Origin of the sequence: Flavobacterium araucananum, from assembly GCF_002222055.1 — a bacterium.
GTDB classification, from domain to species: Bacteria; Bacteroidota; Bacteroidia; order Flavobacteriales; family Flavobacteriaceae; genus Flavobacterium; species Flavobacterium araucananum.
Window position 1 is genome coordinate 21,673 of record NZ_MUGS01000030.1, and the last position, 57,671, is coordinate 79,343.

At 35.1% G+C, this 57,671-nt stretch carries 54 protein-coding genes and 1 riboswitch (1 of these 55 running past the window's edge); of the genes, 24 read left to right on the top strand and 30 right to left on the bottom strand.

Annotated features, from left to right (window positions below; all coding sequences use genetic code 11):
* The first annotated feature begins 215 nt into the window (after nt 1-215).
* The 5 genes from B0A64_RS14750 to B0A64_RS14770 all read left to right on the top strand — a co-directional run bounded on the left by B0A64_RS14750 (nt 216) and on the right by B0A64_RS14770 (nt 7,878).
* Nucleotides 216-1,850 (top strand): ABC-F family ATP-binding cassette domain-containing protein, encoded by a 1,635-nt coding sequence (locus B0A64_RS14750; RefSeq protein ID WP_089480282.1) that lies wholly within the window; start codon nt 216-218, stop codon nt 1,848-1,850.
* Between the two features lie 211 nt (nt 1,851-2,061).
* Nucleotides 2,062-3,216 carry a porin gene (locus B0A64_RS14755; protein WP_089480283.1) on the top strand — a complete coding sequence of 385 codons (1,155 nt, stop codon included), beginning with the start codon at nt 2,062-2,064 and terminating at the stop codon, nt 3,214-3,216.
* 29 nt (nt 3,217-3,245) lie between these two features.
* Entirely contained in the window at nt 3,246-4,679 is a 1,434-nt protein-coding gene (locus B0A64_RS14760) for an anion permease (RefSeq protein ID WP_089480284.1), read from the top strand.
* Between the two features lie 604 nt (nt 4,680-5,283).
* Nucleotides 5,284-6,432 (top strand): porin, encoded by a 1,149-nt coding sequence (locus tag B0A64_RS14765; protein WP_109746208.1) that lies wholly within the window; start codon nt 5,284-5,286, stop codon nt 6,430-6,432.
* A gap of 15 nt (nt 6,433-6,447) precedes the next feature.
* Nucleotides 6,448-7,878 carry an anion permease gene (locus B0A64_RS14770; RefSeq protein ID WP_089480285.1) on the top strand — a complete coding sequence of 477 codons (1,431 nt, stop codon included), beginning with the start codon at nt 6,448-6,450 and terminating at the stop codon, nt 7,876-7,878.
* Here the strand turns inward: B0A64_RS14770 and B0A64_RS14775 are convergent.
* Nucleotides 7,875-8,186, bottom strand: a complete 312-nt coding sequence (locus tag B0A64_RS14775) for a GNAT family N-acetyltransferase (protein ID WP_244285411.1) — start codon at nt 8,184-8,186, stop codon at nt 7,875-7,877. The genes B0A64_RS14770 and B0A64_RS14775 overlap by 4 nt on opposite strands.
* Nucleotides 8,187-8,821: 635 nt before the next feature.
* On the opposite strand from B0A64_RS14775, the gene B0A64_RS14780 reads away from it, so the two are divergent.
* Nucleotides 8,822-9,481: an alpha/beta hydrolase family protein gene (locus tag B0A64_RS14780; protein ID WP_089480286.1), complete on the top strand. Its 660-nt coding sequence runs from the start codon at nt 8,822-8,824 to the stop codon at nt 9,479-9,481.
* 37 nt (nt 9,482-9,518) lie between these two features.
* On the opposite strand, the gene B0A64_RS25200 is transcribed toward B0A64_RS14780, so the two are convergent.
* Both B0A64_RS25200 and B0A64_RS14785 read right to left on the bottom strand, forming a co-directional pair.
* Nucleotides 9,519-9,680 carry a hypothetical protein gene (locus B0A64_RS25200; RefSeq protein WP_165769820.1) on the bottom strand — a complete coding sequence of 54 codons (162 nt, stop codon included), beginning with the start codon at nt 9,678-9,680 and terminating at the stop codon, nt 9,519-9,521.
* The gene (locus tag B0A64_RS14785; RefSeq protein WP_089480287.1) at nt 9,641-10,057 is read right to left on the bottom strand and encodes a hypothetical protein; all 417 of its coding nucleotides are present in this window, start codon (nt 10,055-10,057) and stop codon (nt 9,641-9,643) included. The genes B0A64_RS25200 and B0A64_RS14785 overlap by 40 nt, the downstream gene beginning before the upstream one ends.
* Before the next feature lie 99 nt (nt 10,058-10,156).
* Here B0A64_RS14785 and B0A64_RS14790 point away from each other — a divergent pair, with 99 nt between their 5' ends.
* The 3 genes from B0A64_RS14790 (at nt 10,157) to B0A64_RS14800 (ending at nt 14,264) form a co-directional block, all read left to right on the top strand.
* On the top strand, nt 10,157-10,342 hold the full coding sequence (locus tag B0A64_RS14790) for a hypothetical protein (RefSeq protein ID WP_089480288.1): 186 nt from the start codon (nt 10,157-10,159) through the stop codon (nt 10,340-10,342).
* 84 nt (nt 10,343-10,426) lie between these two features.
* Complete coding sequence (locus B0A64_RS14795; RefSeq protein ID WP_165769821.1) at nt 10,427-10,642, top strand: hypothetical protein; 216 nt, start codon at nt 10,427-10,429, stop codon at nt 10,640-10,642.
* A gap of 394 nt (nt 10,643-11,036) precedes the next feature.
* Nucleotides 11,037-14,264 carry a fibrobacter succinogenes major paralogous domain-containing protein gene (locus tag B0A64_RS14800; protein WP_089480290.1) on the top strand — a complete coding sequence of 1,076 codons (3,228 nt, stop codon included), beginning with the start codon at nt 11,037-11,039 and terminating at the stop codon, nt 14,262-14,264.
* Nucleotides 14,265-15,818: 1,554 nt separating this feature from the next.
* Here the strand turns inward: B0A64_RS14800 and B0A64_RS14805 are convergent.
* Complete coding sequence (locus tag B0A64_RS14805; protein ID WP_065451088.1) at nt 15,819-16,334, bottom strand: hypothetical protein; 516 nt, start codon at nt 16,332-16,334, stop codon at nt 15,819-15,821.
* A 166-nt stretch (nt 16,335-16,500) separates the two neighbouring features.
* On the opposite strand from B0A64_RS14805, the gene rpmH reads away from it, so the two are divergent.
* Both rpmH and carB read left to right on the top strand, forming a co-directional pair.
* Nucleotides 16,501-16,662 (top strand): 50S ribosomal protein L34, encoded by a 162-nt coding sequence (gene rpmH, locus B0A64_RS14810; protein ID WP_008464848.1) that lies wholly within the window; start codon nt 16,501-16,503, stop codon nt 16,660-16,662.
* A 146-nt stretch (nt 16,663-16,808) separates the two neighbouring features.
* Nucleotides 16,809-19,664, top strand: coding sequence for a carbamoyl-phosphate synthase large subunit (gene carB / locus B0A64_RS14815; RefSeq protein WP_089480291.1), 2,856 nt, complete (start codon nt 16,809-16,811; stop codon nt 19,662-19,664).
* A 100-nt stretch (nt 19,665-19,764) separates the two neighbouring features.
* Here carB and yiaA read toward each other — a convergent pair whose 3' ends face one another.
* From yiaA to B0A64_RS14840, 5 genes are all read right to left on the bottom strand, one after another.
* Entirely contained in the window at nt 19,765-20,160 is a 396-nt protein-coding gene (gene yiaA / locus B0A64_RS14820; RefSeq protein ID WP_055091841.1) for an inner membrane protein YiaA, read from the bottom strand.
* Nucleotides 20,161-20,328: 168 nt separating this feature from the next.
* On the bottom strand, nt 20,329-20,865 hold the full coding sequence (locus tag B0A64_RS14825; RefSeq protein ID WP_089480292.1) for a DUF4252 domain-containing protein: 537 nt from the start codon (nt 20,863-20,865) through the stop codon (nt 20,329-20,331).
* A gap of 10 nt (nt 20,866-20,875) precedes the next feature.
* The gene (locus tag B0A64_RS14830; RefSeq protein ID WP_089480293.1) at nt 20,876-21,403 is read right to left on the bottom strand and encodes a DUF4252 domain-containing protein; all 528 of its coding nucleotides are present in this window, start codon (nt 21,401-21,403) and stop codon (nt 20,876-20,878) included.
* A gap of 18 nt (nt 21,404-21,421) precedes the next feature.
* Nucleotides 21,422-21,880 (bottom strand): hypothetical protein, encoded by a 459-nt coding sequence (locus B0A64_RS14835; protein ID WP_089480294.1) that lies wholly within the window; start codon nt 21,878-21,880, stop codon nt 21,422-21,424.
* Complete coding sequence (locus B0A64_RS14840) at nt 21,867-22,376, bottom strand: RNA polymerase sigma factor (RefSeq protein WP_089480295.1); 510 nt, start codon at nt 22,374-22,376, stop codon at nt 21,867-21,869. Before B0A64_RS14840 ends, B0A64_RS14835 begins: the two co-directional genes overlap by 14 nt.
* Before the next feature lie 162 nt (nt 22,377-22,538).
* On the opposite strand from B0A64_RS14840, the gene B0A64_RS14845 reads away from it, so the two are divergent.
* Nucleotides 22,539-24,011 carry a S41 family peptidase gene (locus B0A64_RS14845; RefSeq protein ID WP_089480296.1) on the top strand — a complete coding sequence of 491 codons (1,473 nt, stop codon included), beginning with the start codon at nt 22,539-22,541 and terminating at the stop codon, nt 24,009-24,011.
* 86 nt (nt 24,012-24,097) lie between these two features.
* On the opposite strand, the gene B0A64_RS14850 is transcribed toward B0A64_RS14845, so the two are convergent.
* The 7 genes from B0A64_RS14850 to B0A64_RS14880 form a co-directional block, all read right to left on the bottom strand.
* Nucleotides 24,098-25,138, bottom strand: a complete 1,041-nt coding sequence (locus B0A64_RS14850; protein WP_089480297.1) for a YncE family protein — start codon at nt 25,136-25,138, stop codon at nt 24,098-24,100.
* A gap of 4 nt (nt 25,139-25,142) precedes the next feature.
* Entirely contained in the window at nt 25,143-26,996 is a 1,854-nt protein-coding gene (locus B0A64_RS14855; protein WP_089480362.1) for a TonB-dependent receptor plug domain-containing protein, read from the bottom strand.
* A 27-nt stretch (nt 26,997-27,023) separates the two neighbouring features.
* Nucleotides 27,024-27,233, bottom strand: a riboswitch (cobalamin riboswitch).
* 67 nt (nt 27,234-27,300) lie between these two features.
* Nucleotides 27,301-27,834, bottom strand: a complete 534-nt coding sequence (cobC, locus tag B0A64_RS14860) for an alpha-ribazole phosphatase (protein ID WP_089480298.1) — start codon at nt 27,832-27,834, stop codon at nt 27,301-27,303.
* Nucleotides 27,819-28,616, bottom strand: coding sequence for an adenosylcobinamide-GDP ribazoletransferase (locus B0A64_RS14865; RefSeq protein ID WP_089480299.1), 798 nt, complete (start codon nt 28,614-28,616; stop codon nt 27,819-27,821). The genes cobC and B0A64_RS14865 overlap by 16 nt, the downstream gene beginning before the upstream one ends.
* A gap of 227 nt (nt 28,617-28,843) precedes the next feature.
* The gene (gene cobT, locus B0A64_RS14870; protein WP_089480300.1) at nt 28,844-30,523 is read right to left on the bottom strand and encodes a nicotinate-nucleotide--dimethylbenzimidazole phosphoribosyltransferase; all 1,680 of its coding nucleotides are present in this window, start codon (nt 30,521-30,523) and stop codon (nt 28,844-28,846) included.
* Nucleotides 30,524-30,532: 9 nt separating this feature from the next.
* Nucleotides 30,533-31,057 (bottom strand): bifunctional adenosylcobinamide kinase/adenosylcobinamide-phosphate guanylyltransferase, encoded by a 525-nt coding sequence (gene cobU, locus B0A64_RS14875; protein WP_089480301.1) that lies wholly within the window; start codon nt 31,055-31,057, stop codon nt 30,533-30,535.
* A gap of 193 nt (nt 31,058-31,250) precedes the next feature.
* Complete coding sequence (locus B0A64_RS14880) at nt 31,251-31,613, bottom strand: DUF5522 domain-containing protein (RefSeq protein WP_089480302.1); 363 nt, start codon at nt 31,611-31,613, stop codon at nt 31,251-31,253.
* Between the two features lie 173 nt (nt 31,614-31,786).
* On the opposite strand from B0A64_RS14880, the gene B0A64_RS14885 reads away from it, so the two are divergent.
* The 4 genes from B0A64_RS14885 to B0A64_RS14900 all read left to right on the top strand — a co-directional run bounded on the left by B0A64_RS14885 (nt 31,787) and on the right by B0A64_RS14900 (nt 35,324).
* Nucleotides 31,787-32,929 carry an ABC transporter substrate-binding protein gene (locus B0A64_RS14885; protein ID WP_089480303.1) on the top strand — a complete coding sequence of 381 codons (1,143 nt, stop codon included), beginning with the start codon at nt 31,787-31,789 and terminating at the stop codon, nt 32,927-32,929.
* Nucleotides 32,930-32,934: 5 nt separating this feature from the next.
* Nucleotides 32,935-33,963, top strand: coding sequence for an iron ABC transporter permease (locus B0A64_RS14890; protein WP_394338369.1), 1,029 nt, complete (start codon nt 32,935-32,937; stop codon nt 33,961-33,963).
* A gap of 72 nt (nt 33,964-34,035) precedes the next feature.
* Entirely contained in the window at nt 34,036-34,449 is a 414-nt protein-coding gene (locus B0A64_RS14895; RefSeq protein WP_089480305.1) for a GxxExxY protein, read from the top strand.
* A 98-nt stretch (nt 34,450-34,547) separates the two neighbouring features.
* Nucleotides 34,548-35,324: an ABC transporter ATP-binding protein gene (locus B0A64_RS14900; protein WP_089480306.1), complete on the top strand. Its 777-nt coding sequence runs from the start codon at nt 34,548-34,550 to the stop codon at nt 35,322-35,324.
* 113 nt (nt 35,325-35,437) lie between these two features.
* Here B0A64_RS14900 and B0A64_RS14905 read toward each other — a convergent pair whose 3' ends face one another.
* Entirely contained in the window at nt 35,438-35,893 is a 456-nt protein-coding gene (locus B0A64_RS14905) for a tRNA (cytidine(34)-2'-O)-methyltransferase (RefSeq protein WP_089480307.1), read from the bottom strand.
* A 58-nt stretch (nt 35,894-35,951) separates the two neighbouring features.
* Complete coding sequence (locus tag B0A64_RS14910) at nt 35,952-36,536, bottom strand: pseudouridine synthase (RefSeq protein ID WP_089480308.1); 585 nt, start codon at nt 36,534-36,536, stop codon at nt 35,952-35,954.
* 142 nt (nt 36,537-36,678) lie between these two features.
* Here B0A64_RS14910 and B0A64_RS14915 point away from each other — a divergent pair, with 142 nt between their 5' ends.
* The gene (locus tag B0A64_RS14915; protein ID WP_089480363.1) at nt 36,679-37,047 is read left to right on the top strand and encodes a hypothetical protein; all 369 of its coding nucleotides are present in this window, start codon (nt 36,679-36,681) and stop codon (nt 37,045-37,047) included.
* 288 nt (nt 37,048-37,335) lie between these two features.
* Entirely contained in the window at nt 37,336-40,764 is a 3,429-nt protein-coding gene (locus tag B0A64_RS14920) for a T9SS-dependent choice-of-anchor J family protein (RefSeq protein ID WP_089480309.1), read from the top strand.
* Between the two features lie 59 nt (nt 40,765-40,823).
* Here the strand turns inward: B0A64_RS14920 and B0A64_RS14925 are convergent, their stop codons facing one another.
* The 5 genes from B0A64_RS14925 to B0A64_RS14945 are packed head-to-tail and all read right to left on the bottom strand — an operon-like array spanning nt 40,824 to nt 45,364.
* On the bottom strand, nt 40,824-41,345 hold the full coding sequence (locus tag B0A64_RS14925) for a MepB family protein (protein ID WP_089480310.1): 522 nt from the start codon (nt 41,343-41,345) through the stop codon (nt 40,824-40,826).
* 54 nt (nt 41,346-41,399) lie between these two features.
* Nucleotides 41,400-43,481 (bottom strand): hypothetical protein, encoded by a 2,082-nt coding sequence (locus B0A64_RS14930; RefSeq protein WP_089480311.1) that lies wholly within the window; start codon nt 43,479-43,481, stop codon nt 41,400-41,402.
* On the bottom strand, nt 43,478-44,029 hold the full coding sequence (locus B0A64_RS14935) for an RNA polymerase sigma factor (RefSeq protein ID WP_089480312.1): 552 nt from the start codon (nt 44,027-44,029) through the stop codon (nt 43,478-43,480). The genes B0A64_RS14930 and B0A64_RS14935 overlap by 4 nt, the downstream gene beginning before the upstream one ends.
* A gap of 51 nt (nt 44,030-44,080) precedes the next feature.
* Nucleotides 44,081-44,482, bottom strand: coding sequence for a hypothetical protein (locus B0A64_RS14940; protein WP_089480313.1), 402 nt, complete (start codon nt 44,480-44,482; stop codon nt 44,081-44,083).
* Between the two features lie 6 nt (nt 44,483-44,488).
* Nucleotides 44,489-45,364 carry a protease complex subunit PrcB family protein gene (locus B0A64_RS14945; protein ID WP_089480314.1) on the bottom strand — a complete coding sequence of 292 codons (876 nt, stop codon included), beginning with the start codon at nt 45,362-45,364 and terminating at the stop codon, nt 44,489-44,491.
* A gap of 203 nt (nt 45,365-45,567) precedes the next feature.
* On the opposite strand from B0A64_RS14945, the gene rmuC reads away from it, so the two are divergent.
* From rmuC to B0A64_RS14965, 4 genes are all read left to right on the top strand, one after another.
* Complete coding sequence (gene rmuC / locus B0A64_RS14950) at nt 45,568-46,941, top strand: DNA recombination protein RmuC (protein ID WP_089480315.1); 1,374 nt, start codon at nt 45,568-45,570, stop codon at nt 46,939-46,941.
* A gap of 6 nt (nt 46,942-46,947) precedes the next feature.
* Complete coding sequence (locus B0A64_RS14955) at nt 46,948-47,313, top strand: 6-phosphogluconate dehydrogenase (RefSeq protein WP_089480316.1); 366 nt, start codon at nt 46,948-46,950, stop codon at nt 47,311-47,313.
* Between the two features lie 5 nt (nt 47,314-47,318).
* Complete coding sequence (locus B0A64_RS14960) at nt 47,319-47,867, top strand: acyl-CoA thioesterase (protein ID WP_089480317.1); 549 nt, start codon at nt 47,319-47,321, stop codon at nt 47,865-47,867.
* Between the two features lie 408 nt (nt 47,868-48,275).
* Nucleotides 48,276-48,845 (top strand): YceI family protein, encoded by a 570-nt coding sequence (locus B0A64_RS14965; RefSeq protein WP_089480318.1) that lies wholly within the window; start codon nt 48,276-48,278, stop codon nt 48,843-48,845.
* Between the two features lie 2 nt (nt 48,846-48,847).
* On the opposite strand, the gene B0A64_RS14970 is transcribed toward B0A64_RS14965, so the two are convergent.
* Nucleotides 48,848-49,759, bottom strand: a complete 912-nt coding sequence (locus B0A64_RS14970; protein ID WP_089480319.1) for a TIGR01777 family oxidoreductase — start codon at nt 49,757-49,759, stop codon at nt 48,848-48,850.
* Between the two features lie 98 nt (nt 49,760-49,857).
* On the opposite strand from B0A64_RS14970, the gene B0A64_RS14975 reads away from it, so the two are divergent.
* Entirely contained in the window at nt 49,858-50,520 is a 663-nt protein-coding gene (locus tag B0A64_RS14975) for a TetR family transcriptional regulator C-terminal domain-containing protein (protein WP_089480320.1), read from the top strand.
* Nucleotides 50,517-51,821: an ABC1 kinase family protein gene (locus B0A64_RS14980; RefSeq protein WP_089480321.1), complete on the top strand. Its 1,305-nt coding sequence runs from the start codon at nt 50,517-50,519 to the stop codon at nt 51,819-51,821. The genes B0A64_RS14975 and B0A64_RS14980 overlap by 4 nt, the downstream gene beginning before the upstream one ends.
* Nucleotides 51,822-52,232: 411 nt before the next feature.
* On the opposite strand, the gene B0A64_RS14985 is transcribed toward B0A64_RS14980, so the two are convergent.
* From B0A64_RS14985 to B0A64_RS15010, 6 genes are all read right to left on the bottom strand, one after another.
* The gene (locus B0A64_RS14985) at nt 52,233-53,528 is read right to left on the bottom strand and encodes a cryptochrome/photolyase family protein (protein WP_089480322.1); all 1,296 of its coding nucleotides are present in this window, start codon (nt 53,526-53,528) and stop codon (nt 52,233-52,235) included.
* A 164-nt stretch (nt 53,529-53,692) separates the two neighbouring features.
* Complete coding sequence (locus B0A64_RS14990) at nt 53,693-54,154, bottom strand: SRPBCC family protein (RefSeq protein WP_089480323.1); 462 nt, start codon at nt 54,152-54,154, stop codon at nt 53,693-53,695.
* Nucleotides 54,155-54,300: 146 nt separating this feature from the next.
* Nucleotides 54,301-54,741 carry a sterol desaturase family protein gene (locus B0A64_RS14995; protein WP_089480324.1) on the bottom strand — a complete coding sequence of 147 codons (441 nt, stop codon included), beginning with the start codon at nt 54,739-54,741 and terminating at the stop codon, nt 54,301-54,303.
* A 205-nt stretch (nt 54,742-54,946) separates the two neighbouring features.
* Entirely contained in the window at nt 54,947-55,786 is an 840-nt protein-coding gene (locus tag B0A64_RS15000) for a phytoene/squalene synthase family protein (RefSeq protein ID WP_089480325.1), read from the bottom strand.
* A gap of 5 nt (nt 55,787-55,791) precedes the next feature.
* Nucleotides 55,792-57,258, bottom strand: a complete 1,467-nt coding sequence (locus B0A64_RS15005) for a phytoene desaturase family protein (RefSeq protein WP_089480326.1) — start codon at nt 57,256-57,258, stop codon at nt 55,792-55,794.
* Between the two features lie 38 nt (nt 57,259-57,296).
* A protein-coding gene (locus B0A64_RS15010) for a MerR family transcriptional regulator (RefSeq protein ID WP_089480327.1) crosses the window boundary here: on the bottom strand, nt 57,297-57,671 show its end. 525 nt of this gene lie beyond the right edge of the window; 375 of the gene's 900 nt are visible here — the last part of the coding sequence; its start codon lies beyond the right edge, outside the window; its stop codon occupies nt 57,297-57,299.

Consider the following 57,671-nt stretch of genomic DNA (forward strand, 5'->3'; position numbering starts at 1 on the left):
GGCCGGACTTCAGTCCGGTTAAAAAAATAGAATGAAACAATTTTTTGTTTTGCCATAGATTTTGAAAATTATCACATTTTCTAATTGACACATTCCCCAAATTATCTAATTGACTAATTGGTACATTATCTAATTAAAATCTATCTTTGCGCTTTCAAAAAAACACTTGCTAAGAAGTCTAAAAATCTAAGCAGTCTAAAAATCTAAAAATCTAAATGATTACAGTTAACGATATTTCGGTTCAGTTTGGTGGAACTACATTATTTAGCGATGTTTCTTTTGCTATAAATGAAAATGATAAAATTGCCCTTATGGGTAAAAATGGTGCGGGAAAATCGACACTTTTAAAAATAATTGCAGGTCAGAGCAAACCTTCTACCGGAAGTATCTCGGCTCCTAAAGAAGCTGTTATTGCTTATTTGCCGCAACATTTACTGACCAAAGACGGTTCGACTGTAATGGAAGAAGCATCGAAAGCTTTTGGTGAAATTTTTAAAATGAAAGCCGAAATCGACGAAATCAACGAGCAATTAACCGTTCGTACAGATTATGAAAGTGATGCCTACATGAAATTGATCGAAAGAGTGTCTGACTTAAGCGAGAAATTTTATGCGATTGAAGAAGTAAATTACGAAGCCGAAGTAGAGAAAATTTTAGTGGGTTTAGGTTTTGAGCGCGAAGATTTTACACGTCAGACTTCTGAATTTTCAGGAGGATGGAGAATGCGTATCGAATTGGCCAAAATCTTATTGCAAAAACCGGATTTGATTTTACTCGATGAGCCTACCAACCACATGGATATTGAAAGTATCCAATGGTTAGAAGATTTTTTGATCAATTCAGCCAAAGCAGTGGTCGTAATCTCGCACGACAGAGCGTTTGTAGATAATATTACGAATCGTACGATCGAGGTTACAATGGGAAGAATTTACGATTATAAAGCAAAGTATTCTCATTATTTAGAGTTAAGAAAAGACCGTCGTGTGCACCAACAAAAAGCATACGATGAGCAACAAAAAATGATTGCCGATAACAGAACGTTTATTGACCGTTTTAAAGGAACATTCTCTAAAACAGATGCTGTTCAGTCGCGTGTTAAGATGCTTGAAAAACTGGTTATCGTACAAGTTGACGAAGTAGACAACTCGGCCTTAAAATTAAAATTCCCACCGGCAGCACGTTCCGGACAATATCCGGTTGTGGTCAAAGAGCTTTCGAAATCTTATGGAGATCATGTAGTTTTTAAAGATGCCAATGTAGTAATCGAAAGAGGAGAAAAAGTAGCTTTTGTAGGTAAAAATGGGGAAGGAAAATCGACCATGATCAAAGCGATCATGAAAGAAATTGGTATCGATGAAGGAAGTGTCGAAATTGGGCACAACTCTCAGATTGGATATTTTGCCCAAAACCAGGCTTCGTTATTAGATGAAAATGCGACCATTTTTGAAACTATCGATGCCATCGCAGTTGGAGATGTCCGTACGCAAATAAAAAATATTCTTGGAGCATTTATGTTTCAGGGCGATGATATTACCAAGAAAGTAAAAGTGCTTTCAGGAGGAGAAAAAACTCGTTTGGCAATGATCAAATTATTGTTGGAGCCTGTTAACTTATTGATTCTGGATGAGCCGTCGAATCACTTAGACATGAAAACCAAAGATATCATTAAGGATGCATTGCGTGATTTTGACGGAACCTTAATTCTGGTTTCTCACGATCGTGATTTCCTTGATGGCCTGGCAACCAAAGTGTTTGAGTTTGGAAACAAACGTGTCAAAGAGCATTTTGAGGATGTAGCCGGTTTCCTGGCACACAAAAAAATGGACTCGATGAGAGAAATAGAAAAGTAATCTCGTTAAAAAAATAATAATAAAAAGGGCGTTAGTTAATTCTAACGCCCTTTTTTTGTCAAAATTTAAAAAAATGTGATTATAAAATAAAAGTATCAAACATGATATATGTCAGATTAACAAGGGCATTGATTGGATAATTTTAATAGTATAAAACAAGCTTTTTTGTAGCTTAATTTTTATTAAATAGAAATAAATCTAAACTGTTATCATGAACCTATTAAAGAATACTTTTTTTAAAAAGATTATGTTTTTAATCTTTTTATGTCCGTTTTTGTCCAATGGGCAAACTACAGAATCAAATGCGCAAAACGAAATAAAATATCCACAATTTAAAGTTCAGGGACTTTTTCAGGCACGGTATCTAAGTGGCTTCAAAGAGGGTATCGATGCTACAACAGGACTCCAGCATACAGATGGAAATGCGGTCGAAAATACATTCGATATTAAAAGAATGCGTCTGGGACTGACCACAAAACTAAGCGAAGGCTTTGACATTGTTGTTCTGGCAAATCTTGCCGATTTTAAATCAGATCCCAAAGGAAAAGTTTTAGAAAATGCTTTTGCCAGATATACGTTTAATAAAAATGTGGGGGTTCTGGTTGGGCAGTTCAGACCTGCTTTTGGACTTGAAGAGTTAAATCCTGCCGATATTCTAAAATCATTTGACTACTCGAATCAATATACTGAATTTGGCAACAACGGATGGACAAGTTTTCAAATAGGAGCTTCGCTATTTGGAGGGTTTACTTTAGGGAAACTTCCCGTAACCTATGCTTTTTCTGCCGTAAATGGCAACGGAAAAGATCAGGTGTCAGACAAAGACAACGGCAAGCAATATTCGTCAAGACTTGCTTTTGAACTGAACAAAAAACACAATATCAATTTTGGTCTTAACGGAGGAACAGGGGAGGTTTTTAACCACAAAGTTTTTGCTGTTGCAGTAGATCTTACAGCTGATTTTAAATTGGCAGATAAATTAAAATTACAAACTCAGCTTGAAGTAAAACAAGGAACCAATCATCATCTGTATTATTCCTTAGCCGCAGCTTCCAGAACAAACAATATAAACGATTATGAAATGCGTGGCGGTTATTTCCTGCCCAATTTGCGATACGAAATAAAATATCAAAAGTTAACCGCGATCGAATTTTCATGCCGTTATGAGTATTTCGACAGGAGTTTCAAAATCAATTCAAATGCAAGGCAAACCTATACCCCAATGGCGGGATTAGAATTTGGGAAAGGCTATACCGGACGCATCGAGATGGGAATGCAGTTGGATACTTACAAACACAATATACCTAATACAACTTCTTATGATAACAACTTATTTATCATACAGTTTCAGGGAAGGTTTTTCTAATCATATTTTAAAAATTTAATACAAACATCATGAAAGAAATAAACATACAAAATTCGATAATTACGGTTGTAATTGGTTTGATCATTTGGTTTGTGCCTACTCCAAGCGGGCTTTCGCCGGAAGCCTGGCATTTGTTTGCCATTTTTATCGCAACCATTATTGGTATTATTCTAAAAGCAGCACCAATGGGTACAATGTGTATGGTTGCTGTTGCGGTTACTGCCTTTACACGTGTTTTGGCGCCGGAAAGTGCAGGAGATTCTATAACATTGGCCTTGGGAGGTTTTGGCAACAAAGTAATCTGGCTTATTGGTATTTCGTTTTTTATTGCCAGAGGGTTTATAAAAACCGGATTGGGTAATCGTATTGCGTTTTTGTTTATCAGGATATTTGGCAAAAGCTCTTTGGGATTGGCTTATGGTTTAGGATTGGCAGATTTGGTTCTGGCGCCCGTTGTACCCAGTAATACGGCAAGAGGCGGAGGGATTATTTATCCCATCATGAAATCGATGGCGATGAATTTTGGATCAGACCCTGATAAACCTGAAACCCGACGAAAACTAGGAGCTTATCTTACATTAAGCAGTTACAATGTAAATTTAATAGCGTCGTCTATGTTCCTGACCGGAACAGCGAGTAACCCCATGTGTCAAAAATTTGCCGAAAATTTAGGACTGCACATCACCTGGACTTCCTGGGCAATTGCAGCATTGGTTCCGGGTTTGGCAGCTTTTTTTGCGATTCCTTTTTTATTGTACAAAATTTATCCGCCGGAGTTAAAGAAAACAGGCGATGCACCAAAAATTGCAGGACAGAAACTAAAAGAAATGGGCGCAATATCTAAAAACGAATGGTTGATGCTGCTTACGTTTGGTATTTTGCTTTTTCTCTGGATGACGGGCGATTTATTTTCTATAGATGCCACCACAACAGCATTTATAGGATTGGTAGTTTTACTGTTAACGTCTGTTTTGACCTGGGAAGATGTAAAAGCCGAAAAAGGAGCCTGGGATACCATCGTATGGTTTGCTGTTTTGGTAATGATGGCAAGTTCTCTGGATAAATTAGGGTTTATAGGCTGGTTCAGCGAAATTGTAAAAAGTCAAATGCTGGGCATGAGCTGGCAATGGGCCTTTATCATTATTATAGCGGTATACTTCTTTAGCCATTATATTTTTGCCAGCGCAACGGCTCACGTGGCGGCAATGTACGCAGCATTATTGGCAGTTGGAATCTCTCTGGGAGTTCCCGGATTATTTCTTGCCTTTATGTTAGGATTTATAGGTTCGCTTTACGGCACATTAACCCATTACGGACACGGACCGGCACCCGTTTTTTTCGGGAGTGGTTATGTAGACCTGAAAAACTGGTGGGTAAAAGGACTTATAACAGGACTGGCAATGTTGGCCATATATTTGGTTATTGGCGGGTTGTGGCTCAATGTTTTGGGATATGTAGAGTAGCTCGCGCGGTATAAGCCGCAAAAATAAGAAAGATAGAATAAAAGCATAAGAAATTTTTTTCTTGTGCTTTTTTATTTGTAAGATGTTATGAAAAAATACTGGTATAGAGGTCGTTATGTATGTGTAATGTGTTAGGAATATAAATCTTACAGAAGTTTCTATTGGGAGAATAATACAAGAGCTGTATTAAAATGGTTTTTTGGCGTGTTTAATCTGAAAAACAGAAACTTACAAATATTTGTTAAAGGGTTATGTTTTTTTTATACCTTAGTCAAAATAATTCAGGATTGATAACTTATTAACATAAAAGCGGACTTTTTTATTTTGAAGTTCAATTATTTTATTCCTACATTTATGGATGGATCGAATTTATAATTTGTTGATTCCTGAATTTTGTAACAACGAATATTATTTTTTTTAAGTAAAGTAAATGCCACAACTATGAATGTAAATACAAAAATATAAGCCTTATACTGGCAGTAATAGAAAAGCTGTTTTTTCTTAGAGGATGTAAATCACTATTTGATTGTAGAATAGTGATTTAGGCCTAAAATAAAGTTTCAAGATCAGCTAATATTGGCTTAATTTTTTTATTTATAAAGTTATGAGTAAAACTGTACATTTAATACTGGTTTTTATCCTTTTTATAGTGCCAATTTTGGCAACTGCTCAAACCGCCACAACACCGGCAACAGATTCCGGTACGAGTGTCAAATATCCTCAATTTCAGTTTAAAGGACTTTTTCAGGCGCGATTTCTAACCGCGTTAGAAGATGGCGTCGATGTTTTGGGCGTACACCATTCTACAGGCGAAGTGGTGCAAACTTCCTTTGATATCAAAAGGATGCGTGTGGGGCTAAACACCAAATTAAGTGAAGCCACAGAGGTTGTGATTTTGGTAAACCTTGCCGATTTTAAATCAGACCCTAAAGGTAAAGTTCTCGAAAATGCCTACGCAAAATATACCTTCAATAAATATCTTGCGGTAACCGGAGGTCAGTTCCGACCTGGTTTTGGTATCGAAGAATTAGTTCCGGTAGATATTATAAAATCATTTGATTTCTCGAATCAGTATTATGAGTTTGGAAAAAACGGCTGGACGAGTTTTCAAATAGGCGCTTCTTTGACCGGTAATGTCGATGTTGGAAAAATCCCCATTAATTATGCTTTTTCGATGCTAAACGGGAACGGAAAAGATCAGGAGAAAGACAACGACAACGGAAAACTCTTTGCAACACGCTGGGTTTTTGGATTGTCTAAAGCACATAAAATCAATTTGGGGTTAAATGCCGGAACAGGACGGGTTTCTGCTCAGGGCGTTTTTGCGTTGGGAGCAGATATTTCGAGTGATTTTAAACTAACCGATAAATTTACTTTTGATTTGCAAATTGAATACAAACAAGGAACCAACCATAATTTATATTATTCTTTGCCTGTTGCCGGCAGAACTGCAAATGTGGCAGATTATCAAATGCGCGGGGTTTATTTCCTGCCTAATCTGAGATATCTGATTGATTATAAAAAACTCTCTTCTCTGGAGCTTTCGTTTCGCTATGAAACTTTTGATCCCAGTTATAAAATCAATTCAAATGTCAGGCAAACCTATACCCCGATGTTAAGTCTTGAATTTGGCAAAGCTTATACAGGCAGAATCGAAATGGGATTTGAAATCGACAGATATGATAAAAGCATTCCCGATACAGCCATGTACAATGACAACTTATTTATAATTCAGTTTCAATGCAGACTTTAATTTAATTTTGATCTTATGAAAGAAGTAAAAATTCCTCAAACCATCATTACGCTTGTCGTTGGAATTGCAATTTGGTTTATTCCGGCTCCGGATGGTGTTGTAATCGAAGCCTGGCATTTATTTGCCATTTTTGTGGCTACCATTTTAGGAATTATTCTAAAGGCTGCTCCAATGGGAACTATGTGTATGATTGCCATTGCATTAACTGCTTTGTCGCAGGTTTTGGCTCCGGGCGAAGCAGGAAAATCAATTACTTTGGCATTAAGAGGTTTTGGAGATAAAGTAATCTGGCTTATTGGGATTTCATTCTTTATAGCAAGAGGTTTTATAAAAACAGGTTTAGGCAACAGAATCGCTTTTTTATTTATAAAAATATTTGGCAAAAGTTCCCTTGGTTTAGCCTATGGTTTAGGTCTGGCCGATCTGGTTTTGGCACCAGCCGTACCCAGTAATACCGCAAGAGGGGGAGGGATTATTTATCCTATCATGAAATCTATGGCCATGAGTTTTGGATCTGATCCTGAAAAGCCGGAGACCCATAGAAAATTAGGATCCTATCTTACCTTAAGCAGCTATAATGTAAACCTTATCGCTTCGTCGATGTTCTTGACCGGAACGGCGAGTAACCCCATGTGTCAAAAATTTGCCCTTAATTTAGGGATCAAAATTACCTGGATTTCATGGGCGACAGCAGCAATTGTGCCGGGGTTGGTTTCGTTTTTTGTGATTCCATTTGTATTGTACAAAATCTATCCGCCGGAACTAAAGAAAACGGGCGATGCACCACAAATTGCAACCCAAAAACTAAAAGAGATGGGACCCATAACCCGCAACGAATGGCTGATGTTATTGACTTTCTTTATTTTACTGTTTCTCTGGATGACGGGAGATTTGTTTTCTATCGATGCTACAACCACAGCATTTATTGGTTTGGTGGTTTTATTGCTTACTTCGGTTTTGACGTGGGAAGATGTAAAAGCCGAGAAAGGGGCCTGGGATACCATTGTATGGTTTGCTGTTTTGGTAATGATGGCGAGTTCGCTTAACGAACTTGGGTTTATAGGCTGGTTCAGTAATTTGGTAAAAGCAGAAATAGGAGGATTAAGCTGGCAAATGGCTTTTCCTATTATTATAGTGGTATACTTTTTTAGTCATTATCTTTTTGCCAGTGCAACGGCACATGTGGCGGCAATGTATGCGGCTTTGCTAGGTGTAGGTGTTTCGCTTGGGATTCCGGGATTGCTATTGGCGTTTATGCTTGGTTTTGTGGGATCGATTTACGGTACTTTAACGCATTATGGTAATGGGCCGGCACCCGTTTTCTTTGGGAGCGGCTATGTCGACCTAAAAAGCTGGTGGGTCAAAGGGCTGGTCACCGGACTAACAATGTTGCTTATTTACATGGTTATTGGCGGACTGTGGCTAAGACTGATAGGTTATTTTTAAATCCTGATTCCCGGAGGAAGTAATTCTTTGTACTGTGGGTTTTTTTTAATGAATAAAACAATTTTGGGATGAATAGGCATCAGTCTGAATTTCTTTTCGATAATGATTTTCATGATGTTTTTAAGTAATTCATCAATTAATGCTTGATTTTCAAAACCTTCAGGACTGTTGATTTTTGTTAGAAAAATTTTCTTTTCCTGAAAAGAATATTCTACAGAGAGTAATCCTTCAGGGACTATGGTTTCAAATTGTCGTGCAAAAGTGTTGTCTTTGATTTCCATAGTTTCAATAGGTTCCATATTAGTCATGTTTTGGGGGAGATTGGATTAAAAATAATAGAAAAGAACGATAAGAACATTATATAAAAATCCTGGAAAGAGATTTAAATAATTGATTATCTTAACTACAAAGGTAATCATTTGATTTTCAATATAAAATTATTTTTTAAAACCCATTTCGCACATAGCTGGTCGTTGTGCATTTTAACGAACCGAAATGCCTTTTTTGAAGGTCTGAAAGCTATGTTTCTATGTGTTAAAATTAATCGTACCCAACGGGTTTTTATAGACTGCAGATACCTCAATATTTGCGGTCTTTTTTGTGATTTTATTATATTTAACCCCGTTAGGTGTACTTACTTCGTCTGTTCGCTTCGCTTGAGTCGAAAAAAAAATATTTAACACCTAGTAACATAGATTTTTTTAGCTAAAAAGAATGCAAAAAGAAATATATTTCTTTCACATAGCTAAGCTATGTATATTTTAAATAAGTGAAACGCCTTTTTTTGAAGGTCCAAAAGCTATGTTTTTATGTGTTAAAATTAATTGTATTCAACGGATTATATTTAAAAGATAATTATGGCGTAAGATTTGCGGTGCATACAATTAAAAAAAGTAATTTTAGCTTTAAATTATAAGCTGTAACCCTATTCCTTTTCTAACAAATGAGTAAAATTCCTGTATACTTTATGCCTGGTTTGGCGGCTAGTCCCGCTATTTTTGAAAGAATCAAATTAGATGAATCTGTTTTTGAAATCTGTTTATTAGAATGGGAAATTCCGCAACCAAAAGAATCTTTGTCAGATTATGCGCTCAGAATCACTAGGAATATTAAACACGAAAATCCGGTTTTAATAGGCGTTTCCTTTGGAGGAATTTTGGTTCAGGAAATGGCAAAACATATCAAAGCCCGAAAAGTTATTATTATTTCGAGTGTGAGAAGTAATGCTGAATTTCCAAGAAGGATGAAAATAGGGAAAACTACAAAAGCCTACAAACTTATCCCGATGAAGCTGATATTGAATATCGAAAATCTGGCCAAATATTCGTTTGGTGAGAAAGTCAATAAGCGGATTAAATTATACGAGAAGTTTTTGGCGGTGCGGGATCTCAACTATTTGCAATGGGCAGTAGAATCTGTTATTTTGTGGGATAGAAATGAGATCGATACCCAGGTGGTACACATTCACGGCGATCAGGATGATGTTTTTCCTATCAAGTATATCAACAGCTGCATTGTCGTAAAAGGAGGAACTCATATCATGATCCTCAATAAATACAAATGGCTCAACGAGAATTTGCCGTCGATCATACTGGAGGACTAATCGGGTTATTATTTAATCGTTCAATTTTTCAATATTTTCAGGCATTAGGTAGCAGGTCTTTCAGTCTTTCATCTTTCAATTTTTCAATCTTTTCAATTTTTTCAATTTTTTCAATCTTTTCAATCTTTTCAATCTTTTCAGCCAGCAAGAGAATCGCGGTTACAAACCTCTCAAATTTTTTATTTCGGTAGTAAGCCATTCAATTTTTTCGTTTTTGAGGTCTATAATTTCAAGTCTTGCTTCTGCCAATTCCTTATAATTAGTGTTTGTCTCCATACCAATACTTTTTTCTGTAATACTAGTACTACTATTATTACTGTCGCTAGTGTTGTTGCTGTCACTATTTTTGAGCATTGATCCTTCGCCTGTTAAAAGCCAGTTTGCATCAATTTCTTTGTATCGGCTCACTAAATTCTGTATTGGAGTAATTCCAGCATTCGTTCTGATTTTACAGATTTCTGTAATTAGGGAAGTGCTAATACTCAGTTCTTTAGCAAAATTCTTAGGATTTAATACAATTTTCTGCTCTTTCAAATACTCGTAAACACCTAAGAATCTTATAGTTACGTCGTTCATCAGAAAAAAATTACAAATTTTTATTTTTATACGTGTTTATTTACAGAATTCTGTATATATTTGCAAAAATATTTAGTGTTCAAAGATAAACTTTTTGTTATGACAATCGAACAAATTAAGGAGAAAACACTGTATGGTGACTACACTTTGCTTGGTCAGGTTATGGGCATTAATGCCCCTGCGGCAAAAATGAGATTCTTTCGCGGTGATGAAATTGCAAAAAAAGCTTTGCTTAAAATAATTGCAAATCGGGAAGCATTAATTAGAGAATTTCAAAAAAAATAAGAAGTGTTAAAATAAATTCTAAAAATTGTAGCAATACAGCCAGAGTAAAGTTAAGATCATTACTAAATGAAAATAAGCAACACAATGGAAGAGAGTAAGACAAAAATTTACCAATCGTATGATTCTAAAATTTTAGAAGCATTGTTTTTAAAATACGGTCTTTCAAAATATTACATCCGTCAGAGCGTAAACGGATCTGTACAGGGAATCATACCGGACAATATCAAAAAAGATTATGCTGCGATGGAAAAAGTAAGCAAAGAGTTTGTTATGATTCTTATCCAGAAAACGATGGGTTAAACTGTCCCGATATTAAGACAAAAACATATTGAAACAATCTTACTATTTGAGCAAAAACAGTGTTAAGCTGTCCCAATATTAAGACAAAACATATTAAAAATATTTCTACTATTATATCAGCCTGAAAACCCCCAAGTTTTATAAGCCGGTTGTATCAAAAATACCTGTTCGATTATCAAGCAGGTAAAATTATTTCATCTCTATAAGCCACATTGACAAACATTCAATAGCGCCTATTTTTTTACACAACAATACCACACACATAAACGAATATCCCTAACCGGTATTTATATCGCCATACCTTTTAATCAACTGATTTTTTTTGACTCAGGATGAAAAGGATATGGTTTAAAACAATTTGAACAATTTTAAACAATTTTTAAAAAATTAGACAATGAAGAAAAATCTATTTTTTATATGGCTTATGTTATTAAGCCTATTATTCTCGATAAACATCGAGGCGCAAATGACCATAGGGGGCAAGAAAGCCCCGGAACCCTATTCGGTTTTAGAGTTAACCAGCATAGGCGGGCTGAGACTGCCGCAAATGACCACGACGCAACGTAACGCCTTGGGTGTTACGGGGCTTGATGCCAAAAGTCATGGTCTTGTTATTTACAACACCACCACGACCTGTATCGAATACTGGGATAGTGTTCGTTGGGTAAGTTTGTGCGACGGTACCTCGCAAACGGTAGTGAATCCTGCACCTTGTACGGATATTCTGGCTGATGGTACGGGTTGTACTTCGACTTTTACTGCTACAGATATCGATTGTCCAAATGGACCTTATGATATTGCGATCGTATCAGGAGCTGATTATGCTTCACTATCTAATGTTGATAATGCCAATGGTTCTTTTCAGATTCTTTTTAACGAAAATACGTCTGTAAATGCACATTCGGTATTGGTACGTGTTACTACATCATGTGCGGGGATGTACAAAGAATTTTTATTTTCTCAAAAAGGGGTCGATTGTAGTTCTATGACCTATACACCGCCAATTATTAGTCAGTCTCCCGCTCAGTTAGGATTGTGCCAGAGTGGTGCGGTTTATTTATCTGTACCATCAAATACGACTAATCTGGATAAATTAATCTGGACCCGTAATGGTGTAGAGATAGCACGTGGTGTTTCGCATGTTACCGCTGCCCTTAGAGGGAAATACAATGTATCGATGGGAGCAATAGGTTGTAATGTAAACGCTTCGAACGAGCGCATTATTGCAGATGTTCCTACGCCAATTGCCAGTAATATGACTGTTTTTGCGTCTAATAACGGTGTACTTTGTGGTGCGAACTCGGTTACACTTTCTGCATCAGGTGCAGGTAGTGCTACTGTAATATGGTTTCATGACGGAAAAGAAGACGGAAGAACCGGTATTAATCTGGTTTTAACGGGTGATAGTAGTGCAGGAGAATGGTTTGCAGCACTAAAAGATGGAAGCTGTTATTCGTTGCCTACCAATTCTACTACAGTAACAAAAAGTGCCGCTACAGGACAAGTGACTATTAACCCGGCTGATGTATTGGTAAATGGGCTGGCTTTAAGCACTTTTAATACATTTTGTATGGGTGGTTCGCTGGATTTAAGTGTGGCCAACAAACAACCGGGCATTAGTTATAAGTGGTACAATGGGAATGATATTATCGTTAGTAACCCTTTTGTTATACCAACAGGTCAGACTACACTTTCTTTGCGTATGGTGGCGACAGATGATAGTGGGGTCAATTGCCCTGCCGAAGCTAATATCTTAAATAAAACGATCACATCAGACACTGCTCCGGCACAACCTAACATCACGGGTAGCAGTATCCTGTGCGACGGTACTACAGATCTTACTATTGTACCGGCAGTAGCAGGTACCTATACCTATACATGGTACAAGGACAATGTAAAAATGGCAGATACTACGCCAACCATCACGATAAATAGTCCGGGTGTGGTATACAATGCCACGGTTACCAATGCTACAGGCTGTGTGAGTGCTATGGCAGTAAAAGTAATTGCTGCAAATGTATCGAGTATTCCTAAGCTTTCATGGCAATCGCAGGTAGCAACTGCTACTTATGGAGCTAAAGTTTCAGTGCAAACTGCTATCGAATTTGGTCCGGCAATAACCTATACGTGGACCGCTGATAATGGTGCTACTATTATTGGTACAGGATCTAGTGTAACGATACAATTTCCGGCTAGTGGTACAGATGGTACAAAAGTAAACATCAGTGTTATTGCAGAAAATAGTTGTGGTAAGTCTGAGGTTTTACCTCTGGTAATTACTATGAACAATGCCTGCCCTACACCTGTAATATCAGCACAGTCAGATTTGGTACAAAATGTAAATTCCGGGTCAACAGTTACTTTCAAAATTGGAGCAACAGGATTTATAAATCCTACTTTTCAATGGTACAGTAATACAACTGCCAGTACAGTGGGAGGGAATCTGATAGCTGGTGCTACGTCTGCATCATACACAGCAAGTCCAACTATTGTAAGTACTTATTACCTGTATTGTATGGTAACCAATGGTTGTAATGGAGCAGCGATTCCTTCGCCTGTCTTTACGATTAATGTAAATACAAATCCTGATAATTTACCAATAGGTACAGGTTCATTTGGTGGTAGATCTTGTTTTGATGTTGCAGAGTCTAATGATGGTGGTGCTTGCGGACAATTATCATCCCGTTTGTCTGGTCAGGCAAATTTTAATCTTGCCAGTGTAAATACACAAACCTATACTTTTACGCCATCTGGAGTAGTAAGTAAAGTGCGTTTTAGTTATAAAGAATCTTTGGGGGGTGTAGTGATTAAATCGATTGCCAGTTCTACTGCTGAAAATACGTTGAATGTTAATACCCCTGTTACGGCAACAGTAGTTTACAATAGTACCTTGAGCACTGGTATTAGTGGGCAAGGAAGTGCCTACGGAAGAATGTCTGCAAATGCTCTTACAGTAGACCTGTATGTTGTGTATAATAATAAAGCGGACGGAACCGGTGCTGATGTACAGGTAAAATTATCAATTAGTATAAAAGACTGTAGCTGTTGTGGTGCGATGATTAGTCCTACGGTTTGGAAAGCATTTATGTGTTATAATCTGGGAGCAGATGAAAGTGTAAGTGCTATTATACCTTCAGAAAAATTAGTTGGGGCTTGGTATCAATGGGGTAAAAAAAGTCCTTATCCTGCCGCTTCATGGGATGCGGGATCCTCTAACCTGCGTGCTATTACGAGCTGGGGAAATAATACAGGTGTTAAGGGACCAAATGCCCCTTGTCCTGCCGGCTTTCGTGTGCCAACTCAAGCTGAGTGGCAAGGAGTGGCAGCTAATAACACTAAAACTTTTATGGGTAATGCGACAATAAAAGCAAATAATAAATGGGATGCGGGAATATTGATTGGTACTTCGTTGTTTTTGCCTTATTCAGGATATATAGACAGATCGGGACCTACTAATATTTATACTAATTTTGGTGTGTGGACACATAGTTCTAGCGTCAGGGGTACGGAGAATGACACTGTATATACTTTTTATAATAGTGCTGGAACCGGTACTTATATGACTACTACAGGTTCATATGCAAATATTGGAGCACAAGTTCGCTGTATGTCAGAGCAGTAAAAATAGAAGAGGCTCTGGATCTATACTATAGCTTGAAAATGAAAAAACTTTTATTCAGGATCTAGCTAAAAGTATTTAAGAGTCAAAGGTAATACCTGTTAAAGATATAAGTAAATCGAGGCACTGCGCCATTCGTTCCGGCAGGAACGAATGGCGCATCCTTGTTATTAATTAGGAATAAATAAAATAATCAAGGCAGGAGCTCAAAACTCCTGCCTTTTTTTGTGTCTGGTTTGGAGATAAAAAAAGGCAGGTTTTTGATCCGTTTTCTATGATAAAAACTAATTTTTTATTCTTTATTCAACGGATTAAAATCCGTTGCTACAATATAAATCATTCCTCCGGAATTTTTTTTGAGGAGTTCCTTAGGAACAAAATATAGTGTAGGGATGGATTTTAATCTATCATTCGCAATATAACCACAATCATTGTCATCCCGTTTTCTATGATAAAAACTAATTTTTTTATTCTTTATTCAACGGATTAAAATCCGTTGCTACCATATAAATCATTCCTCCGGAATTTTTTTTGAGGAGTTCTGTAGGAACAAAATATATTGAAGGGATGGATTTTAATCTATCATTCGCAAAATAATCACAATCTTGTCTTTGCGTTTTCTATGATAAAAACTATTTTTTGTTCGTTTCAACGGATTAAAATCCGTTGCTACCATATAAATCATTCCTTCGGAATTTTTTTTGAGGAGTTCCTTAGGAACAAAATATAGTGTAGGGATGGGTTTTAATCCATCATTCGCAATATAACCACAATCATTGTCATTGCGTTTTCTATGATAAAAACTAATTTTTTATTCTTTATTCAACGGATTAAAATCCATTGCTACCATATAAAACATTCCTCCGGAATTTTTTTGAGGAGTTCTGTAGGAACAAAATATAGTGTAGGGATGGATTTTAATCTATCATTCGCAAAATAACCACAATCATTGTCATTGCGTTTTCTATGATAAAAACTAATTTTTTTATTCTTTATTCAACGGATTAAAATCCGTTGCTAGAATATAAATCATTCCTTCGGAATTTTTTTGAGGAGTTCCGTAGGAACAAAATATAGTGTAGGGGTGGATTTTAATCTATCATTCGCAATATAACCACAATCATTGTCATTGCGTTTTCTATGATAAAAACTAATTTTTTTATTCTTTATTCAACGGATTAAAATCCGTTGTTACAATATAAAACATTCCTCCGGAATTTTTTTGAGGAGTTCCTTAGGAGCAAAATATAGTGTAGGGATGGATTTTAATCTATCATTCGCAAAATAACCACAATCTTGTCATTGCGTTTTCTATGATAAAAACTATTTTTTTTATTCTTTATTCAACGGATTAAAATCCGTTGCTACCATATAAATCATTCCTCCGGAATTTTTTTTGAGGAGTTCCATAGGAACAAAATATAGTGTAGGGGTGGATTTTAATCTATCATTCGCAAAGACAAGATTGGGCAGAGGCTTCGACTCCGTTCAGTCTGACAAAAAAAATCCCATTCGCAGCGGCGAATGGGATTTAGAATATTATAGGCTGAAAAAAAACTAGATTTTCTTCATTTGGTCTTTCATCATTGTTATTTGCTCTTTTAGCATGCCTTGTTTGTCTAATTTTTTGGCTTCGTTTAGTAAGTTAGTCGCTTCCAATTTTCTGCGGCGTGACATGGCAACTCCGGCAAGGTTCAGTTTGGCTACGGCAAGATCCATATCCATTGATAGCCCCAGCTCGATTGCTTTCTTAAAATGTTTCTCGGCCTGGTTAATGTTGGTTTGAGACAACATGATTCCGTGTAGGTAGTTAAAGTATCCTTGTTGTTTGCGTACCAAAGCCGCTTCGGGATTCTTAATGTATGCCAGCCATTTTTTGGCACCTTCAAAGTCTTGTTTTCTTAATTTAAGGAAGGCCAAAAGGATAAATTCGTTTTTAAAGTAAAGAAATATTGGGATTGCCGTTAATAAAATAAGGAAGATTCCGTTCCCGATATTACTTTCGGTAAATTGCCAAACGCCAGCAACTACAAGAAGTCCGGCCAAAATAAGTTTAATATTTTTATGAAACATAATAGATGTATATTTGTGATTGCAAATATAGTAAAATGAATTAAAAATATTTTTATTAAAGTACTTGCCAGAAAAAAAAGTCTTTGTATATTTGCACTCGGTTTTGGAACAACGATATTCAAAACAGAAAAACAGAAAATAGACACCATTTTAAAGATACAAAGCAATGAGCAAAAGAACATTTCAACCATCGAAAAGAAAAAGAAGAAATAAGCACGGATTTATGGACAGAATGGCTTCTGCAAATGGAAGAAAAGTTCTGGCGCGTAGAAGAGCTAAAGGAAGACATAAATTGACTGTTTCTAGCGAACCTAGACACAAAAAATAATGTTTCTATAAACATAAATAAGGCGTTACTTTTTTAGTATCGCCTTTTTTTATACCTTGTCGGTAAAAAAATCTGCAACATTCTGGTTTATAATACACTACGAATGTTTTTTAACGTACTTTATATAACTACACAATACAAATAAAATGCCTAAAGACACATCAATAAAATCCGTTTTAATAATAGGGTCAGGACCTATTGTTATTGGTCAAGCTTGCGAATTTGATTATGCAGGTTCTCAATCTGCACGTTCTATTCGTGAAGAAGGAATTGAAGTTATCTTGATAAACTCAAATCCAGCGACTATTATGACCGACCCCACAATGGCGGATCATGTATATTTGAAACCATTAACGACAAAATCGATAATTGAAATTCTAAAAGCACATCCACAAATCGATGCTGTTTTGCCTACAATGGGCGGACAAACGGCTTTGAACTTGTGTCTGGAAGCTGAAGAAAAAGGAATCTGGCAGGATTTTGGCGTAAGATTAATAGGTGTTGATGTAAACGCCATTAATATTACCGAAGACAGAGAGCAGTTTAAACAACTTCTGGAAAGAATTAATGTACCTACTGCACCTGCAAAAACAGCTACATCCTATTTAGAAGGAAAAGAAATTGCTCAGGAATTTGGTTTCCCACTGGTTATTCGTCCTTCGTTTACCCTTGGAGGAACCGGAGCAGCAATTGTTTACAAAAAAGAAGATTTTGATGAGCTTTTGACCCGCGGTCTTGAAGCTTCGCCAATACACGAGGTTTTGATCGACAAAGCTTTGATGGGCTGGAAAGAATATGAATTAGAACTTTTAAGAGATAAAAACGATAATGTGGTCATCATTTGTTCGATCGAAAATATGGACCCAATGGGTATTCATACCGGAGATTCGATCACGGTTGCACCGGCAATGACATTATCTGATACTACATTCCAGAAATTACGTGACTATGCCATCCTGATGATGCGTAGTATTGGGAATTTTGCAGGAGGATGTAACGTGCAATTTGCGGTTTCACCAGACGAAAAAGAAGATATCGTAGCCATCGAGATTAACCCTCGTGTGTCCCGTTCATCAGCTTTGGCCTCTAAAGCAACCGGATATCCAATTGCTAAAATTGCTTCTAAACTGGCTTTAGGATACAATCTTGACGAATTGCAAAACCAAATTACAAAATCGACTTCGGCGCTGTTTGAACCAACTCTGGATTATGTAATTGTAAAAATACCACGTTGGAACTTTGATAAATTCGAAGGTGCCGACAGAACTTTAGGTCTTCAGATGAAATCTGTGGGTGAGGTGATGGGAATTGGACGTTCGTTTCAGGAAGCCTTACACAAAGCAACCCAATCTCTTGAAATCAAAAGAAACGGTTTAGGAGCTGACGGAAAAGGATATAAAAACTACGAAGAGATTATCGAGAAACTAACTTTTGCAAGTTGGGACCGTGTTTTTGTAATTTATGATGCAATCGCAATGGGAATTCCGTTGAGCCGTATTCATGAGATCACAAAAATCGATATGTGGTTCTTAAAACAATACGAAGAGCTTTATACTTTAGAGAAAGAAATTTCGAACTATAAGATTACTACTCTTCCAAAAGAACTTTTGCTGGAAGCGAAACAAAAAGGTTTTGCCGACAGACAAATTGCACACATGGTCAATTGCTTAGAAAGTGAAGTGCATTCTTTGCGTATGGACAAAAATATCAACCGTGTGTTTAAACTGGTAGATACTTGTGCGGCTGAGTTTAAAGCAAAAACACCTTATTATTACTCGACTTTTGAGGCAGAAATCGAAAAAGCAAATGGGGAGCGTTACGTAGATAACGAAAGTATTGTAACAGACAAGAAAAAAATCATAGTTCTGGGTTCAGGACCTAACAGAATTGGACAAGGAATTGAGTTTGACTATTCTTGTGTACACGGAGTACTGGCAGCTAAAGAATGTGGTTACGAAACCATCATGATCAACTGTAATCCTGAAACGGTTTCGACAGATTTTGATACGGCCGATAAATTATATTTCGAACCTGTTTTCTGGGAACATATTTACGATATCATTCAGCATGAAAAACCGGAAGGTGTGATTGTGCAGTTAGGCGGACAAACAGCTTTGAAATTGGCTGAAAAATTATCTAAATACGGCGTAAAAATCATCGGAACCAGTTTTGATGCCCTTGACTTAGCCGAAGACAGAGGTCGTTTCTCAGATTTATTGAGAGAACTACATATTCCTTTCCCACAGTTTGGAATCGCTGAAACGGCAGACGAAGCTTCGGCACTTGCAGATACCTTAGATTTTCCGTTATTGATTCGTCCTTCGTATGTGTTAGGAGGTCAGGGAATGAAAATTGTAATCAACAAAAAAGAACTGGAAGAGCATGTTATCAATTTATTGAAAACGATTCCTGGAAATAAATTGCTTCTGGATCACTATTTGGCCGGAGCAATCGAAGCCGAAGCTGATGCAATTTGTGATGCTGATGGAAATGTATATATCATAGGAATTATGGAGCATATCGAACCTTGCGGAGTGCACTCCGGAGATAGTAATGCTACTTTGCCTCCTTTTAACTTAGGAGAATTTGTGATGCAACAAATAAAAGATCATACCGTAAAAATTGCAAGAGCACTAAAAACAGTTGGTTTAATCAACATTCAGTTTGCGATAAAAGACGACACCGTTTATATCATCGAAGCAAACCCAAGAGCGTCGAGAACGGTACCATTTATTGCAAAAGCTTACGGAGAACCTTATGTAAACTACGCTACAAAAGTAATGTTAGGACACAATAAAGTAACAGACTTTAATTTTAATCCGCAATTGAAAGGATATGCCATCAAACAACCGGTTTTCTCTTTCAGCAAGTTCCATAATGTAAACAAAGCATTAGGACCGGAAATGAAATCGACAGGAGAAAGCATCTTGTTTATTGATGACTTAAAAGACGATCAATTCTATGAATTGTACTCCAGAAGAAAAATGTATTTGAGTAAATAATCTCAAATCCTGATATAAAAAAAGCTCCATGAAAATGGAGCTTTTTTTGTGCTTAATTAATTTTTTGGAAGTTAATTTTGCTTATTATATTTGTTTGAGATTATTCGTTAGAAATTGACATATTATCTCTTGTGTTTTTTTGCACAGAAATAGCACCAAAAAGGGCTAATAAAAAAGCAAAAGCATAAAAACCTTTTTCGCTTGGTAAAATGGTAGCGTTCCAGAGCCCTACAACCAATAATACAATTGATAAAAGGGTTCCAAACCAGCAAATTCCGTAATAAATGTCAGTTACAGGAAGTTTTTCAAGTCTGTCTCTAACGCTTTTTTGTAAAGACACAACCGCAAACAGACCAAACATTAATACAGTAAAATAGTATCCTTTTTCGTTCAGTAACATTTCGGCTCTTGCAAGTCCAACTATAAATCCAACTGTTCCTGCTCCAAGAGCGACCCAAGATGCTGCTATAAAAGCATTCGACGTTTTTTGTACCATGGTTATCTAAAAATTTTGTTTTGGTTAGCTGCAAATATAACTAAATTGGACTCAGATCAAAATAATAATTCCTGTAATACTATTCAGTATAATGGTTACATGGGGGAAACAAAAAAAAGCTCCAATTTATATTGGAGCTTTTTAGTTTTTAAAGTAAGATTAGCGGTATTATTTAACCAATTGCTGCAAAGGTTTCAATTGTTCCATGTCGATTTTCGATTCTTTAAGAACAGACATTAACGTCATAATATTATTGGGGTTCATGTTTTTTCCTAATACACGAACAACTGCAAAACCGTTTTCTTTTTTGTTGGCGAACACTACAAATTCCTGAATATTATCGTCTGTACCCACATAACTTATTGAGGCGCCATCTCTGCCGGAACCAAAACTCATTAATTGTTGGTATTTTGGATTTTTTAGAATTGCTTTTACTTTAGTTCGTTCCGCTTCAAATTCTGCCTGATTTTTGTCATTCGCTTTAAAAGCTAAAATATTCATTTTGTCAAATGATTTTAGAGCTTCATTTTGCTCGGCTGATAATTTTGTTTTCTCCAGATTTAGGATACCAGGGGAAACATCCAGCGCAATAAAATTTTTATTATCGGTGTTTTCTACAAAATATTTCTGCAATGACGGGTTAGAATTACAACTTACTAAAGTTAGCAGTACTAAAAGGGCTGAGGTAAAAAGGCTTGCTTTCATATCTGTCGAATTATTTTTTGCCTTTAGAGGCTTTTTTAAGATCAGAACCACCCGGAAGTTGCATTTTGTCTGTAAGAACAGAGATTTCGTTGATGTCAAAATTACCTGTTAGCGACAGCAAAACTGTTTCGTCGTTTTTGGCACCGTCAATAAACATTAGTAATTCTTTTACCTGAGAGTCTGTCGCTCCGGATTTTACAGATATTCTAACATTTCTGCCCCCATCGTTTACACGCATTAATTCTTCCAGACCCGCTGTTTTTACATATTTGTCAGCAGAGGCTTTCATATCAGCTTCGATCTTCGGGTTTTTGGTTGTAAACACTTTTAGAAAATCTAATTTTTTAATTAAGTTAATGTATTGTTGCGTCTCTTTGTCTGAGGCGTCAACTTTTACTTTACTCATTAGGTCGAACATTTTTTTGTTTACAATTACTGAGGTCACGTCATCCTGACCATCAAATTTGTCAAATGCTCCCTGTGCATAAAAAGCGTGGCTAAATAATGCGAAAACTAGTGTTATGATGAAATTTTTCATTTTTTTGATTGATTTAAATTATTGTTTAAAAATTTTATTTTTTGATTGCTCGTATTCTTTAATGTATTGTACGCTTTCGATACCTACATTAACATTGTTTGATAATAAGGCGAGAGCTTTTTGCGTTGCCGCAAGAGCTTCTTCCGGATTGTCGTAGGTTCCTAATTCTGATTGCGCTACAACCGGAGTTGCATTTTTTTCGCTCACATAAAAATAGGTTCCCACTCCTAGTAAAACCACAACAGAAGCTGCAATTGATAACCACGCCACATTTCGTTTTTGAGTTTTTAGTGGAATCTCCTGCGTCGACTTTTGTTCTTTTACCTCAGAGAAATAACCAAAAATAGGTTTGTATTGTTCTAAATGCTGCGCAACATTTGGTGAAGAAAAATAGTCTTTTAATTCTTTTTCTTCGGCAATACTGGTTTCTCCCTCAAAGTATTTTTCTAGTATATCTTCTATTTTATTGAATTCCATAACGGTGTGTATTAAGCATTGATTCTCTTATTTTTTTTCTCGCTCTAGAAAGGGCTACCCGAATAGCCGTTTCATTCATATTGACAATTTTTGCAATTTCATCAAATTCATATTGTTCAACATCGCGCAACTGAATTAACATTTGTAGTTGTTCAGGCAACTGACTTATTATTTTTTCAACCCATTCCAGACTATTAATATCTTCCAGTTTTTTATCCAATTGAGGTTCCCGATCAGTATAATTTGTATGAACAATTTTAAGATTCCCGGCTCTTTTAGATTTTAACTGATCCAGACAATAATTTTTGGTCATCGTCATTGCCAGTGCTTCGACGCTACTGTAAGATTCTAAACTCTCTTTTTTATTCCATAACTTTACTATAACTTCCTGAGTGGCATCTTCTGCCTCTTCGGTACTGGTTAACAATCTTTTTGCCAGACGAAAAACTTTGTCTTTAAAAGGATTTATTAATTCTATAAACACATTCTGATTCATAAAATCTATTTGGTTATTCGTTAGCTTATATAGTCCAGACGAGACACTATTATTTTTGTTACACGAGTTCTTAAAAATTTTATAAAAAAAAACACTTTAAAAATAACATTGTTAAAACTAAAGATACTATTTTTACGTTAGTACTACATAGATACCAACTATATGAAAACAATATTAAAGAGTGTACTGTTATTATTTTTATTAGCATTTTCTTTGCAATCATGTGAGGATCAGGACGATGTGTCTGCTCCGGGTGACTTGCAGGTAAATAATTTTATCTGGAAAGGATTAAATCAATATTATTTATGGCAGGCAGATGTACCTAATTTAGCCGATGATCGTTTTAACAATGAAGATGCATTAAATTCTTTTTTAAGAGGATATTCTAAACCCGAAGATTTATTTCAGGATTTATTAAATAAACCAATCAGCAAATTTCCTAAAGGTCAGGCAATAGATCGTTTTAGCTGGATCGTTGATGATTATACTGTTCTGGAACAGGAACTTCAGGGAACTTCAAAAAACGATGGGGTCGACTACAGATTGAGTTACAAACCCGGAAGTACTACAGATCTTGTGGGTTATGTACGTTATATTCTTCCTAATTCTGATGCTTCAAAAAAAGATATCAAACGAGGGGACCTTTTTACAGCAGTAAACGGAACCCAGCTTACAGTTTCTAACTATCAGTCACTTTTGGCTGCTGACAGTTATACCCTGAATATGGCTACTTATAACGGTACTACTTTTGAATCTAACGGAAAAACGGTTGCATTGGTTAAAACTACCTTAGACGAAAATCCGGTTTTTATTAATAAAGTAATTACTTCGGGAAGTTCTAAAATTGGTTATTTGATGTATAATGGCTTTTATGCTAATTATGATGCACAACTTAATGCTGCTTTTGCCGAGTTAAAAGCCCAAGGGATTACAGATCTTGTGCTGGATTTGAGATACAATGGCGGAGGTTCTATACAAACGGCAACACGTTTGGCAAGTATGATTACCGGACAGTTTACCGATAAAATTTTTGCTAAAGAAAAGTGGAATGCAAAAATTAATGCCGCTTTTCAGGTTGATAATCCGGAGTATTTAAATAACAGGTTTGTTGATAAAATAGACGGAGCAGCAATCAATAGTCTTAATTTGACTAAGATTTATATTATCACCACCAGCGGGACAGCATCTGCAAGTGAGTTGGTGATAAATGGTTTAGCACCTTATATCTCAGTAATTCAGATAGGGGAGACGACAGTGGGTAAAAATGTAGGTTCGGTTACATTATATGATTCTCCAACTTTTGGAAAATTGAATAGAAATCCAAATCATAAATATGCAATGCAGCCTTTGGTTCTAAAAATTGTCAATGCATCAGATTTTGGCGAATATACAGATGGTCTAAAACCCACTTATGAGCAATTGGAGCGCATTAGTACGTTAGGTGTTTTGGGAGATCCGGCAGAGCCATTGCTTAGTCTTGCAATCTCGAAAATTACGGGAGTGACAACCACCAAAAAAGCCGAAGAAAAAGGAGTCGCTTTAAAAGGTTTTACAGATGTTAAAGCAATGAATGGTATCAGGAATCAAATGTATATCGAAAAAGCACCCGAAGGGCTTTTAAGAGCATTAAAATAAAAACAATAAAAAAGGCTTTCATTTTCTGAAAGCCTTTTTTATTGTTAGAATATTCCAAAAACATATTCTAAAAAAACAAATGGTTATTAGTTATTAAAGTAAAAACCGTTTGGTGCAATACCAACCGTTAATTCTTTTTGTAATGTTCCGCTTAAGTTATAAACATAAGCCTTACTGTCTGCTTTATAATCGCCACTATCAGCAATATAAATATGATTACCATTTACTGCAAATCCATATAGATATCCAACAGTCGCTGTTAAAATTGCACTTGTTGAAGCTGCTGTTGCATTAGTATTTATTGCATAAACTGAATTACCTACAGTATAATAAATTTTATCACCTTCAATGTCCATATAAGCAGCTCCGTCTAAAGCTTCAGGGAATGTAATTTTAGAAATAGATTTGTCTGATAATTTTACTTTAATAATTTCACTTCTTTCTCCTGAATTACCTCTCAAAACAAATAAAGTCCCATTTTCTTCTTCGATAGAATCTGCACTATATCCAAGTTCTATAGGAGCCTCTAATGTTTTTGTAGCAATATTTACTACCAGTAATTTAGTGCTGCTGTAAGGTTCAGTAATATACAGTTTACCATCTTTTTCAACTAATCTGTTAGCAGTGCCGTTTAAGTTAATTTTAGATTCGAATGTATTAGTAGACAAATTGATAATGGCAACATAATCATCTGTATCTCCGGCAGGATTTGTTGCAGTAGAATAGGTATTCGCATTTGTTACATAAGCTTTACCATCTTTTACAACACCATATCTTGGGTTGCTAAGTCCTGTATCAATTTTTGCAATCAATTTAAAAGTGTATCTGTTTACAACATTAATTACGTTTGATCCCCCGGCAATGATATACGCTCGGTCTCCATCAAAAAAAATGTTTTGTGCGTATTTTCCAAGTAAGTCAGATCCGTTAGCAGCCGTGTAGGCATCTTTAGTAAAAGAGCTGAAATCGTCACTTGAAAAAGAAACGGTACCTTGCCCTAAACTTCCTTCATTTAGAATAAAAAAACCATTGTCATAAACTCCTTTTGGCGCATCTTCGCTGTCATTAGAACACGAAACGAATAACGAAACGCTAAGTGCTATTAAGAATAATTTACTGAACTTCATTATATTAAAATTTTAAGGTTAAATACATATTAAAATTGCGACCCGGCATAGGTCTGTCTTCTAAACTTTCATATTCTTTATTAAAAAGATTCAATACCTGAAAGCCAAGTTTGAAAGAGTCCAGAAATTTAAAGTCATAATCAATCCCGATATTCGCAATGTTATAATCATTTATAATTTCTGATGGATTATTATCTGCTCTTGTGTAGACAAAGCCATTAAATAGAAACTGATAATAAGCAGAAATGCTGTTTCTGGAATAAGAAACTGATCCCGTTACTTTATTGTAAGGAACAAAAAATAATTGTTTTTTAGTCGCATTATCTTTAGAAGCGGTGTAGGCATAGGTTGCGTTTGCTGCAAAGTGATTTTTGCCAAACTGCTTTTTCCAGCTTAATAAAGTTTCAGCTCCATAGCTGTTTACATTATCTGTATTTCTTGGTGACCAAATTCCATTATTACCGGGAATCCATTGCAATAAATCTTTTATTTTCATGTAATAAAAGGTTTGTGTCAAAGAGATATTTTTGAAAGTAAAAACATTTCCAATCTCAGCCTGATAGGAACTTTCAGGTTTTAAATCTGGATTTCCTCCTGTTTCCCAATACAAATCATTAAATGTTGGTATTCTGAAATTACGGGATAAATTTAATTTCAACTTGTATAATTTGCCAAACTGATAAGAAGATCCCAGCGAAAATAAAACAGGTGATTCATAATTATCTGTAAATTCTTTTCGCACACCAAACTCATTTTTCCAATTCTCAGAGACATCTTGTTTTACCAGTAATGCAGCTGAGCTAATCTCCCTGATATGATCTCCAAAGCCACTTCCGTATCCTTTAGTTCTGTTGTAGTCTAAGATACCGTTTACTTGTATTGATTTAAAAAGCTCATACCCTAAATCGACCTTAGTTATTAAGCTTTCAGTCTTTCCATACGTGTATATGTTAGTTGAATTATCAGCATAATATTGATAATTCTCGAATATGTAAGCCGTTTTAAAACTGGTTTTTAATTTGCCAAAATCACCATCATATTCTAATAAGTTCCGATTGAAACCATTTACATATCGGGTTTTAGTTTCTGATTCTGATAGTAAAGAAGTATTTCGATCTGTGTTTGAAGTTTGAGTATATAATTTTAAACTATTTTTTGAGTCAAATTTATATCCAACGTTTGCACTCATTGTAATGATATCATATTGACCGTTTTGGTTCCAGCGTTGTTCGCCTTTCCAGGTATATTTATTCAGGTATTTATAATCATTTGTTGAGCTGTTTTTAGAAAAACCAATTTGAGCACTCCATTTTTCATTCGAAATATTTGTTTTATAATTGATTCCGATAGTATTGAAACTGCCATAATCTAATTTTAAATAGTTTTCGAATCTCTTGTAAAAAAACAAATCATTATTCAAATGTACAGTTCCGCCAACAGCACCACTGCCATAAATTACACTACCTCCGCCGGCTTTTATACTAACAGAGTTGTAATCAGAACCTGAAATCGTATTAAAATCAGTACTTCCGTTCATTTGAGAATTAATGTTAATTCCGTTCCAGATTACGGCAGTTTGCGATGCAGTTGTTCCTCGAAAGGCAACTGTAGACAACATTCCGCGTCCGTATTCTTTAAAATAAATGGTCGAATTGAAATTTAGTAAATCGGTTAGTAAAGCTTCATTTTTATTGATCACAGAATCATTAAGCTTTAAAACCGATTGCGAATTAGAATATTTCTTAAGGTTCGCATCAGAAACGATAACTTCTTTCAATTTATTAATAGAGTCGTTCTGCCCCAAAATAATCTGGCACAACAGCAATAAGCAAAAAGTAAAAAGTTTTTTTAAAGTCATAATTTCTACACTCTTTTTCCCGAGAGCTCGATATTTGTTACAAAGGCAGGTCTCCTGGCTTGCGTCCTGTTGTTTACCTTCCCATTCGCCGGAGCGAGCAGTGGTTTGTAGTTAACAACAAGCATTCTTTTAAGAACAAAGCTTACAGTTGCGGGTACAGCTCAAGATTTTCTAATAATAACTTGATTCCCTTTTAATGTGTTTGAAATAAACACAACCTTAATTTTGTGCAAAGATAAAGTTAAAATTGCCATATTTTCAAATTTGATTGATTTTTAAAAGCAAATTCTAAACAAAAAGCCGATTATAGTACTATTTTTATTACTTGTCCAAAATCTACTTTGTTGTTAAACGCATCTTTTAAGGGCAATGAACTATGATGACATAAAATGCTTCGAATCGTTCCTGCGTGTGCTACGATAATAAGGGGTGTGATTGTTTCTCTCTTAATCTCTTCTAAAAAATGACCGACTCTGGCGTGTAATTCAACAAAAGATTCGCCGTTTGAAACCTTTATATTTACAAAATCTTCCATCCACGGATTAAGTTGTTCCGGCAAAATGGCATTCCAGTTTTTCATTTCCCAGTCACCAAAATTCATTTCGATCAAACGCTCGTCTTTCTTAAACGAAACGGTTTTAATATGATCTCTGATATATTGAGCGAGAATTAGGCAACGTTTTAATGGACTAGAAAAAATAAACGCTTCCTGTGGTAATTGCGAAACAATATCCTCAAAAATATTTTCGAAAGGTTTAGCCAGATCAACATCTGATTGCCCGTAGCAAATTCCTTTTTCGCAGACCGTTTGAGTATGGCGAACTAGATAAATTTCCATATAAAAAGTATACTTAGATAATAAACAACTTCGCAAACTTGTTGTGTTGCACCCAGACAATCGCCCGTATATCCATCAATCCATTTTTGAAAATAGCGGGCTAGAAAATAACGCATGATAAAAACCGGAAGTACAGCCAAAACAAATTTATATTGAAAACAAGAGAAAAAGAATAACGGAAGCAATCCAAAGAAAAAAGAACCTGAAATTTCTTTCCAGGTATGGTTTTTTGCAATGGGTTTACTTTTGCTCGAAGCATCGTCCCTTGAATATTCATGTGTAAAAATAATCGAGATAGCAGCCAGACGACTCAAAGCGTGAGCTGAAATAAATAAAAGATAAATGGAAATAAGTGCCTTGGAATTGTCAACTTTGAAGAGTAAAACCGATTCTGATAACAATTTAAACTTCAATAAAAATAATAATACCAGACCAATTGCTCCATAAGCCCCAATCGCGCTGTCTTTCATGATCAGGAGGATTTTTTCTTTGGTCCAGCCTCCTCCAAAACCATCACAAACATCTGCAAAACCATCTTCGTGAAAAGCTCCCGTTGTAAGCACAGAAACAATAAGAGCAAAAATAACAGCCGTTTCTATGGATAGAAAAAGAGAAAAAAGATAGAAAGCCAGAAAAGAAATACTACCCACAATCCAACCAATAAAAGGGAAATATCGTGTGGCTTTGTTCAGATAATCAGGATCATGATTTATGTTTTTAGGACAAGGGATTCTGGTGTAAAACATTAAACAGGTAAAAAAAATATGTAGTTCTTTTTTCATATATTGAGGATGTGATTTATTTGGCTAAAGCCATTTTGATTTTCAATATAGTAACCAACATCTAAAGATGTTGTCTATTCAAATTTAGTTTGTGCATAAATCCAAATCTGCTGATAATTTCGTCATATTCATTCTGAAAAGTTTTTTCCTTATGGTGAATTTCTTGATTTTTAATATAATCTCTGACTTTATCTATTAATGATTCTGAAACTGAAAACTGTTACTGTTTACTGCCTGCTAACACCGGCATTTTCAAAACTTGCCATTTCATTCAAAAAAGTTTCTGCCGATTTTAAAATAGGAAAAGCAATTGCGCACCCTGTTCCTTCACCCAGTCGTAAATCCAGATTTAAAATAGGTTTTGCACCTAAATAATCCAGTAATTTTTGATGGGCTTTTTCAGCCGAACAATGACAGAAAACAGCATTTTTTATAATATCAGGATTAATTTTAGTCGCAATCAAAAAGGCAACACTGCAAATAAAACCATCTACAAGAATCAGCATTTTATTGTCGAATGCTGTCAACATTCCGCTGGCGATTTGTATAATTTCAAAACCGCCAAAGTAAGCAAGTTGCTGTTTTAATTCGGCTTGACCGGAATAATTTTCGATGGCTTTTTTAAGGATGTTTTGTTTCTCGAGGAGTTTTTCATTTTCGACCCCGGTGCCTTTTCCCACACATTCTTCGATAGCAAAACCCGTTAAAAAGCTCATTAAAACGGAGGCTGTAGAAGTGTTTCCAATTCCCATTTCGCCAAAACCAATACAATTAGAACCTGTTTTGGCAATAGTGGTAACAATCGATTTACCTTTTTCGAAACACAACTGCAATTCGGTTTCGCTCATTGCCGGAAGATGCAAAAAAGACTGCGTTCCTTTGGCAATTTTGGCATTGATTAAAGCAGTATTAGTTGGAAAATCATAATTTACGCCGGCATCTACAATCGATAACTGAATCTCATTTTGATTGCAAAAAACATTTATGGCAGCACCACCTTCAAGAAAATTGCCTACCATTTGGCGGGTAACATCTTGTGGATAAGCGCTAACGCCATGATTTGCGATTCCGTGATCAGCAGCAAAAACTACAATGTTAGGTTTTGTGATTTTTGGATTTAAAGTTTCAAAAACCGTTGCGATCTGAAAAGCCAATATTTCTAAAGTCCCTAAAGCACCAATAGGCTTCGTTTTCGAATCTATTTTTTCCTGCAAAAGTGTACTAAAATCATTTTTAGGCGGAGTCTCTTTTTGAGTTTTTAAAAGTAAATCATCCACATAACTTTTTGTTATAGATTTTATTTCGGTACAATCCGGAGTTTCAGATTTTTGTTTCCAATGCAGTTGTTGCAACATGGGCTGATTGTCGTAGTTTGTTGCGGGTTTCCCAATGCAAAAATAACCCAGGGGTTCAATGTTTTCGGGTAAATCGAGGATCTTTTTAAACTGATAATAATTCAAAATCGAAACCCAGCCCATGCCATAACCTTGTTCTGTAAGCGAGAGCCAAATATTTTGGGCTGCACAAACCGAGCTAAATTTTACAGCCTCATTACTACCCACGGTTCCTATCGTAAATTGGTTGAGAACAGATCTGTCATAGGCAATAATAAGTCCGATTGGTGCTTCTTCAATTGCTTCTAACTTTATTGATTTGTAATGTTCCTTTTGTTCCGGATTATCGGTAAGTTCCTCTGCTTTTTTATTATAATCCAGAAATAGATTTTTTACAGCCGTTTTTACCTCAGTAGATTTAATAATAAAATATCTCGTAGCATCTGTCAGTCCTACAGATGGAGCCCAATGTCCGGCTTGTAAAGCTTTTTGAATCACTTCGTCAGGAACTTCATCTGTAGTAAAATGTCGGGTATCACGACGCGATTTCAAAATATCATCTAAAGGACTCATCATGTTCGTTTATATTTTAGAATTTTCTCCTTTTATTTTAACCGGAATTCCTGAAACCATCAAAATCACTTCATCTGCATGTAAAGCCAGAAACTGATTCATCCAGCCTTGCAGTTCGGTAAATTTTCTGCCAATAGGAGTTTCTGCATGAACGCCCATTCCAATTTCGTTTGTAACAATAATCAAGGCCGTATTTTCCTGAGTGGCGATCGAAAGAAATTCTTTTTTAGCTTCTTCCAGACTTAAATTGACATCGTACTTATGGTCCGTAAAAAAGTTTGTCAGCCAGAGCGTTACACAATCTACTAAAGCTACTTTTGCCGAGAAATCTATTTTACTTAGGTATTTTTCTTCTTCGATATTGGTCCAGCGTTCGTCACGTTCTTGTTGATGCCTGTCGATTCTGTTCTGGAAATCGGCATCCCATTTTCTGGCTGTTGCCACATATATTGGTGAGCCCGAAAGTTCCAGGGCTAAGTTTTGAGCATAACTGCTTTTTCCTGATCGTTCGCCTCCGGTAATTAAGTAAATCATTATTAATTATTAATTGTAAATTGTTAGTTGTTAATTTTTATGGCGTTCTCCGCGGACGACGACGTGCTATCCGCTTTATCTTTTATTTTTTAAAGGAAAAAATAAAAGGATATCGCTTTTATCCCTAATGCAAAAAGCCGGAGGTATAAAAACAGTTATAAACTTATAACTAATAATTCATAACTCATAACAATTAATAAGGGCAATGGCGGCAATCGTTTCCGCAGCATGATCCTCTTTTTAAATGAAACCAGGCTTTGTAAACGTACTTTTCATTCTCGGTATAATAATCAATGCCTTCGATTAGTGTTTCTTGTTTTGGTAAAAAGATTGCTTTATTGTTAAGGGCTTTTTGAGGTGTAAGTGTTTCAACATAAGCATCGATTTTGTCTTCGCAGGCTTCTTTAAAACAAAGAGGGCAAAGACAATCGCCTCCTTCAGACAGGTTAAAAATAGGAGGGAACTCATTACACCAACATTTGCTTTCGGCCGAAAGATCTCCACAACTAAAAGAAGATTCGCAACTCGAGCAAACTTTTATTTTTAGGGTATTCATGGGGTCAGGTTGGTATTTTTTGGGGTTTGTACGAATAAAGATAGATAAAAAAAATAGAAATTGCGTTACCTTTGTCACTATCGAAATGTAAATTATGAAATCAGAATGATTCAGATTTCAGGAAAAGACAGATAAAAGCGAAACCCTATTCCTTAAAATAATATAACCTGCAAATGAGAAATTTATTATCTAAATTAATTTTTATTGTACCTTTTTTTGTTCTTGTTGGATGTAAAAAGAATGAAACTTCAGAGATTACGAAAGCTGAGATTGCAAAAAACAGTATCGAATACGCATCCGGACTTTCTATTGTAAAACACGAAGGATATTCGATTGTAACGGTTTCAGATCCGTGGCCAAATGCCCATGCTAAGTTTACGTATGTTCTAAAAGAAAAAGAAGCGAAAGTTCCGGACAGTTTACAAAAATATACTACGATAAAAGTTCCTTTAGAATCTGTTGTAGTAACGTCAACCACCAATATTCCGTTTCTTGAAATGTTGGAGGTCGAAGATAAACTGGTAGGTTTTCCGCATACAGATTATATCTCATCCGAAAAAACCAGAGCCTTAATCGACAAAGGTGCTGTTAAGAACGTGGGAGAAAATGAAAAATTAAATATTGAGCAATTAATAGAACTATCACCTAATCTTATTGTCGCTTTTGGAGTAGAGAACAATAACCCCATGTTGGATAATTTGAAAAAAAGCGGACTAAACGTTTTTATTCAGGCAGATTGGATGGAGCAATCACCATTGGGAAAAGCAGAATGGATTAAACTTTACGGGGCATTATTTGGAAAAGAAGATAAAGCCAAAGAATTGTTTGATAAGATTGTGGAAAGTTACAATCAGGCTAAGAAATTAGTGGCTGATAAACCTGCTACAGCCACAGTTTTATACGGTTCTATGTACGAAGATGTTTGGTATGTAGCCAAGGGCAACAGCTGGGTAGCTCAATTTATGAAAGATGCTCACGCTACTTATTTATGGTCAGATCTAAAAGGGACAGGAAGTGAAGGTTTGTCTTTCGAAAAAATATTGGTAAAAGCCAAAACGGCTAATTTCTGGATTGCGGCAGGTTCTTTTAAAACCTTAGAAGAATTTGGAAAGAGTAATCCGCATTATACTCAATTTGATGCTTTTACTGCTAAAAATGTATATACTTTCGAAGGTAAATTTGGTGCAACAGGCGGAACCGTTTATTACGAGTCAGCACCAAGTCGTCCGGATTTAGTGTTAAAAGATTACATTAAAATATTTCATCCTGATTTATTGCCAAGCTACGAATTTACTTTTGCATCCAAATTAAATTAAGGGCATTGATCAATAAAAAGCGAAATATAATCCTGTTTCTTATCCTTGGTCTGGCACTTTTGTTTATGTTTTTTCTGGACATTAGTTTAGGATCCGTTACGATTCCGTTCAAAGAAGTTTTTTCGAGTTTAACGGGTGGTCAGGCGAGTAAATCGACATGGGAATATATTATTATTAATTATCGTTTGCCAAAAGCAATCACGGCTCTTTTAGTGGGCGTTGGATTGTCTGTAAGTGGTTTGTTAATGCAGACTTTGTTTAGAAACCCGCTGGCAGGACCGGATGTTTTAGGATTAAGCTCAGGAGCAATTCTGGCAGTTGCAATTGTAATTTTAGGCGCAGGTTTATTGCCCTCATTTTTAAACTCTATTTTATTATCGCCTTACGGGATCGTATTGGCTTCTACATTAGGAAGTGTTTTGGTTTTAATGTTGGTTTTGTTGGTAGCGCAAAAGCTGCGAAATACAATGGCAATATTAATTGTAGGGCTTATGTTTGCGAGTTTTACGAGTTCTATTGTTGGGGTTTTAACCTATTTTAGTTCCGCAGAACAACTACAGAAATTTACCTTTTGGTCCTTAGGAAGTCTCGGAAACCTAACCTGGACATCGATTGCTGTTTTGGCAGTTTGTATAGGTTTTGGCTTGCTTTTAAGTGCCGGTAGCATAAAACCTTTGAACGCTTTGCTTTTGGGCGAAAATTATGCTAAAAGCATGGGATTGAATTACAAAAGAGCAAGGCTCATCATTATATTTGCCACAAGTATTTTGGCAGGAAGTGTTACCGCTTTTGCTGGCCCAATAGCGTTTATAGGCCTTGCAGTTCCGCACATAGCAAAGCTCACTTTCCAAACCAGTAATCATGCCGTTTTATATTGGAGTACGTTTTTTTATGGAGGTATTATTATGCTGTTCTGTGATATTGCATCTCAATTACCGGGATTAGAGGTTACCTTGCCAATCAATGCAATTACATCTATAATTGGTGCACCAGTAGTAGTTTGGCTGTTAATGCGAAAAAGAAATTTTCAGTAAAAACTTACAAATAATTTGTATCTTGGTTTTTTAACACATAGAAACATAGTTTTTATTTCAATTAAAAAATTAATGATAACTCAAAAATATTTAGACGAACTAACTTATGAAGTTTTAGGAGCTTCGATAGAAGTTCATAAAACAATTGGAAAAGGATTGCTTGAAAATGTTTATCATCAATGTTTAAAAGAAGAACTCTCACAAAGAAAATTAAATTTTTTTACAGAGTTGAAAGTGCCTATAATATATAAAGGTAAAGAATTGGTTACAGATTTCAGATGTGATTTATTTGTAGAAAAGTGTTTAGTAGTAGAATTAAAAACAGTTTCTGAAATAAATTCAATGCATCAGGCCCAACTTTTAACTTATATGAAACTTTTAAAAGAACCAAAAGGAATTATAATTAATTTTAATTGTTTTAATGTTTTTAAAGAAGGTCAAAAAACATTTGTGAATGAATATTTTAAAGCACTTCCAAAATATTAAAGTTTTCAACTATGTTTAATTTACGAGTAAATTTTAAATTACCTTCTTAATAAGACAAATAGACCTATGTTTATATGTGTTAAAAAAAACAAGCCACAATGAGTACTATCTTAAAAACTTCAAATCTAAATATTGGCTACAAGACCAAAAAAGAAACTGTTACTATTGCCGAGAATCTTAATTTGAACTTGTCTGCGGGTAAACTCATTTCATTAATTGGGGCAAACGGAATTGGAAAATCGACATTGTTGCGCACGATTACAGGAATCCAGGAACCTTTATCAGGAGATGTATTGCTGAATGACAAAAATATAAATAACTATAAACCTCTGGATCTGGCGCAGAATTTAAGTTTGGTTTTAACCGAAAAATTGCCTCCAAGTAATCTGTCTGTTTTTGAATTAGTTGCTTTAGGCCGCCAGCCTTATACAAACTGGATTGGCACTTTGACCCAAACTGATATTGACAAAGTTCACGAAGCCTTGCAATTGACTCAAATCGAACATCTAGCTCAAAAAAAGCACTTCGAAATTAGCGACGGACAATTGCAAAAAGTTCTCATCGCACGAGCATTAGCGCAGGATACTCCGCTTATTATTTTAGATGAGCCTACCACACATTTAGACTTATTGCACAAAGTTTCGTTGTTTAAGTTGCTCAAAAAGCTAACCCAGGAAACCCAAAAGTGTATTTTATTTTCGACACATGATATCGATCTGGCGATTCAGTTAAGCGACGAAATGATTATCATGACGCCGGATCTGGTAGTTCAGGACGAACCGTGCCATTTAATTTCTAAAGGAAGTTTTGCAACATTGTTTAAAGACGAGCATATTGTTTTTGATGCCCAAAAAGGGAAGTTTGTAATTACTTAGGATTAAAAAATATAGTTTTTATTTTGAATTTTCCTGCAAGGTTTTTTTCNNGAAAAAAACCTTGCAGGAAACGGTTTAATAAGATTCAATTCAACAAGAAAACAAATAAACGATTAAACCTTCAACCCAATTTGTCTCTTAGCTTCACCAACCACAAAAGCCACAGAATTGGCGATATTAAAACTTCTAATTAATTTTGACATCGGAATCGTCAGGTGATTTTCAAAACGAGCTAAAACCTCTTTGCTCAAACCAACGCTTTCTTTACCAAAAACCAACCAGTCTCCGTCCTGAAAATTAATTTCAAGATACGATTTTTCGGCATGGGAACTCATCAGGAAAACACGTGACTGATCCGGAATTTGTGCAATCCATTCCTCTATATTTTGATATTCGGTAACGTCAAGATGTACCCAATAATCCAATCCCGAACGTTTCAGGTTTTTATCATTAATCACAAATCCAAACGGATGAATGAGGTGTAACCTACTTTCTGTACCCACACACAATCTTCCAATATTTCCGGTATTATTTGGTATTTCAGGTTCTACGAGAACTACGTTTAGCATTTTTTTTGAGTTATGAGTTATAAGTTATAAGTTATGGGTTTCAAAAATTAGCTAATTTTCAAATGGACTCATTATCTAATTTAAAAAAATCGGAAACTTCAATGACTTCTCCGGCTTTTAAGTTTTGCAAATATACATTTCCTATACGAACACGAACCAATCTTAAAGTAGGAAAACCAACAGCGGCAGTCATTTTTCGAACCTGACGAAACTTTCCTTCATTTACGGTTATCGATGCCCATGAAGTAGGACCGTGACGTTCATCACGGATTTTTTTTGCCCTGGGTCCAAAATCCGGAATTTCGGTAACTATAAAAGCAGCGCAGGGTTTCGTTTTATATTTTCCGCCATCAAAACCAATTTCGACACCTTTTTGCAATTCTTCGATAGCTTCAGGAGTGATATTGCCGTCGACCTGAACATAATATTCCTTATCAACTTTTTTGCTTCGTATTTGTTCGCTAACCTTTCCGTCTGTTGTTAGCAAAAGCAATCCTTCAGAATCCTCGTCAAGTCTGCCAATAGCCATTGTACCGGTGGGAAAATCATGCAACTCTCCCAAAAGTTTTTTCTTTCTTTTTAGTTCATAGATAAATTGGCTCAGATAGCCGTAAGGTTTAAAAAGAATGAAATGGTGGTGCATATTATTAATTTAAAATGCAAAGATAGTTTTGTTTGAGAAGGAATTAAAATATTGCTCAAATAAACCAAAAGCTATGTTAAAGGTCTTATTTTTTTGTATTAGAATTCGTAATATTATGATACTAACATTAAAATATAAGATTATGGGAACTAATAATTTAGGCTCGAAAAAGATAAATGGGGTACAAAAAACCAATGACGAATTAAAAGGTAAAAACGTTTCTCACGATACAGATGAAAACAAATTAGAACTAAAAAAAGAAGTGGTTACGGATAAAAGTGGCGATAAAAAAGTCGTCGACAGAGCCCGAAACGAAAATGAAGTCATAAACGAAGTTCCGGATAAAACTAAATCAGGCAATGCAAATGCAAACCGCGGAGTGAATAGTGAGGAAGAGGCAAAAAAGACTGTAGAAAACAAAGACAGAAACTCTGATATCACGCCCAATCGATACCCTAATTCAAATCCGGAAAGCCATAAAGATCGTGGCAATATGAAATTAGATGATTAATTTATAAAAGACTATCTCCCCTAAGGTAGTCTTTTTTGATGTTTTATTGGTAATTTTAAAACAAAGGTTTATCTTGTTAAAATATTTGTATTGCGTGAATTCGTACAATAGTGTATAATGCCGTAAAGTCAATATATGATTAATGATTGTTTAATTTTTTAATAAATAAATTGACTTTTGTTGTAGGATGTTTATAAAAACACAATACAATAAGTTTATGGTTTCACAATATTCTCTTAACTTTAAAGAGTATAAATTTGATTTCTAAAAACTCTATTTTTTTAACGTATGAAAAACATTTACTCTTTGCGCCATTTTATGGCTTTTTTAAGTTTTTTTTATTGCTGTTCTGCAAATCTTTTTGCCCAGACAATGCCTGCCGCTCAAGCATTGCCCTACACGCAAAATTTTAATGGGTTAGCCGCAGACGCTGTTGCATATCCGGCAGGGTTTCAGGGATGGACAGCTGGTGTATCACCCGGATCTACTTTTCTTACAAGTGCAACTCTGGTTGCAGACCGGGCTTTGATTGCCAGTAGTGCAGCAAATACCACTAGTGGTAATTTTCATAATTATAATGGTAAGATTGGATTTTTAAATACCAATTCGCTTGATTTAACCATAGGCCTGGCCTTTGTAACTACAGGACAAACCGGAGTGCAGGTTAAATTTGATGCAATGACAATTCGTAATCCTTACGATGTACCGCCAGCTACAGCCAACACGCGTATAAATGAAATGGTTTTGCAATACAGAGTAGGAACTGGTTCTCCTTTTATTACTTTATTACCAACTGCTTATACAAATAGCGATGAAAAACAAATAACGGCTATTACTACTCCTCAAAATCTGAAAACGATAAAGGTGACTTTGCCTTCAGATTGTGATAATCAGCCATTAGTACAAATAAGATGGATTTCAAGACAAGTTTCAGGAGGAGGTTCTCGTCCGTCATTTGCTATTGATAATATCGATATCAGAAGTGATAATACAGCACCGATAAGTGCAGTAAGTTATCCTAAAGCAGATAATATTTTATCAGGAAGTTTTGATTTTTCTGATAAGCTGGATGAACCTGGAAAAACATATTATGTTTTATTGCCAGGATCAAGTACAGCACCAACAGCCACTCAGGTAAAAGCAGGAACTGATGCAAATGGGCTTCCGGCTTTACAATCCGGATTTTTAGATGTTGCTACTATTGCTCAGGCATATACCAAAACTTTTTCAGGGTTGTCACTGAATACAACCTATTCTGTTTTTTCTGTTTCTGAGGATCTTTATGGAAACATACAAACAACGCCAGCAAAAGTTGATGCAACCACTTCAAGTGTTGTAGTTCCTTCTTTATCAACAAGCATTTCTGCTTTAGACCTGGGATTTTCGGAGGCAAATTTTAGCTCCGATAATTTTAGCTATCAAATTCAGGGTGCTAATATCGCAACAGATGTAACAGTAGCTGCAACAGGAAACTTTACGGTTTCTAAAGATGGTACTACTTTTGGCGCTTCAATTACATTTGTAGCGGCTGACTTTGCTTTAAACGCTACACCTACAGTTTATGTTCGATTTACTCCAAATGCAACAGGAATTGTTTCAGGACAAATAACTCATGATACCACTGGTGCAGCGACAAAAACAGTTACACTAACCGGAACAGGAATTGATCCTTATGTACAAGGTTTTAATGATGTAAATGTTTTAACAAATAGTGGCTGGACGCAATATAATGTTGCGGGTCCTTTGAATAAATGGATACAAACAACAGTAGCCAGAAATATAAACTCAGGTACCGGAGCAGTTTTGGTAAACGGATATTCGGATACCGGAGCAAGCAAAGACTGGTTGATTTCGCCTAAATTACATTTAGATAACTTAGCCAAATTTGATAAATCGATATTACTTTCATTTTACTCTCGTAAGTTTTATGCAGGAACAGATTTAAAATTAATGGTTTCTACTAATTACGACGGTGTAAGTAATCCTGAAAATGCTACCTGGACAGAATTGCAAGGGAAATTTCCAACGGTAACAGGAACTTATGCACAGTCACAATTTATAGATCTTGGAGCTTACAAAACAAGCCATACCTATCTGGCATGGGTTTATGTAACTACAGCAGGAGGGGCAAGTAATGCTGCCGAATGGTCGTTGGACGATGTAGCGATTACAAACGAAGCCGGTTTTGTAGATGCGAATCCTGTTCTGGATTTTGGGGATGTTAATCCTAACAGTATATCTGCAAGTCAGTCTTTTATTTTTAAGGCAAACGGTTACAATGATATTACAATTACTGCACCATCAGATTTTCAAATATCTTTGGATAACAGTACTTTTCAATCGGGTATTGTGGTTACTGAAGCTGATGCAGCGGCAGGAAAAACGCTTTATGCAAGATTTACGCCTTCTGTAAAAGCATTGAAAATTTCTGGAACTTTGACTGTTGCAGGAACTTCATTAAACAAACAAATTGGAGCCTTTACAGGATCTTCTTTGACTAAAGAAGAAACTTTTGATGTTGTTACTTACAATTTAGAATTTTTTGGTACAGCTGTTAAAGATGCCTCCGGAGTTGAATTTGGTCCAACTGATAATGTATTGCAAGTCAAAAATGTAGCCAAGGTAATGAATAAGCTAAATGCTGACGTTTATGTAGTTCAGGAAGTATCAGACGAGATTTCCCTGAATGATTTGATCACACAAATAAGCATTAACGGAAAAACATTCGATAAAACAATTTCGCCAAGATGGTCTTATTCCTTCAAAGCAGATGATCCTAATTTTCCTCCTCAAAAGTTAGTGGTACTTTATAATACAAAAACGGTAACAGTAAAAAATACACGTGTAATGTTTCAGGATCTAAGCGATCAGATCCAAAACGGAACTACAACTATCCCAGATTATCCGGGTGGAAACAGTAAAAGTTTTTTCTCATCAGGTCGTTTGCCATACATGGTACAAATTGAGACGAATATTGGTGGTGTAAAAAAACTGCTTAATTTAGTAGATCTTCATGCACGCGCTAATAGCGGAAGTGATATATCGAAATACAATATGCGTAAATACGACGCACAAGTATTAAAAGACAGTTTAGATCGTTATTATGCAAACTCTAATTTGATCCTTTTAGGAGATTATAATGATGATGTAAAAGCATCTGTAATTGCACCAAATCCTTCATCGTATAAAATGTTTGTAGATGATACTACAAATTATACAGCCCTTACTTTAGGTATTAGCCAGGCTGGTGCTTTTAGTTATCTGAGTTCAAGCGGATTTTTAGATCATATCACGATCTCTAATGAATTGAATGATGAATACATCCAAAATTCAATAGGAGTTTACGATCCTCGTGCAGACATTTTTGATTATGTCAATACAACATCTGATCACGGACCGGTAATTGCCCGTTTTGAATTTAAAGGAAACTTATCTACAATAGATTACGAGCTTAAAAACGGATACCTTGTAAACGCATATCCTAATCCGGCAAGAGATGTTGTAAATGTTGTGGTAAAAACGAATAGCGACAAGAAATTAAAACTAAAGTTTTATGATGTATCAGGTCATTTAGTAAGCAATCCTGTCGAAATAAATGCCACACAGGACCTAAACACTACAGTTGTTCCTGTGAGTCATTTACAAACCGGAATTTATTTCTATACTTTAACAGAGAATAATAAAGTGGTCTATAAAGGAAAAGTTATAAAAAAATAAGAATAAAGATTAAAATATAAAAGAGGCATCCGCCGCAGTGGATGCCTCTTTTTTTATGTTTAGAATAAAGCTCGAAATTTGATTAAATCTAATTTTGGAGTTATATTAAAGAAATAGTCTAATTGCCATTGCTGTGTTTTCTGCGCTTGTTTGCTGGTTGTTTCATCCCAGGGCGGATAAACTCTGGTGGCTCTTTTGCCTTCTTTAGTTGCTGTTGAGAAAATTCCTTTTTCTAATAAAATGTTTTTCGGAAAAATAAATTGTCCAAATAGCCCCTCTTTCCTAACACTGATAATGACAAAATCTATTGCATCTACAAAATCAAAAGGTTCGATTATTCCGGTTGCATTTCGTTTCCATAATGTTAGAAACTGACCTATTTTTGTGGGCGTTATTTTTGCCTTGCGGTAACAAATGTATTTTTCGTTCAAATAAAAATGGTAAGCATCATAATCTGTACTTTCAGCTTCCGGCTGAGGTTGCGAAGCATTAAAAGGACAACAATCATAAACTAATTCTTTGGCAGATACCAGATCATCAGGCAATGATTTCTGAAAATTCCATGTATTTATAATGGGCATTGGATAAAAGATTCCTTTAAAGTTATTTTTGGTAAAATTACCACAAAAAGAAGCTTAAAAAGAAACGTTCAACCCAAAATTTAATCCCCACTGAAACTGATTAAAAGACTGATTCGTTAATGGATTTATATAATAATTCATGGCAGGCTCTACAAAAACATTTGTTTTTTTATAGATGCGATATTGCAACGTACTACTTAACGTAGAACCATAAATAAAATCGTTGGCATTGATATTCTCTCCCATCGAACTACCGTCTAAAGCCACATTGTTAGAAATTAATTTCCCTACAAAACCGCCTGTATTCAAATAAATACTGGCTTTGTTTCTACTAAAAATAGAATAAGAAACCTCTAAAGGCATTTCTATATAGCGCAAGTTTTGATCTAAATTTCCACGTTGAATGTTGCTGCTTTCGATATCATTTTCTTTTAATGCATTTACAGTAGAACTCGTTACAAAAACATAATCAGAACTCTCTGCAATTCTTGGTGCAGCAGCAGTAGCATTTTGATTAAAATAATCGCTTGAACTAAAAAAAGCATTGTTTTTTGCACTTAAATACGAAACATTTGCAACACTCTGACCCAATTCGTTAATTTTAAAACCAGAAGCAACAGTCCATTTTTTATTGATTTTATATTTGGTTTTTACACCATACGAGTTACTTTGTTTAGAGTCGTTTGTGTTTCCAAAAGTTTTTTCATTTTTATAATTTTCAGAATTGGCTATCCCTGCAAAAACTTCAAGTGCCCATTTTTCGCCTTTAGGCAAAGCTTTGCTTTCCTTTTCTGTTTTCTCTTCCGGAGTTATAATACCTTTTTCTAAATTTTGTAGCTGCGCTAATTGTACAGAATCCTGCTTGCTTAAAACCGCATCAAATTTTAAATTACTGTTAGCATTGCTTACCGTTTGCTTTTCAGCTAATGAGCCCGTATTGTTTTGTTTTGCCTTCGCATCATTAATTACTTTTTGCTTACTGTTCAAACTTGAGTCCGAAAGATTAAAAGCAAGAGTGTTGTTGCTGTTAGAAGCGGCCTGATTTTCAAAAATAGAATTGGCTAATTTATTTTTTGAAGTTGAATGAAACGGATTTGCTTTTCCGGCAACAAAAGTTTTTTCGGCAAGAATTTTATCAGAAGCTTTTTTATCAGCCTTTGCAATTTGATTTTTAGAACCGGAATTAAATAAATTTGCTTGAGCCGAAACCGTTACTTTTTCAGATTCCGTTTTATCCGAAGCTTTTTTATCAGCCTTTGCAATTTGATTTTTAGAACCGGAATTAAATGAATTTGCTTTGGCCGAAACCGTTACTTTTTCAGTTTTCGTTTTATCAGAAGCTTTTTTATCAGCCTTTGCAATTTGATTTTTAGGATCAGTATTTAATAAATTTGCTTGAGCCGAAATCGTTACTTTTTCAGTTTCCGTTTTATCAGAAGCTTTTTTATCAGCCTTTGCAATTTGATTTTTAGGATCAGTATTTAATAAATTTGCTTGAGCCGAAACAGCTATTTTTTCAGTTTCCGTTTTATCCGAAGCTTTTTTATCAGTATTGGCGATTTGATATTGAGAATCTGAATTGAATCCGTTTTTTTGATTGGTAACCTGTGTTTTTTCTGCTACAGCTTCTTCTTTAACGGCTGCTTTTCTTGTGTTTGATTTTGGATTTAAAACAGTACTGTTATCAACGTTTTTATAATCGGTATGAGCAACTGTCGTTTTTTGATTTTGATTTTTTTGATAATTATTTTTTTGATTGCTCTTATTTTCTATAGCGGAAGCTCCTGCAGGATTATCGGATTGTTTTTCAAGAATAATTCCCTCCGTTTTTGCTTCCTGAGTAGAGAGGTTTTGCTTTGCTTTAAAGTCATTTTTGGGTGCATCAAGAACAACAGGATTATTGTCTACAGTACCATTTTTGATAGTTTTGATTGCTGAGTTAGACGTAAAATGTAAAACAGAAGGCAGTAATAAGCCCAATAATAAGCATGCGGCAACAGACCACCAAAGAATAGCTTTTTTCTTCTTTTTAGGCTGATCTAATTTTTTCTCAATTTGACTCCATAATTCAGGAGGCGGAACACTCGAAAAGTTTTCCATTGATGAAAAAATATCTTCTATATCTTGCTTTTTCATGCTGTTTTAAAATTTTTTATACTCAGTATTCTTTTTTGCAAAATCTGCTTGGCTCTGTTTAAATTTGATTTTGATGTTCCTTCTGAAATTTTTAGTAACGCACCAATTTCCTTATGTTTCATTTTTTCGAAGACATACAAGTTAAAAACGGTTCGATATTGGTCCGGTAAATCTCTTATGTATTCTAATAGTTTTTCCTGTTCTATGGGTAATGTATCTAATTCTTCCTCTTCAATAAAATCAGTATCAGGATCAAAAACATCTAAAAAGAAACTCTCTTTTTTCTTTTTATTTAAAGTCTCGATTAGTTTATTGATAAAAATACGCTTTAGCCAGCCTTCAAAACTTCCTTCAAATTTGTATTGACTTATTTTTTGAAACACAATGACAAATGCTTCCTGAAACACATCTTTGGCATCATCTTCATTTTTCATATACTTTAGGCAAATACCATATAAAACAGGAGAGAACAACTGATAGATTTTCAGTTGTCCTTCTCTGTCATTTTTTATGCACAGCCGAATGTATTTTTCTAAATCGTCTTTCAAAAAAGTGGTATTGATTGGTTTTGCAAAAATAGTTTTTATAAGCTTATAAAACTATCTTTTAAAAATAGTACGGGCTGCATCCTGGTTATTGCTTACGATTGTTAGGTTTTGATTGTCAAGGTTTTCTATGATATAAGTCTTGCCTTCAAAAGTAATTAAGTCATGCTCTGACTGGTCAAAAAAACTAATGCCTTTTGCTGTTTGATACGTACTATTTCTGATCTCTACATCATTTTTATACGTAATTACTCTTCCGTTAGGCGTAAAAATGACCTTCTTCGTAAACCCAATAGTTTTAGGGGTTGCGGTATAAGGATTGCTAATTCCGCCAATCGATTTTTCCCAAGTCCATGTGTTTACAAGAGAACCGGAATTCATAGACGTTGATTCCAATGAATAAGCACTGGAAAAAAGACAACATATAATACTAAAAAATACAAAATGCTTTTTCATGGTAGGTTATTTTAAACTTGCAATTTTATCCTGAATGACTTTTTTGAACGCTTTTACTTCAGTACTCTGATCTGCCGTATCGTTGTTATCAATAAATATTTTAGTTACAGTTCCAGCCTGATGAAGTTCAAAATAAATTCCGCCCTGATCTGCAGCATCCGGAGAACCGTAAGTTTTTGTTTGTCCCTTTAAGTTTAAAATTTCTGCAGGCACACTTTTCAAAAACAAAGTATAATCACCTCTTTTAGTAGCGGCAGTATAGCTGTATTGTTTAAAATCATAACCGCCACTTACAACATTTTGAAATTTTAAAATATTGAAATCATTGATCTGATAAAATTTTTGGCAATTAGTAGTGGCACATTTCTTAAAATAGCTTCCTATTATTACGTTATCAGAACTTTCTGTGGTTTTATTAAAAAGAATTGCTTTGCTGGTTTTAGGGATCAAAATAAAATCACTTGGATAACTTGGTCCTGAGACAATAGATTCGCCTGCCTGAGGTCCTTTTTCGTAAAAATTGATTAGAATTTCGCATTTGTTTTCTACGATACTTGTTACTTTTATTTCATAACCATTTGTTGTTTTAAGACCTGCAAAAATACCAACCAGATAATTTTTAGTAAAATCTATAGTGGGATCACTTGCGTTTGGACAGCTGCTTGCGCGTTTTGTAAAGTAAGTTTTCATAGTCTGTTCAGAATTTACTACAAGAGCCGCCGGGTTGACAGGTAAAGTATTGATGTTGTATGAGCATAAAAGTGGAAATCCTGTAAAAGCTAATTCTTCACTGGCTCCGCAATCAACCTTCAAATCATCATTGTTAATTGAGCATGCACTGAATCCAAAAGCTATAAACAAGCTTAACATTAATTTTTTCATGGTAATTTTTTAATAGGTTTATATATGGTAGATGTCCATCTTTTGAAATGGTTGCGTTAAAAAAGTTTTTTTTATTTTTTTAAGCAGGAATAGTTTTCTCCATGTTTGTTAAATTTTAAAAAATAACAATTCGTGAATTTCAATTTTAATAATTTAAGCACTACGTATAATTCCTTACTTTTACTTTAAAAATAAATTTAGTTATGTTTGATTTTCTTCCCTGTTTACTGGCTTTTATAGTGGCTTTATTTTTAGGTGTATACTTGGGTAAATTGCTGTCTTCGGCTAGATTTCAATCAGAAAAAGTGAGTCTGGAAGAACGGTTGAATTCCAATTTAAATCAGTTGCAATTGCAAAAAGAACAATTGGAGAGAGAAAGAAATAGTTTCGAAAAGCAATTGCAATTCACGAATACTGAAAAAGAAAATATCCGAACAGAAAAGGACAGTCTTGCGATTCAGCTGTCAAAAAAAGAAGTAGATTTTGAAAATTTATGGGAACGCCATAAAGAACAAAAAAATGAAATAACAGAGTTGCAGGAAAAATTTACCAAAGAATTTGAAAATTTAGCCAATAAAATTCTTGAAGAAAAATCGGCAAAATTTACAGAACAAAATAGCGAAAACATGAAAAGCATCTTGCTGCCTTTGCAGGATAAAATTCAGGGTTTTGAGCAAAAAGTAGAACAAACTCACAAAGAAAGTATCGATTATCATGCGGCACTTCGCCAGCAAATTGTAGGGTTAAGTGAGATGAATGCTCAAATGAGCAAAGAAACCCTGAATCTTACCAAAGCGCTTAAAGGCGATAGTAAAATGCAGGGAAACTGGGGAGAGCTCGTTCTGGAACGGGTGTTAGAAAAATCAGGTTTAGAGAAAGGACGTGAATACGAGGTGCAACAAAGTTTTACCAATATCGAGGGGAACCGTGTTCTGCCGGATGTGGTAATCAATTTGCCGGATGGTAAAAAAATGATTGTCGACTCTAAAGTTTCTTTAGTAGCATACGAAAGATGGGTGAATGAAGAATCAGAAATTCTTAAAATAGATTTTTTAAGAGAGCATGTCAATTCGATTAAAAGACACGTTGAGCAGCTTGGAAATAAAAATTACCATGATTTATACCAGATAGAAAGCCCGGATTTCGTTTTGCTTTTTATCCCTATAGAACCTGCTTTTGCAATCGCATTAAACCAGGATTCTACATTGTATAATAAAGCATTTGATCGTAATATTGTAATTGTGACACCCACAACTTTATTGGCTACATTGCGAACGATAGACAGCATGTGGACCAATCAGAAACAACAGGAAAATGCTTTTGAAATTGCCAGGCAAGCGGGTGCCTTATATGATAAATTTGAAGGTTTTGTAGCAGATTTACTTCGAATAGGAAACAAAATTAAAGATACTAAAACTGAATATGAAAGTGCCATGAGCAAACTGGTTGAGGGCAGGGGGAATTTGATTTCGAGTGTCGAAAAATTAAAAAAGATGGGAGCAAAGGCAAAGAAGTCACTTCCGGAAAATATTATTGCAAGAGCTTCTAATGAAGACGAAAATCAATCTTTAAACTAAGATTTTATGAAAAAAATTCTAATAATTATTGCAGCAATTTGTGTGTTGGCGTTTACCGTATATTTTGCCTTTATTTATTATATTCCGTATAGCGAAGGATATCGTTCAGGCGAGTTAATCCGGATGAGCCATAAAGGAGTATTAATGAAAACCTGGGAAGGCGAACTAAGCCAGGGAGTTTCAGGATCGCAAATTTTTAGCTTCTCGGTTTTAGACAGTGATAAAAAAGTAATAGAGCAATTGAACGACTTGCAGGGACAATATGTAAAATTGACCTATGTCGAAAGGTACAGAACCTTTAATTGGTGGGGAGATTCCCATTTTTTTATCACCGCTGTTCAGAAAGAAAATTCCCCATTTAAATATAAATAAATAATATGACTACAGATTTTAAACCCGTTTCTTCATCAAAAATCAGCATTTCGGAACTAATGCTTCCATCGCATACTAACTTTAGCGGAAAAATTCACGGAGGATATATTTTGCAGCTATTAGATCAGATTGCTTTTGCATCTGCCTCAAAATTTTCAGGAAATTATTGTGTAACCGCTTCTGTTGATACCGTAAATTTTTTAAAACCTATTGAAGTGGGCGAATTGGTAACCATGAAAGCATCTGTAAATTATGTAGGCAGAAGTTCTATGATTGTGGGGATTCGGGTAGAAGCCGAAAATATTCAGACAGGCGCTGTAAAACATTGTAATTCATCTTATTTTACGATGGTTGCCAAAGACAAAGAAGGAAAAAGTGTTGCTGTTCCCGGACTTATTTTGTCTAGTCTGGAAGAAGTGCGTCGTTTTAGAAAAGGTATTAAACACATTGAGTTAAAAAAAGAAGTCGAAGAACATGAAAAACTAACCAATGTAAACTCTATCGAAGATCTGGCAAGCCTGGATAAGTATAATGTATTATTAGAAATAAACTAATACGTCGAATGAATGTTTCCGGATTAGACCTGAGGACATATCGTTGCTTATCTGTGGGATTAATTTTATCAGAATATTCATAAACGAAAATATCTCGTAGAGATTACATGTTCGTAGAAAAAAAATACGGCGATATCATTTTTGTCCCGTAGGGACAATATTTTCGCCGTAACCGTTTCATCGTAAACATTTTGCATTTTAAAATAAAAAAACATTTCACAAATTTTTAGGACAAATACACAACCGTGCTCCTTAAAATTTCGTAACTTTAAGTACAATGAAATGATTGGATTGCTATTGACTCACGGAGTATTGCCATTCTATTTTTAAACTTATGTTAAGTCCAGTTTTTTTCTCTTCTTAAAATAAAAAAAATCGAATGACATAATTGTTTAATTACTGACGATTATGAAAAGAACTACTTTTTTTATTTTGCTATTTACAGCATATTCTGTTATTGGACAGGATAAATTTTTTACCAATACAGGAACAATTAATTTTGAAGCTTCTGTACCCTTCTTCGAAGAAGTAAAAGCTGTAAACAGACAGGTTTCGATTGTTTTAGAGCCTAAAACAAGTACATTTATTTGTACTGTTATTGTTAGAGATTTTAGTTTTAAACTGGATATGATGCAAGAGCATTTTAACGAAAATTATATGGAAAGCCGACGTTATCCCAAAGCCATTTTTAAAGGAAAGATTGAAAAATTTGATTTAAAGGATATCAATGAAACGGAAAAAGAATATCAAATAACGGGAAAACTTATATTGCGCGGAAAAGCTAAAGAAGTTACAGTAAACGCTTTGATCAAAAAAGTAGGTGACGGAATACAGATTATATCCGATTTTCCTATTTCGGTATCTGATTTTAATATCCATTTTCCAAATGAAATAGCAGCAAAAATTGCAAAAACGGCCAATACTGAACTAATCGGAGTGGTTAGAAGCAGTGACTTAATGTATCTGACGCTTAAATAAAATTAGGGCAGGCAGCTTGCCAATGCGCTTTCGAGCTCATTGAATTCGAATTTAAAACCCATTTTTTCTATTTTTTGAGATGAAATCCTTTGTCCTTCTAAAACAGCAATACTCATTTCGCCTAAAACGATTTTAAGAACAAATGCAGGTGCTTTAGGGAGCCAAATGGAATATCCAAATAAATTTGCCAGTGTTTTTGATAGTATCGCATTTGTGGTATTGTCTGTGATACAGGCATTATAGGGACCATGCATTTGGTCGTCTGTAATTGCTTTAAGATAGATTTTGGATAAATCATCAATATGAATCCAGGGAACATATTGTTTTCCTGTGCCTAATATTGCACCAAAACCAGATTTAAAACTTGGAACAATTTTTTTAAGAAAGCCTTCGCCTTGTCCCAGAACAATTCCGGTTCTTACTTTTACGGTTCGAATCCCGAGCGCATTTATTTTATCGACAGCTTTTTCCCATTCCTGACAAGTTATACCCAGAAAGTCATTGGCAGGAACAGTATCTTCGGTACAAATTTGATCGTTGGTAGAAGCACCATAAATTCCAACTGCCGATGCAGAAACAAAACCATCTAATCTTGTATTGTTTTTTTGTAAAACAGAAAAGATAAGATCGATGGGTTTTACACGGCTCTCAAGAATGTCTTTTTTGCGTTTGTCTGACCATCTTTTTTCAACAATTCCTTCTCCTGCCAGATGAATGATATAAGATGCTTTTGTAATCGCTTCTTCGTCTATATAATTGCGATCCGGATCCCACTTATAATAGGTGATCGATGGAGTGTTTTTTTGATCAGAACGGCTTAAAATCGATACTGAAAAACCATTTGCAAGCAGCAAATCGGTTATGTTTTTGCCTATAAATCCAGTTCCTCCGGTAAGTAAAATATTTTTGGCCATAATAGTTTATAATATATTTAACAGCGTATTCTGTTTAACGATAAGTAAAGATACTTAAACATTGATTACCTTTAAGGCAAAATTTAAATTTTAATAAGATGGCAACTAAAAAGAAGATAATCAGCAAAGAAGACATCGTTTCGCTATATATGGAGGAAGTTCTGGAAAACGGACATAAACCAAAATCAGTTTATCATTTTGCCAAAGAAAATGATTTTACAGAAGCCGAATTTTATGCTTTTTTTGGAACATTAGAAGGTTTAGAAAAAGAAATATTCAGATTGTTTTTAGTCAACACGATTGATTTGTTGCATAGAAACAATGATTATTTAGAGTATGATATGAAAAACAAAATGTTGAGTTTTTATTTTACCTTTTTCGAGATTTTAACCGCAAACAGAAGTTATGTTTTGCAAGCCTTAAAATTGGATAGAAATCCGCTAAAAAATTTAGTGCAGCTTACCACGCTTCGGGATAGTTTTAAAGAATATGTTTCGGAAATCCTTACAGATGATTATCGATTGGAGCAGGAAAAATTTCAGAAATTTCAGGAAAAAGGAATTCAGGAATCTGCGTGGTTGCAATTAATGCTGACGATAAAATTCTGGGTAGATGATGCTTCACCCGCTTTTGAAAAAACAGATATTTTTATCGAAAAATCTGTAAATGCTTCTTTTGAGTTAATGAATGTTGCACCATTAAATCACTTAATAGATTTAGGTAAATTTCTTTTTAAAGAAAAAATATACAGCAAACCATGAAAACAATCGATTATATACCAACATCAAAAATAGAAAGAGCCAGTAAATTGGTCCAAACAGGTGCAAAAGTAGGCGTAAACTACATAAAGCATTATGCCGAAAAAATGGTAAATTCAGACTTAACACGTGATAAACTCAACGAAAACAATGCCGAGGATATTTACGACGGGCTAAAAAGCCTGAAAGGAAGCGCACTAAAAGTGGCTCAAATGTTAAGTATGGATAAAAATTTTCTGCCTCAGGCGTATGTCGAGAAATTTTCTTTATCGCAGTTTTCTGTTCCGCCACTTTCGGCACCATTGGTTTTAAAAACTTTTAAAACTAATTTTGGACAGACTCCTTATGAAATTTTCGATGAATTCAATGCCAATTCAGTAAATGCCGCAAGTATAGGTCAGGTGCATTTGGCAGTTAAAAACGGAAAAAAATTAGCCGTTAAAATTCAATACCCCGGAGTTGCCAATAGTATTTCGTCAGATTTGGCTTTGGTAAAACCTATCGCAATCCGAATGTTTAATCTACAGGGAAAAGACTCAGATAAATATTTTAAGGAAGTTGAAGATAAACTTATCGAAGAAACTAATTATTTGCTTGAATTAAAACAAAGTCAGGAAGTAGTTGAAGCGTGCAGTAAAATCGAAAATTTACTTTTTCCCCACTATTACCCTGAGTTTTCATCAGAGAAAATTATTACGATGGATTGGATGACGGGAATTCACCTTTCTGAGTTTACGGCAAAAAACACAAATAAAGAAATTGGCGATACAATAGGGCAGGCGCTTTGGGATTTCTACATGTATCAAATTCATGTTTTGCGAAAAGTACACGCAGATCCGCATCCCGGAAATTTTCTTGTTGATGATAAAAACCAATTGATCGCTTTAGATTTTGGGTGTATGAAACAAATTCCAGAGGAGTTTTATGTGCCATACTTCGAGTTAATCAACAAAAATGTAATTACAGATAAAGCACTTTTTAATCAAAAATTATTCGAACTGGAAATCCTTCGTCCTGATGATTCGCCAGCAGAAATTGAATATTTTACAGAGATGTTTCATGATTTATTATCCCTTTTTACGAAGCCATTTCAAAACGAAACGTTCGATTTTGCCGATGCGACTTTCTTTGACAGTATAGCCAAACTAGGCGAGCGTTTCTCTAATGATACGAATCTTAAAAAAATGAACGGAAATCGTGGTTCAAAACATTTTATTTATATGAACCGTACGTTCTTTGGTTTGTATAATCTGATGTTTGATCTAAAAGCCAAGATTTTAGTAAGTAATTATTTAAAGTATTAGGAGCTATTTCCTGCACCCGATCCTGAAAAGTCACTAAGTTAAAATTTATAATTTTATGGTTAATAAATTTCTTAAAAAGGTGCAAAATCGCAAAGATTTCTCCTCCGTCATAATGACAAGATTGTGTTTAGTCTTTGGGTTTTTATAAGAGTCTTAATAGGTAACGACTTCGAGAGAGATAGTAATTTCTCTTTTACAAAATAGCAAACCCGACAGGTTTTTAAAACCTGTCGGGTTTGCTTTTAGGAACGGAATCTCTAGTGTGATTTTTCGTTTGAAATGACAAGATTATGTGTAAAAATTTGCTTTAGATTCATCATTTGCCTGGATTAACAAAAATAAGCATGAACCTGCTCAATCTGCCAAATGTGCGTAAAGCAAAATTAAACGTTAGGTAAAACCTAAAAAAAACTATTTCAAAATCCCGGCTTTATAAGTAGCGATTGCACGATCTCTTGCAAAAGCGTGATCGATCATTGGTGGGTTGTAACCCAGATCAAATTCAGGAATCCATTTGCGGATGTAGATTCCTTTTTCGTCAAATTTCTTTTGTTGAATTTCGGGATTAAAAACCCTGAAATAGGGTGCGGCATCACAACCTGTTCCTGCTGCCCATTGCCAGTTTCCTACGTTGGCGGCTAATTCAAAATCTAATAATTTCTGGGCAAAATAAGCTTCTCCCCATTGCCAGTTAATGAGTAAATGTTTGCATAAAAAACTGGCGACCACCATACGAACACGATTGTGCATATAACCGGTCTCGTTAAGCTGGCGCATTCCGGCATCGACCATTGGGTAACCTGTAGTTCCGGAGCACCAGCGTTTAAAATCGTCTTCGTTATTGCGCCATTCAATACCATCATAAGCTGGTTTGAAATTGTGATTGACCACTTTAGGAAAGCTAAACAGTATCTGAATAAAAAATTCTCTCCAGATTAATTCGCTCAAAAAGGTTTGATTTTTTTTGTTTGCCCAATTCACTAATTTACGGATACTAACAGTTCCAAAACGTAAATGTGGCGATAGATACGATGTACTGTCAAGAGCAGGGAAATCTCTTGTTTCTTTATAATTACCAATTTGAGTCAGGTTATGCGGAATAACTTTTATAGCGCTTCTTTCAAAACCAATTTGAGCTAATTCCGGAAAGTTGAATTGGATTTTAGCAAAATTAGAAAACAAAGGTTTGGTGTCATATTCTAAAACGTTTCCTGAAAGATGGTATTTTTCGAGCCATTTGTTTTTGTATGGCGTATAAATAGTGTAAGGAAGACCATCTGCTTTTGTGATTTCTTTTTCTTCAAAAATAACATGATCTTTAAAAGAAAGTACTTCAATATTATTTTGTTGCAGCAATGCAGTAACAGCCAAATCACGTTTTATGGCATAAGGTTCATAGTCTTTATTAAAGAAAACGTGCTGAATGTCAAACTCTTCAACAAGTGTTTTCCAAACCTCAAAAGTTTTTCCTTTTTTGATTAAAAGAGCAGAATCAATTGCGAGAAGTTGTTTGTTTATTTCTTGAAGCGAATCGTAAATAAAACTAACCCGGGCATCGTTTTCAGGAAGATTTTCCAGAATATCTTCATCAAAAATAAATAGCGGAATTACAGGAAAATCAGATTGCAAGGCATTGAATAATCCAATATTATCATCTAGACGCAAATCACGTCTAAACCAGAAAAAGGTAGCTTTTTGTTTTGTCATTATATTAAATTCCGTTTTGCGGGTATTTTTTATGCCACAGATTTATAAGTTAAGATTTTTTGTTTCACGCAGATTTTGCAGATTTAATTGGATTTTACTTGTTGATTATAATTGAAATAAATCTGCGTCTGTCTGCTTAAATCTGTGAAATCTGCGTGAAAAAATTATTTTGAATTGAATACTTCTTCGATTTTATGGTGACGATATTCGAAAATTGATTTCAGCTTATTGCTGACCATTATTGTGTTTGCGAGTTGACCTAAGTAACCAAACGGCAAAGCATAATGTACAACGTCTGTCATTTTTGTACCGGTATCTGTTGGTTCAAAAAAGTGTTTGTGATGCCATAATGCATAGGGACCAAAACGTTGTTCGTCGACAAAATAGTGATTCTCTTCAGAAACTGTTATGATGGTCATCCAATTGATTTTAATCCCTAAAAGTGGTTTCAAAGTATAGGTGATTACTTGCCCGGGATACATCCGTTTGCCATCAAAGTCCTGAATAACGAAACTCATATCATCAGGTGTTATCTTTTGCAGGTTTTGCGGACTCGAAAAAAAATCCCAACATTCTTCGATACTGGCGTTTATATGTTGTACGGTTTCTAATTTGTATACTTTCATAAAATCGATTATTATGATGGTTCTTGAAATACATTTGCGTTAGGGGTTGTAGTGGAGCTCTTTTTGTGCAGGCTTTTTTGCCTGACTCAAAAAAGCGGGAACGGAAGACCCGACCCGCTTTTTCTGCGGGTAACGTGCAAATTATGCTACATTTTATAATATTTAAAGGGAACGAATAACATCCCAAAACATTCTCCATGTTCTTTTCCTAAATGCTTGTGGTGTATTTTATGTGCTTTGCGTAAACCTACTAAATATTTGTTTTTGGTGTTTTTAAACCATTTAAAACGTTGGTGAATCAAGACATCGTGAATTAAAAAATAACACATGCCATAAGTCGTTACTCCGCAGGCAATGAAAAATAAATAATTGAATCCGCCCTGAACGCCAAAATAAAAAAGAGTAATACTTGGAATCGCAAAAATGACAAAGAATATGTCGTTGCGCTCAAAAGTATGTTCGTATTTAGGTTGGTGATGATCTGCATGAAAATACCACATAAGCCCGTGCATAATATACCTGTGTGTAAGCCAGGTAACACATTCCATAAAGAGAAAAACGCCTAAAAAGATTAAAAAAGAAATCATTTTGTATATTTTGAATTGTTAAAAAGGAACTCTGAATTTTATTGCGAATATTATTTTAACGCATAGTGACATAGTTTTTGTTAGCTCTTAAAAAAAGGCGTTTCACTTATTGAAATGCACATAGCTATGTAAAAATGATTGGTCATTTTATTTCGACTTTTATTCAAACGAGAAATTTTTTGTTTCTATGTGATAGAAATTAATTCTAGACTAATTTTAATTTGTAAGTTACAAAAGATTGCGCCAAAAGTCCTGCTTTGGTATAATTAGACACTCTGATTCTGGAACTTCCAATTTCGTAATAAGGCGTATTTTTTAATTTTTTGAGCAGCTTTTTGTAATAGATAAATGCGGTGTAAACTCCAAATTGTGCTTCTATTGGCAATTTTACAATTCCTTGGTAAGCGATTCTAAAATCTTCTTCGATTTCGTTGATAATGGTGGTTTTGGCATTTTCATCAAATGAGTTTAGATCAACTCCGGGAAAATAATTTCGGTTTAAAACCAAATTATCGTCTTTTAAGTCTCTCAGAAAATTTACCTTCTGAAAAGCAGATCCTAACCGCATGGCTTCATTTTTGAGTTGCTCGTATTTTTGATTGTTTCCTTTTACAAAAACTTTCAGGCACATTAAACCTACTACATCGGCAGAACCGTATATATAATCCTCATACTCTGTTTGTGTATTGTATGTTGATTTGATGAGGTCTAGTTTCATACTTTTTAAAAAAGCCTGAACAAGATCATCTGTTATGTTGTATTGTTGCACAGTATGCTGGAAAGCGTTAAGAATAGGGTTTAGGCTTATACCAAATTCAATGGCTTTATAATATTCTTTTTCGAAATCATTGATGAGATTTTCTTTGTCGTACTCCTGAAATGAATCGACGATTTCGTCAGCAAAACGAACGAATCCATAAATGCTGTAAATCGCTTCGCGTATGCTTGGTGAAAGCATTTTGACCGCTAACGAAAATGAGGTGCTGTAGTTTTGGGTGACCAACTTGCTACATTTGAAAGAAACGGTGTCGAATAGTGCTTTCATTTTTTTTAAGATCTAAAAGATTTTTGAATTAACCCGGCTACTAGTTTTCCTGAAATTAAAGCAGGCGGAACACCTGGTCCAGGAACAGTTAATTGCCCTGTGAAATATAAATTCCTGACTTTTTTACTTTTTAGTTTTGGTCTTAAAAAAGCCGTTTGCAATAATGTATTTGCCATTCCGTAAGCATTTCCTTTGTATGCATTATAGTCTGTTACAAAGTCATTCTTGCAAAATGATCTTTTAAAGATAATATTATTTTTAATTTTTTGCTGTGTCAATTGCTCAAAACGTGTAATGATTTTTTTAAAATATTCTTCTCTAAGTGTCTCACTGTCATTTATTCCAGGTGCTAAAGGGATAAGGAAAAATCCGCTTTCCATTCCTTCAGGAGCTGCTGTTTGATCTGTTTTTGACGGAAAGTTTGCGTAAAACAAAGGTGCGTCCGGCCACTTTGGTTTGTCATAAATGTCAGCAGCATGTTGGTTAAAATCAACATCAAAAAATAAAGCGTGATGTGCAATGTTGTCTATTTTTTTGTCAAACCCAACAAAGAATAAAAGCGATGAGGGGGCAAAAACCCGGCTTTCCCAATAGTTTTCACTATAAACCCGATGTTGTTGATCTAATAAGGTTTCGGTATGATGATAATCGGCACCACTAAGGATAATGTCTGCCGGAATTCTTTTTCCGTTTATGACAATTGCAGTAGCAGTTTTGTTCTCTACTATTATTTTTTCGATTGCAGAATTAGTTTCTATAGTAACACCAAGTTCAAGAGCCAGTTTTTCGATTCCGCGAACCACATCAAACATGCCGGTTTTGGGATGCCAGGTTCCCAAGCCAAAATCGGCATAATTCATAAAATTATAGAAAGAAGGTGTTTTCGTAGGTTTTGCGCCAAGAAATAAAACCGGAAATTCAAGAATCTGGATTAATCTTTCGTTTTTAAATTTTTTACGAATATCAGCACTTACAGTACTAAAAAACTGATCGAGTTTTAAAGTAGTTTCGAGCGTAATTAATTCAAGAGGAGAAATTCCGGGGCGATAGACCAAATCTTTAATAGCAATGTCATAATTGCTTTTGGCTTGCTTGATAAAAGTTTCGAGTTTTTGACCACTTCCTTTTTCAATGGTTTCAAAAGTGGTTTTTATTTCTTCAAGATTATCATAAATAGAGATAAAATCATCAACTCCAAAATAAACCCTGTACGCAGGATTTAATTTTATGAGCTCGTAATAATCATTTGTTTTTTTGTCGAAATCCTGAAAGAAACGTTCAAAAACATCCGGCATCCAGTACCAGCTTGGTCCCATGTCGAACGTAAAACCGTCTTTTTTAAACTGTCTTGCCCGTCCGCCAATAGTATCGTTTTTTTCATAAATAGTGACCATGTTCCCTTGTTGTGCAAGGTAACATGAAGCTGCTAATGCCGAGAAGCCTGATCCTATAATTGCTATTGTTTTCTTCATTTGTTTAACAAATGTACAAAAACTTTAAACAAAATATATTACAGCATGCTAATTGTTTCTTCCATAGAGTCGAAAGTTCGTATTCTTTCTGATAGAATTTTTGGGTCAATGTGTTCGACCATATTTCCCATTAGCCAAATTTCGTTGTTTTTTTGAAGTAATTTTTGTCCCATTGTTTTCACGTATTGATTGATAACACTGCGATCCGGCTGGACCGTCATAAAGGAAACGAAGGTAATATTCTCGAAATGTTTGGTTAAATCCTGTAAGTTTTCTATTGGCATACTTTCGCCAAGATAGATGGTTTTGTACCCATGCGATAAAATTTCGTATTGCAGGTACAAGAGCCCTATTTGATGAATTTCGTTTAGTGGCAATGAAAGCACAAAAATTCTATCGGTTTTACTGGGTTT

Bases quoted from the DNA above. Each gene is read 5' to 3' on its own strand.
- B0A64_RS14750 (WP_089480282.1), top strand. From the start codon at position 216: ATGATTACAGTTAACGATATTTCGGTTCAGTTTGGTGGAACTACATTA.
- B0A64_RS14755 (WP_089480283.1), top strand. From the start codon at position 2,062: ATGAACCTATTAAAGAATACTTTTTTTAAAAAGATTATGTTTTTAATC.
- B0A64_RS14760 (WP_089480284.1), top strand. From the start codon at position 3,246: ATGAAAGAAATAAACATACAAAATTCGATAATTACGGTTGTAATTGGT.
- B0A64_RS14765 (WP_109746208.1), top strand. From the start codon at position 5,284: ATGAGTAAAACTGTACATTTAATACTGGTTTTTATCCTTTTTATAGTG.
- B0A64_RS14770 (WP_089480285.1), top strand. From the start codon at position 6,448: ATGAAAGAAGTAAAAATTCCTCAAACCATCATTACGCTTGTCGTTGGA.
- B0A64_RS14775 (WP_244285411.1), bottom strand. From the start codon at position 8,186: ATGACTAATATGGAACCTATTGAAACTATGGAAATCAAAGACAACACT.
- B0A64_RS14780 (WP_089480286.1), top strand. From the start codon at position 8,822: ATGAGTAAAATTCCTGTATACTTTATGCCTGGTTTGGCGGCTAGTCCC.
- B0A64_RS25200 (WP_165769820.1), bottom strand. From the start codon at position 9,680: ATGGCTTACTACCGAAATAAAAAATTTGAGAGGTTTGTAACCGCGATT.
- B0A64_RS14785 (WP_089480287.1), bottom strand. From the start codon at position 10,057: ATGAACGACGTAACTATAAGATTCTTAGGTGTTTACGAGTATTTGAAA.
- B0A64_RS14790 (WP_089480288.1), top strand. From the start codon at position 10,157: ATGACAATCGAACAAATTAAGGAGAAAACACTGTATGGTGACTACACT.
- B0A64_RS14795 (WP_165769821.1), top strand. From the start codon at position 10,427: ATGGAAGAGAGTAAGACAAAAATTTACCAATCGTATGATTCTAAAATT.
- B0A64_RS14800 (WP_089480290.1), top strand. From the start codon at position 11,037: ATGAAGAAAAATCTATTTTTTATATGGCTTATGTTATTAAGCCTATTA.
- B0A64_RS14805 (WP_065451088.1), bottom strand. From the start codon at position 16,334: ATGTTTCATAAAAATATTAAACTTATTTTGGCCGGACTTCTTGTAGTT.
- rpmH (WP_008464848.1), top strand. From the start codon at position 16,501: ATGAGCAAAAGAACATTTCAACCATCGAAAAGAAAAAGAAGAAATAAG.
- carB (WP_089480291.1), top strand. From the start codon at position 16,809: ATGCCTAAAGACACATCAATAAAATCCGTTTTAATAATAGGGTCAGGA.
- yiaA (WP_055091841.1), bottom strand. From the start codon at position 20,160: ATGGTACAAAAAACGTCGAATGCTTTTATAGCAGCATCTTGGGTCGCT.
- B0A64_RS14825 (WP_089480292.1), bottom strand. From the start codon at position 20,865: ATGAAAGCAAGCCTTTTTACCTCAGCCCTTTTAGTACTGCTAACTTTA.
- B0A64_RS14830 (WP_089480293.1), bottom strand. From the start codon at position 21,403: ATGAAAAATTTCATCATAACACTAGTTTTCGCATTATTTAGCCACGCT.
- B0A64_RS14835 (WP_089480294.1), bottom strand. From the start codon at position 21,880: ATGGAATTCAATAAAATAGAAGATATACTAGAAAAATACTTTGAGGGA.
- B0A64_RS14840 (WP_089480295.1), bottom strand. From the start codon at position 22,376: ATGAATCAGAATGTGTTTATAGAATTAATAAATCCTTTTAAAGACAAA.
- B0A64_RS14845 (WP_089480296.1), top strand. From the start codon at position 22,539: ATGAAAACAATATTAAAGAGTGTACTGTTATTATTTTTATTAGCATTT.
- B0A64_RS14850 (WP_089480297.1), bottom strand. From the start codon at position 25,138: ATGAAGTTCAGTAAATTATTCTTAATAGCACTTAGCGTTTCGTTATTC.
- B0A64_RS14855 (WP_089480362.1), bottom strand. From the start codon at position 26,996: ATGACTTTAAAAAAACTTTTTACTTTTTGCTTATTGCTGTTGTGCCAG.
- cobC (WP_089480298.1), bottom strand. From the start codon at position 27,834: ATGGAAATTTATCTAGTTCGCCATACTCAAACGGTCTGCGAAAAAGGA.
- B0A64_RS14865 (WP_089480299.1), bottom strand. From the start codon at position 28,616: ATGAAAAAAGAACTACATATTTTTTTTACCTGTTTAATGTTTTACACC.
- cobT (WP_089480300.1), bottom strand. From the start codon at position 30,523: ATGAGTCCTTTAGATGATATTTTGAAATCGCGTCGTGATACCCGACAT.
- cobU (WP_089480301.1), bottom strand. From the start codon at position 31,057: ATGATTTACTTAATTACCGGAGGCGAACGATCAGGAAAAAGCAGTTAT.
- B0A64_RS14880 (WP_089480302.1), bottom strand. From the start codon at position 31,613: ATGAATACCCTAAAAATAAAAGTTTGCTCGAGTTGCGAATCTTCTTTT.
- B0A64_RS14885 (WP_089480303.1), top strand. From the start codon at position 31,787: ATGAGAAATTTATTATCTAAATTAATTTTTATTGTACCTTTTTTTGTT.
- B0A64_RS14895 (WP_089480305.1), top strand. From the start codon at position 34,036: ATGATAACTCAAAAATATTTAGACGAACTAACTTATGAAGTTTTAGGA.
- B0A64_RS14900 (WP_089480306.1), top strand. From the start codon at position 34,548: ATGAGTACTATCTTAAAAACTTCAAATCTAAATATTGGCTACAAGACC.
- B0A64_RS14905 (WP_089480307.1), bottom strand. From the start codon at position 35,893: ATGCTAAACGTAGTTCTCGTAGAACCTGAAATACCAAATAATACCGGA.
- B0A64_RS14910 (WP_089480308.1), bottom strand. From the start codon at position 36,536: ATGCACCACCATTTCATTCTTTTTAAACCTTACGGCTATCTGAGCCAA.
- B0A64_RS14915 (WP_089480363.1), top strand. From the start codon at position 36,679: ATGGGAACTAATAATTTAGGCTCGAAAAAGATAAATGGGGTACAAAAA.
- B0A64_RS14920 (WP_089480309.1), top strand. From the start codon at position 37,336: ATGAAAAACATTTACTCTTTGCGCCATTTTATGGCTTTTTTAAGTTTT.
- B0A64_RS14925 (WP_089480310.1), bottom strand. From the start codon at position 41,345: ATGCCCATTATAAATACATGGAATTTTCAGAAATCATTGCCTGATGAT.
- B0A64_RS14930 (WP_089480311.1), bottom strand. From the start codon at position 43,481: ATGAAAAAGCAAGATATAGAAGATATTTTTTCATCAATGGAAAACTTT.
- B0A64_RS14940 (WP_089480313.1), bottom strand. From the start codon at position 44,482: ATGAAAAAGCATTTTGTATTTTTTAGTATTATATGTTGTCTTTTTTCC.
- B0A64_RS14945 (WP_089480314.1), bottom strand. From the start codon at position 45,364: ATGAAAAAATTAATGTTAAGCTTGTTTATAGCTTTTGGATTCAGTGCA.
- rmuC (WP_089480315.1), top strand. From the start codon at position 45,568: ATGTTTGATTTTCTTCCCTGTTTACTGGCTTTTATAGTGGCTTTATTT.
- B0A64_RS14955 (WP_089480316.1), top strand. From the start codon at position 46,948: ATGAAAAAAATTCTAATAATTATTGCAGCAATTTGTGTGTTGGCGTTT.
- B0A64_RS14960 (WP_089480317.1), top strand. From the start codon at position 47,319: ATGACTACAGATTTTAAACCCGTTTCTTCATCAAAAATCAGCATTTCG.
- B0A64_RS14965 (WP_089480318.1), top strand. From the start codon at position 48,276: ATGAAAAGAACTACTTTTTTTATTTTGCTATTTACAGCATATTCTGTT.
- B0A64_RS14970 (WP_089480319.1), bottom strand. From the start codon at position 49,759: ATGGCCAAAAATATTTTACTTACCGGAGGAACTGGATTTATAGGCAAA.
- B0A64_RS14975 (WP_089480320.1), top strand. From the start codon at position 49,858: ATGGCAACTAAAAAGAAGATAATCAGCAAAGAAGACATCGTTTCGCTA.
- B0A64_RS14980 (WP_089480321.1), top strand. From the start codon at position 50,517: ATGAAAACAATCGATTATATACCAACATCAAAAATAGAAAGAGCCAGT.
- B0A64_RS14985 (WP_089480322.1), bottom strand. From the start codon at position 53,528: ATGACAAAACAAAAAGCTACCTTTTTCTGGTTTAGACGTGATTTGCGT.
- B0A64_RS14990 (WP_089480323.1), bottom strand. From the start codon at position 54,154: ATGAAAGTATACAAATTAGAAACCGTACAACATATAAACGCCAGTATC.
- B0A64_RS14995 (WP_089480324.1), bottom strand. From the start codon at position 54,741: ATGATTTCTTTTTTAATCTTTTTAGGCGTTTTTCTCTTTATGGAATGT.
- B0A64_RS15000 (WP_089480325.1), bottom strand. From the start codon at position 55,786: ATGAAAGCACTATTCGACACCGTTTCTTTCAAATGTAGCAAGTTGGTC.
- B0A64_RS15005 (WP_089480326.1), bottom strand. From the start codon at position 57,258: ATGAAGAAAACAATAGCAATTATAGGATCAGGCTTCTCGGCATTAGCA.